66 protein-coding genes (1 of these 66 cut by a window edge) are annotated in these 54,889 nt (G+C 40.9%); 23 read left to right on the top strand and 43 right to left on the bottom strand.

Annotated features, from left to right (window positions below):
* Positions 1 to 170: 170 nt before the first annotated feature.
* Positions 171 to 530 carry a hypothetical protein gene (locus QXI54_08405; GenBank protein MEM0303171.1) on the bottom strand — a complete coding sequence of 120 codons (360 nt, stop codon included), beginning with the start codon at positions 528 to 530 and terminating at the stop codon, positions 171 to 173.
* 1 nt (position 531) lies between these two features.
* Positions 532 to 1,671, bottom strand: a complete 1,140-nt coding sequence (locus tag QXI54_08410) for a hypothetical protein (protein ID MEM0303172.1) — start codon at positions 1,669 to 1,671, stop codon at positions 532 to 534.
* Between the two features lie 234 nt (positions 1,672 to 1,905).
* On the opposite strand from QXI54_08410, the gene QXI54_08415 reads away from it, so the two are divergent.
* A complete protein-coding gene (locus tag QXI54_08415) occupies positions 1,906 to 2,091 on the top strand; it encodes a hypothetical protein (protein ID MEM0303173.1) in 186 nt (61 codons plus the stop codon).
* Positions 2,081 to 2,347 carry a type II toxin-antitoxin system RelE/ParE family toxin gene (locus QXI54_08420; GenBank protein MEM0303174.1) on the top strand — a complete coding sequence of 89 codons (267 nt, stop codon included), beginning with the start codon at positions 2,081 to 2,083 and terminating at the stop codon, positions 2,345 to 2,347. The genes QXI54_08415 and QXI54_08420 overlap by 11 nt, the downstream gene beginning before the upstream one ends.
* Before the next feature lie 125 nt (positions 2,348 to 2,472).
* On the opposite strand, the gene QXI54_08425 is transcribed toward QXI54_08420, so the two are convergent.
* From QXI54_08425 to QXI54_08485, 13 genes are all read right to left on the bottom strand, one after another.
* Entirely contained in the window at positions 2,473 to 2,652 is a 180-nt protein-coding gene (locus QXI54_08425; GenBank protein ID MEM0303175.1) for a hypothetical protein, read from the bottom strand.
* Positions 2,653 to 2,754: 102 nt separating this feature from the next.
* Positions 2,755 to 2,922 carry a hypothetical protein gene (locus QXI54_08430; GenBank protein ID MEM0303176.1) on the bottom strand — a complete coding sequence of 56 codons (168 nt, stop codon included), beginning with the start codon at positions 2,920 to 2,922 and terminating at the stop codon, positions 2,755 to 2,757.
* A 9-nt stretch (positions 2,923 to 2,931) separates the two neighbouring features.
* Entirely contained in the window at positions 2,932 to 3,093 is a 162-nt protein-coding gene (locus QXI54_08435) for a halocin C8-like domain-containing protein (GenBank protein ID MEM0303177.1), read from the bottom strand.
* A gap of 227 nt (positions 3,094 to 3,320) precedes the next feature.
* Entirely contained in the window at positions 3,321 to 3,731 is a 411-nt protein-coding gene (locus tag QXI54_08440) for a hypothetical protein (protein ID MEM0303178.1), read from the bottom strand.
* Positions 3,732 to 3,740: 9 nt separating this feature from the next.
* The gene (locus QXI54_08445) at positions 3,741 to 4,280 is read right to left on the bottom strand and encodes a hypothetical protein (GenBank protein MEM0303179.1); all 540 of its coding nucleotides are present in this window, start codon (positions 4,278 to 4,280) and stop codon (positions 3,741 to 3,743) included.
* A gap of 11 nt (positions 4,281 to 4,291) precedes the next feature.
* Positions 4,292 to 5,179 (bottom strand): hypothetical protein, encoded by an 888-nt coding sequence (locus QXI54_08450; GenBank protein ID MEM0303180.1) that lies wholly within the window; start codon positions 5,177 to 5,179, stop codon positions 4,292 to 4,294.
* A 187-nt stretch (positions 5,180 to 5,366) separates the two neighbouring features.
* Entirely contained in the window at positions 5,367 to 5,954 is a 588-nt protein-coding gene (locus tag QXI54_08455; GenBank protein ID MEM0303181.1) for a hypothetical protein, read from the bottom strand.
* 36 nt (positions 5,955 to 5,990) lie between these two features.
* Positions 5,991 to 6,494, bottom strand: coding sequence for a hypothetical protein (locus tag QXI54_08460; GenBank protein ID MEM0303182.1), 504 nt, complete (start codon positions 6,492 to 6,494; stop codon positions 5,991 to 5,993).
* 107 nt (positions 6,495 to 6,601) lie between these two features.
* Positions 6,602 to 7,018, bottom strand: coding sequence for a zinc dependent phospholipase C family protein (locus QXI54_08465; protein ID MEM0303183.1), 417 nt, complete (start codon positions 7,016 to 7,018; stop codon positions 6,602 to 6,604).
* Positions 7,019 to 7,334: 316 nt separating this feature from the next.
* A complete protein-coding gene (locus tag QXI54_08470; protein MEM0303184.1) occupies positions 7,335 to 12,248 on the bottom strand; it encodes a cobaltochelatase subunit CobN in 4,914 nt (1,637 codons plus the stop codon).
* 159 nt (positions 12,249 to 12,407) lie between these two features.
* Positions 12,408 to 12,731, bottom strand: coding sequence for a DUF2149 domain-containing protein (locus QXI54_08475; GenBank protein ID MEM0303185.1), 324 nt, complete (start codon positions 12,729 to 12,731; stop codon positions 12,408 to 12,410).
* Positions 12,712 to 13,323 (bottom strand): MotA/TolQ/ExbB proton channel family protein, encoded by a 612-nt coding sequence (locus QXI54_08480; protein MEM0303186.1) that lies wholly within the window; start codon positions 13,321 to 13,323, stop codon positions 12,712 to 12,714. The genes QXI54_08475 and QXI54_08480 overlap by 20 nt, the downstream gene beginning before the upstream one ends.
* Positions 13,316 to 14,023: a DUF2162 domain-containing protein gene (locus QXI54_08485; protein ID MEM0303187.1), complete on the bottom strand. Its 708-nt coding sequence runs from the start codon at positions 14,021 to 14,023 to the stop codon at positions 13,316 to 13,318. The genes QXI54_08480 and QXI54_08485 overlap by 8 nt, the downstream gene beginning before the upstream one ends.
* A gap of 565 nt (positions 14,024 to 14,588) precedes the next feature.
* Here QXI54_08485 and QXI54_08490 point away from each other — a divergent pair.
* A complete protein-coding gene (locus QXI54_08490) occupies positions 14,589 to 15,125 on the top strand; it encodes a (Fe-S)-binding protein (GenBank protein MEM0303188.1) in 537 nt (178 codons plus the stop codon).
* Between the two features lie 61 nt (positions 15,126 to 15,186).
* Positions 15,187 to 15,369, top strand: coding sequence for a hypothetical protein (locus QXI54_08495; GenBank protein ID MEM0303189.1), 183 nt, complete (start codon positions 15,187 to 15,189; stop codon positions 15,367 to 15,369).
* Here QXI54_08495 and tpiA read toward each other — a convergent pair.
* Positions 15,366 to 16,022 carry a triose-phosphate isomerase gene (gene tpiA, locus QXI54_08500; protein MEM0303190.1) on the bottom strand — a complete coding sequence of 219 codons (657 nt, stop codon included), beginning with the start codon at positions 16,020 to 16,022 and terminating at the stop codon, positions 15,366 to 15,368. The two genes, QXI54_08495 and tpiA, sit on opposite strands and share 4 nt — an antisense overlap.
* A gap of 1 nt (position 16,023) precedes the next feature.
* Entirely contained in the window at positions 16,024 to 17,202 is a 1,179-nt protein-coding gene (locus QXI54_08505; GenBank protein MEM0303191.1) for a bifunctional 5,6,7,8-tetrahydromethanopterin hydro-lyase/3-hexulose-6-phosphate synthase, read from the bottom strand.
* A gap of 55 nt (positions 17,203 to 17,257) precedes the next feature.
* On the opposite strand from QXI54_08505, the gene QXI54_08510 reads away from it, so the two are divergent.
* Entirely contained in the window at positions 17,258 to 18,016 is a 759-nt protein-coding gene (locus tag QXI54_08510) for an ATP/GTP-binding protein (protein MEM0303192.1), read from the top strand.
* On the opposite strand, the gene QXI54_08515 is transcribed toward QXI54_08510, so the two are convergent.
* Positions 18,013 to 19,350: a DHH family phosphoesterase gene (locus QXI54_08515; protein MEM0303193.1), complete on the bottom strand. Its 1,338-nt coding sequence runs from the start codon at positions 19,348 to 19,350 to the stop codon at positions 18,013 to 18,015. The genes QXI54_08510 and QXI54_08515 overlap by 4 nt on opposite strands.
* A 105-nt stretch (positions 19,351 to 19,455) precedes the next feature.
* The gene (locus tag QXI54_08520; protein MEM0303194.1) at positions 19,456 to 20,136 is read right to left on the bottom strand and encodes a metal-dependent hydrolase; all 681 of its coding nucleotides are present in this window, start codon (positions 20,134 to 20,136) and stop codon (positions 19,456 to 19,458) included.
* Positions 20,137 to 20,209: 73 nt separating this feature from the next.
* Between QXI54_08520 and QXI54_08525 the strand changes: the two genes are divergently transcribed.
* Both QXI54_08525 and QXI54_08530 read left to right on the top strand, forming a co-directional pair.
* Complete coding sequence (locus QXI54_08525; protein ID MEM0303195.1) at positions 20,210 to 21,157, top strand: 5-methyltetrahydropteroyltriglutamate--homocysteine methyltransferase; 948 nt, start codon at positions 20,210 to 20,212, stop codon at positions 21,155 to 21,157.
* Positions 21,145 to 21,765 carry an NAAT family transporter gene (locus QXI54_08530; protein MEM0303196.1) on the top strand — a complete coding sequence of 207 codons (621 nt, stop codon included), beginning with the start codon at positions 21,145 to 21,147 and terminating at the stop codon, positions 21,763 to 21,765. The genes QXI54_08525 and QXI54_08530 overlap by 13 nt, the downstream gene beginning before the upstream one ends.
* On the opposite strand, the gene QXI54_08535 is transcribed toward QXI54_08530, so the two are convergent.
* The 6 genes from QXI54_08535 to QXI54_08560 are packed head-to-tail and all read right to left on the bottom strand — an operon-like array spanning position 21,746 to position 27,435.
* Complete coding sequence (locus tag QXI54_08535; GenBank protein MEM0303197.1) at positions 21,746 to 22,159, bottom strand: hypothetical protein; 414 nt, start codon at positions 22,157 to 22,159, stop codon at positions 21,746 to 21,748. The two genes, QXI54_08530 and QXI54_08535, sit on opposite strands and share 20 nt — an antisense overlap.
* A complete protein-coding gene (locus QXI54_08540) occupies positions 22,156 to 22,428 on the bottom strand; it encodes a hypothetical protein (GenBank protein MEM0303198.1) in 273 nt (90 codons plus the stop codon). The genes QXI54_08535 and QXI54_08540 overlap by 4 nt, the downstream gene beginning before the upstream one ends.
* Positions 22,425 to 22,862: an Lrp/AsnC family transcriptional regulator gene (locus QXI54_08545; GenBank protein MEM0303199.1), complete on the bottom strand. Its 438-nt coding sequence runs from the start codon at positions 22,860 to 22,862 to the stop codon at positions 22,425 to 22,427. The genes QXI54_08540 and QXI54_08545 overlap by 4 nt, the downstream gene beginning before the upstream one ends.
* A gap of 46 nt (positions 22,863 to 22,908) precedes the next feature.
* Entirely contained in the window at positions 22,909 to 24,792 is a 1,884-nt protein-coding gene (locus tag QXI54_08550) for a DUF2298 domain-containing protein (GenBank protein MEM0303200.1), read from the bottom strand.
* Positions 24,789 to 26,369 (bottom strand): lysylphosphatidylglycerol synthase domain-containing protein, encoded by a 1,581-nt coding sequence (locus QXI54_08555; GenBank protein ID MEM0303201.1) that lies wholly within the window; start codon positions 26,367 to 26,369, stop codon positions 24,789 to 24,791. Before QXI54_08555 ends, QXI54_08550 begins: the two co-directional genes overlap by 4 nt.
* Positions 26,338 to 27,435 carry a TIGR04053 family radical SAM/SPASM domain-containing protein gene (locus QXI54_08560; protein MEM0303202.1) on the bottom strand — a complete coding sequence of 366 codons (1,098 nt, stop codon included), beginning with the start codon at positions 27,433 to 27,435 and terminating at the stop codon, positions 26,338 to 26,340. The genes QXI54_08555 and QXI54_08560 overlap by 32 nt, the downstream gene beginning before the upstream one ends.
* Positions 27,436 to 27,858: 423 nt before the next feature.
* Between QXI54_08560 and QXI54_08565 the strand changes: the two genes are divergently transcribed.
* Both QXI54_08565 and QXI54_08570 read left to right on the top strand, forming a co-directional pair.
* Complete coding sequence (locus QXI54_08565) at positions 27,859 to 28,581, top strand: hypothetical protein (protein ID MEM0303203.1); 723 nt, start codon at positions 27,859 to 27,861, stop codon at positions 28,579 to 28,581.
* A 114-nt stretch (positions 28,582 to 28,695) separates the two neighbouring features.
* The gene (locus QXI54_08570; protein MEM0303204.1) at positions 28,696 to 30,003 is read left to right on the top strand and encodes a phenylacetate--CoA ligase; all 1,308 of its coding nucleotides are present in this window, start codon (positions 28,696 to 28,698) and stop codon (positions 30,001 to 30,003) included.
* On the opposite strand, the gene QXI54_08575 is transcribed toward QXI54_08570, so the two are convergent.
* From QXI54_08575 to QXI54_08590, 4 genes are read right to left on the bottom strand one after another with little or no spacing between them, the layout of a single operon-like run.
* Entirely contained in the window at positions 29,995 to 30,975 is a 981-nt protein-coding gene (locus tag QXI54_08575; GenBank protein ID MEM0303205.1) for an alpha/beta fold hydrolase, read from the bottom strand. The genes QXI54_08570 and QXI54_08575 overlap by 9 nt on opposite strands.
* Positions 30,960 to 31,856 (bottom strand): poly(R)-hydroxyalkanoic acid synthase subunit PhaE, encoded by an 897-nt coding sequence (locus tag QXI54_08580; GenBank protein MEM0303206.1) that lies wholly within the window; start codon positions 31,854 to 31,856, stop codon positions 30,960 to 30,962. Before QXI54_08580 ends, QXI54_08575 begins: the two co-directional genes overlap by 16 nt.
* 43 nt (positions 31,857 to 31,899) lie before the next feature.
* A complete protein-coding gene (locus tag QXI54_08585; GenBank protein MEM0303207.1) occupies positions 31,900 to 33,345 on the bottom strand; it encodes a HAMP domain-containing sensor histidine kinase in 1,446 nt (481 codons plus the stop codon).
* A gap of 44 nt (positions 33,346 to 33,389) precedes the next feature.
* Positions 33,390 to 33,863, bottom strand: coding sequence for a DUF2124 family protein (locus QXI54_08590; protein ID MEM0303208.1), 474 nt, complete (start codon positions 33,861 to 33,863; stop codon positions 33,390 to 33,392).
* Positions 33,864 to 33,949: 86 nt separating this feature from the next.
* Here QXI54_08590 and ftsZ point away from each other — a divergent pair, with 86 nt between their 5' ends.
* The 4 genes from ftsZ to QXI54_08610 are packed head-to-tail and all read left to right on the top strand — an operon-like array spanning position 33,950 to position 36,178.
* Positions 33,950 to 35,050 (top strand): cell division protein FtsZ, encoded by a 1,101-nt coding sequence (gene ftsZ / locus QXI54_08595; GenBank protein ID MEM0303209.1) that lies wholly within the window; start codon positions 33,950 to 33,952, stop codon positions 35,048 to 35,050.
* 32 nt (positions 35,051 to 35,082) lie between these two features.
* Positions 35,083 to 35,262 (top strand): protein translocase SEC61 complex subunit gamma, encoded by a 180-nt coding sequence (locus tag QXI54_08600; protein MEM0303210.1) that lies wholly within the window; start codon positions 35,083 to 35,085, stop codon positions 35,260 to 35,262.
* Positions 35,259 to 35,705, top strand: coding sequence for a transcription elongation factor Spt5 (locus QXI54_08605; protein ID MEM0303211.1), 447 nt, complete (start codon positions 35,259 to 35,261; stop codon positions 35,703 to 35,705). The genes QXI54_08600 and QXI54_08605 overlap by 4 nt, the downstream gene beginning before the upstream one ends.
* A gap of 2 nt (positions 35,706 to 35,707) precedes the next feature.
* Positions 35,708 to 36,178 (top strand): 50S ribosomal protein L11, encoded by a 471-nt coding sequence (locus QXI54_08610; GenBank protein ID MEM0303212.1) that lies wholly within the window; start codon positions 35,708 to 35,710, stop codon positions 36,176 to 36,178.
* Here QXI54_08610 and QXI54_08615 read toward each other — a convergent pair.
* From QXI54_08615 to QXI54_08625, 3 genes are read right to left on the bottom strand one after another with little or no spacing between them, the layout of a single operon-like run.
* Positions 36,175 to 36,876 (bottom strand): ATP/GTP-binding protein, encoded by a 702-nt coding sequence (locus tag QXI54_08615; protein ID MEM0303213.1) that lies wholly within the window; start codon positions 36,874 to 36,876, stop codon positions 36,175 to 36,177. The genes QXI54_08610 and QXI54_08615 overlap by 4 nt on opposite strands.
* Positions 36,876 to 37,565, bottom strand: coding sequence for a hypothetical protein (locus QXI54_08620; protein ID MEM0303214.1), 690 nt, complete (start codon positions 37,563 to 37,565; stop codon positions 36,876 to 36,878). Before QXI54_08620 ends, QXI54_08615 begins: the two co-directional genes overlap by 1 nt.
* Positions 37,562 to 37,975, bottom strand: coding sequence for a hypothetical protein (locus tag QXI54_08625; GenBank protein ID MEM0303215.1), 414 nt, complete (start codon positions 37,973 to 37,975; stop codon positions 37,562 to 37,564). The genes QXI54_08620 and QXI54_08625 overlap by 4 nt, the downstream gene beginning before the upstream one ends.
* Positions 37,976 to 38,075: 100 nt before the next feature.
* Between QXI54_08625 and purD the strand changes: the two genes are divergently transcribed.
* Complete coding sequence (gene purD / locus QXI54_08630) at positions 38,076 to 39,470, top strand: phosphoribosylamine--glycine ligase (GenBank protein MEM0303216.1); 1,395 nt, start codon at positions 38,076 to 38,078, stop codon at positions 39,468 to 39,470.
* Here purD and QXI54_08635 read toward each other — a convergent pair.
* Positions 39,450 to 40,112 carry a metallophosphoesterase gene (locus QXI54_08635; protein MEM0303217.1) on the bottom strand — a complete coding sequence of 221 codons (663 nt, stop codon included), beginning with the start codon at positions 40,110 to 40,112 and terminating at the stop codon, positions 39,450 to 39,452. The genes purD and QXI54_08635 overlap by 21 nt on opposite strands.
* A 52-nt stretch (positions 40,113 to 40,164) precedes the next feature.
* On the opposite strand from QXI54_08635, the gene QXI54_08640 reads away from it, so the two are divergent.
* From QXI54_08640 to QXI54_08665, 6 genes are all read left to right on the top strand, one after another.
* The gene (locus QXI54_08640; protein ID MEM0303218.1) at positions 40,165 to 40,743 is read left to right on the top strand and encodes a hypothetical protein; all 579 of its coding nucleotides are present in this window, start codon (positions 40,165 to 40,167) and stop codon (positions 40,741 to 40,743) included.
* Positions 40,744 to 40,748: 5 nt separating this feature from the next.
* Complete coding sequence (locus tag QXI54_08645; protein MEM0303219.1) at positions 40,749 to 41,834, top strand: DUF362 domain-containing protein; 1,086 nt, start codon at positions 40,749 to 40,751, stop codon at positions 41,832 to 41,834.
* 192 nt (positions 41,835 to 42,026) lie between these two features.
* Complete coding sequence (locus tag QXI54_08650) at positions 42,027 to 43,067, top strand: ABC transporter ATP-binding protein (GenBank protein MEM0303220.1); 1,041 nt, start codon at positions 42,027 to 42,029, stop codon at positions 43,065 to 43,067.
* A complete protein-coding gene (locus tag QXI54_08655) occupies positions 43,064 to 43,810 on the top strand; it encodes an ABC transporter permease (GenBank protein ID MEM0303221.1) in 747 nt (248 codons plus the stop codon). Before QXI54_08650 ends, QXI54_08655 begins: the two co-directional genes overlap by 4 nt.
* A 108-nt stretch (positions 43,811 to 43,918) precedes the next feature.
* Entirely contained in the window at positions 43,919 to 44,533 is a 615-nt protein-coding gene (locus tag QXI54_08660; GenBank protein MEM0303222.1) for an ABC transporter permease, read from the top strand.
* 31 nt (positions 44,534 to 44,564) lie between these two features.
* Positions 44,565 to 45,644 carry an extracellular solute-binding protein gene (locus tag QXI54_08665; GenBank protein MEM0303223.1) on the top strand — a complete coding sequence of 360 codons (1,080 nt, stop codon included), beginning with the start codon at positions 44,565 to 44,567 and terminating at the stop codon, positions 45,642 to 45,644.
* 407 nt (positions 45,645 to 46,051) lie between these two features.
* Here QXI54_08665 and QXI54_08670 read toward each other — a convergent pair whose 3' ends face one another.
* Genes QXI54_08670 through QXI54_08695 form a run of 6 tightly spaced genes read right to left on the bottom strand, consistent with a single transcriptional unit; the run spans position 46,052 to position 50,364 of the window.
* On the bottom strand, positions 46,052 to 46,465 hold the full coding sequence (locus QXI54_08670) for an ACT domain-containing protein (protein ID MEM0303224.1): 414 nt from the start codon (positions 46,463 to 46,465) through the stop codon (positions 46,052 to 46,054).
* 10 nt (positions 46,466 to 46,475) lie between these two features.
* Positions 46,476 to 47,774 carry a phenylacetate--CoA ligase gene (locus QXI54_08675; GenBank protein MEM0303225.1) on the bottom strand — a complete coding sequence of 433 codons (1,299 nt, stop codon included), beginning with the start codon at positions 47,772 to 47,774 and terminating at the stop codon, positions 46,476 to 46,478.
* On the bottom strand, positions 47,774 to 48,040 hold the full coding sequence (locus QXI54_08680; GenBank protein ID MEM0303226.1) for a hypothetical protein: 267 nt from the start codon (positions 48,038 to 48,040) through the stop codon (positions 47,774 to 47,776). The genes QXI54_08675 and QXI54_08680 overlap by 1 nt, the downstream gene beginning before the upstream one ends.
* Positions 48,037 to 48,669, bottom strand: a complete 633-nt coding sequence (locus QXI54_08685; protein MEM0303227.1) for a fibrillarin-like rRNA/tRNA 2'-O-methyltransferase — start codon at positions 48,667 to 48,669, stop codon at positions 48,037 to 48,039. Before QXI54_08685 ends, QXI54_08680 begins: the two co-directional genes overlap by 4 nt.
* Complete coding sequence (locus QXI54_08690; protein ID MEM0303228.1) at positions 48,666 to 49,448, bottom strand: RNA-processing protein; 783 nt, start codon at positions 49,446 to 49,448, stop codon at positions 48,666 to 48,668. The genes QXI54_08685 and QXI54_08690 overlap by 4 nt, the downstream gene beginning before the upstream one ends.
* The gene (locus tag QXI54_08695) at positions 49,429 to 50,364 is read right to left on the bottom strand and encodes a beta-ribofuranosylaminobenzene 5'-phosphate synthase (GenBank protein ID MEM0303229.1); all 936 of its coding nucleotides are present in this window, start codon (positions 50,362 to 50,364) and stop codon (positions 49,429 to 49,431) included. Before QXI54_08695 ends, QXI54_08690 begins: the two co-directional genes overlap by 20 nt.
* 49 nt (positions 50,365 to 50,413) lie before the next feature.
* Between QXI54_08695 and QXI54_08700 the strand changes: the two genes are divergently transcribed.
* On the top strand, positions 50,414 to 51,142 hold the full coding sequence (locus tag QXI54_08700) for a hypothetical protein (GenBank protein ID MEM0303230.1): 729 nt from the start codon (positions 50,414 to 50,416) through the stop codon (positions 51,140 to 51,142).
* On the opposite strand, the gene QXI54_08705 is transcribed toward QXI54_08700, so the two are convergent.
* The 3 genes from QXI54_08705 to QXI54_08715 are packed head-to-tail and all read right to left on the bottom strand — an operon-like array spanning position 51,139 to position 53,134.
* Positions 51,139 to 51,930, bottom strand: coding sequence for a 2-amino-3,7-dideoxy-D-threo-hept-6-ulosonate synthase (locus tag QXI54_08705; protein MEM0303231.1), 792 nt, complete (start codon positions 51,928 to 51,930; stop codon positions 51,139 to 51,141). The two genes, QXI54_08700 and QXI54_08705, sit on opposite strands and share 4 nt — an antisense overlap.
* A gap of 43 nt (positions 51,931 to 51,973) precedes the next feature.
* The gene (locus tag QXI54_08710; protein MEM0303232.1) at positions 51,974 to 52,555 is read right to left on the bottom strand and encodes a DUF4203 domain-containing protein; all 582 of its coding nucleotides are present in this window, start codon (positions 52,553 to 52,555) and stop codon (positions 51,974 to 51,976) included.
* A 36-nt stretch (positions 52,556 to 52,591) separates the two neighbouring features.
* A complete protein-coding gene (locus tag QXI54_08715) occupies positions 52,592 to 53,134 on the bottom strand; it encodes a DUF99 family protein (protein MEM0303233.1) in 543 nt (180 codons plus the stop codon).
* A 32-nt stretch (positions 53,135 to 53,166) separates the two neighbouring features.
* On the opposite strand from QXI54_08715, the gene QXI54_08720 reads away from it, so the two are divergent.
* Positions 53,167 to 53,661 (top strand): HD domain-containing protein, encoded by a 495-nt coding sequence (locus QXI54_08720; protein ID MEM0303234.1) that lies wholly within the window; start codon positions 53,167 to 53,169, stop codon positions 53,659 to 53,661.
* The gene (locus QXI54_08725; protein ID MEM0303235.1) at positions 53,658 to 54,128 is read left to right on the top strand and encodes a Mut7-C RNAse domain-containing protein; all 471 of its coding nucleotides are present in this window, start codon (positions 53,658 to 53,660) and stop codon (positions 54,126 to 54,128) included. The genes QXI54_08720 and QXI54_08725 overlap by 4 nt, the downstream gene beginning before the upstream one ends.
* Positions 54,129 to 54,370: 242 nt before the next feature.
* On the opposite strand, the gene QXI54_08730 is transcribed toward QXI54_08725, so the two are convergent.
* Positions 54,371 to 54,889: the 3' portion of a heparan-alpha-glucosaminide N-acetyltransferase gene (locus QXI54_08730; protein MEM0303236.1), read on the bottom strand. Its footprint extends 174 nt past the window's final position; only the last 519 of its 693 coding nucleotides appear in the window; its start codon lies beyond the right edge, outside the window — the gene reads right to left on this strand; the stop codon is at positions 54,371 to 54,373.

Here is a 54,889-nt window from a genome sequence, read left to right on the forward strand (position 1 = left end):
TCTTGCTTTCTTATCTCATTCAGCACTTCAGCAAGAATTCTGTAGTGCTCGGAGAGCTTGGCTTTGCTTTTAATCTCGATGACATCAGCGAATGGAGCAAACTTCTTCTCATCCTTAGGAGCTACATCCGAAGCAATTGCAACCTTTAACATAATCTCAACTCCATTGTTTCAATTTTTCACCTTTCTGTAAAAAATTGGACTTCTTGCAATTATAGCATAAATTATGGTCAATATAGCTGTATTCTCGAAGCAGAGTATGGTTAACGTTCCGTAAAGACGAATTAGTGGATCTGGATGCTCTGAAATTTCCTTTGGAATGACTTGAATTGAAGATCCAGTGGTATGTATGGAGCCAAAATTTACAAGAAATAAAATGAAAAGTCCAAAGAAGGCTATCCCAAAGCCTATGAGGACAAGGATAGGGAAATATCTGTATCGGACTTTTGAAATCCTTATGAAAACATAACTCGCTATTGTTGCTGGTATCAAAAAAACAAATAGAATTAAAAACACATCTTCGATCCTCATTTTATCCCCTCAAATATTTAATCAATCCAAGAGAATATTTAGCCGTTTCGAGCAGACAGTTTTCTGTGACTTTCCTCAGGTTTTGGTCATTTTGCCATGTATTTGGGTTATTGTAGATGGTCCAGAATACTGTATCATCATATTGGTGGGAATAAGTTGCTAAGTCTTTGGTTGCCTGTTCTGGGTTGCTGATTGGGTAATAATACCAATTGTTTTCGATTACTGATTTGAATCTATAACCACTTTCCCAGTTACTGGAAATATAATTTTCATGGGAATAATGAATAGAGCTAAAAACCGCTTGCCAGCTCTCCAAACCTGTGTGCAAGGGATTTCCAACGTCCGTTATAAAGTGGCTTGCGTATCCCAAATTCTGGAAAGCTGAATACTTATCTCCACTCGAGTACTTGCTCTTAGCTACGTTTGCATAATACTTGCATTCGCTTGGAGCAGAGCCCGTTGCCCAATCCGGGTTGTAATAGTGCGTCCAAGAATGAACAACCTGCATTATGAAATTCCAATACCATTCAGGGTAACCTGGAGGGGGAGGAATTTGAGTCCAGTAGTCCGGATCGTCTGCATGGTCTCTAGTTATACCGCAGTAATAATCGCTCTCTCCCCACTTCTTGCAGGAGATAAAAGCAACGCTTTGATGTGTGTCTACATTCCACAATATTCCTATTTCGTATTTTGAACTGAAATACTCATTTACAGCCATAGCTACTCTCTCGAGCATTATTTTATCCTCTTCTGTAAGCAAAATTTCATTTCCGGATTCAATTGTTACTAAGGTTGATTTCTTGTCTCTAATCGTCTTCACGGGATACTTCTTCCAAAGTTCTTGCAAAAATCTTTTCAACTCCTCTTTTTCATAATCTTTTAGACTTTTACTGGTATCTATATATTTAAAGGTTGTCAATCTTCCCTTTTCTTCACTTCCAACAGCTATTATTATCCAATATGGTGTCAAATTCTCAAGATTTGGGTCGATTTTTATAATTTCTATGTCTTTATGTAATTCAGATTTCTCTTTTGCAGGAATTGGCTTATTTTCTGCAATTTTAGTCGCAATCACTGGTGTTGTTGTGCTGCCAACCATAACTAAAACCAGAAACAGACTTATTATTTTCTTGGCTGTCATGCTCTCACTAAGCTATGTTGTGTGCTACTAATATATAAGTATTTCGCTACTTGCTGACATATATGTAAAAAGAGGTTTTTGATTTGGAATAAAATTCTTTAAATTGGTAACACTTTTTAAGCTTAAAAATACAAAGATTATATTCCGAGCTAAAAATGCTGAATTCTGCGCTTATGGGATCAAAAATTGAGTTGAATCCAAAAAGTTAATAAAATCCAGTTCCATAAGTGAAATATGCAAACAACGCTTGAAGAGCTCAGCGAGCAAATGAAGAGAATTGAGAGCTATCTAAAGGCTCTGATCGAAGTAAACCTTGAGTTGATCGAAGAAGTTGAGCCTGAAGCATGGGAAGTTGAAGATCTTGAAGAAAGAAGTAGAGACGAGTTCATTGAGTGGCGTTTGATTAAGAATGAGTTATGAAAATCAAATTTTAATAGCCAGAAAAGCTCTAAAGGAACTTAAAGATATTCCAGAAAAGGATCGAGATCTCATAAAAGATAGAATCTCAAAGCTCGCATTCTTTCCGCTTGTTCGCCTCGATGTGAAGAAGCTTAAAGGCTTTGAGAAGACTTACAGGCTAAGAGTTGGCGATTACAGAGTGATCTTTGAATTTGAGAAAGATGAGAAGGTAATAAAGATACTCAAAATCGGTAAAAGAAGCGAAATTTATGGGTAAAGGCTAAAAATATGCCAATAGAAATTATAGATGACAGATAATACCCCCAAGTCAGCAAAAGCAAGCCACGAGTCCAGCAAAGACTTCCGAATGTCTGATTATTCGTCTTAATGTTACAATTCAAACTAAAGCTCATACTCGTGACCAAAGATTCTCTTATGAAGAAGAAACAGAACTCCAAGAACTATAGCGATCAAAGCCAAAGACATTCCAAAGAGGTCTCTCTGGATTAACTTTAAAATCAGATAAATCGAAGAGAAGAAAATTAAAAGATACGCATAACTTTTCATGCCAAGTTTTTTCATATCCATCCCATGTATTTCGCGCAGTTATAGCAGCTATAAACATGAGAAGCCAGCAAGATAACTTCCCTCCACTCTTTAGCCTCATTCAAAAGTTGCTATTTACTATTTTTTCCTCAACCTGCTGTAGACACCAAAGACTGCTGAAATGCCAAGAGCTACTGCAAAACTTCGAAGTATCTCGAGTAATTCCAGATGACCATCGAGGTAGCTCAGAGTTAAGCCTAAAGAAAAAGCTGCAATAAAAAATACGAGAACGTATTTTCCATTCATACGATCACCTCAGCAGTATCCCGCATAAATACAAAGTTGATTTGCTCCAGGATTGCATCCGTATTCTCCAATTACCCAGCAAACAGCAGACGCAATTGCAGCACAAGCTATACCACCAATCACTGTAGTAACTCCTGCAAGAACACAAAGAACTGCGATACCAACTCCCACACCCTACAGCACAAGCAATACTTACAAGAGCCTTACATGCCCAGCAATATTCCCCCGTGTCTGCGATAATCCCACTCCCTTTCCCCTCAACATTAAACTCAGCCAAATTTCTCTCAACTACTCTGCTCAAATAGCTCAGCTCAAGCTTAGCCTTATTCCAAATCCAAGTCTCATCTTGCTTTCTTATCTCATTCAGCACTTCAGCAAGAATTCTGTAGTGCTCCAATTCAATCCTCCCAGTACTTCTCAAAAATCAATAAAATCAAGTAAAAGCTCATCGCCACTAATGCAACTAAGATGCAAAAGTAGTGCACTGGCGAATAGCTAATCAACTGTAAAATGCTTTCAGGATAAAAGCTGTAGGCTTTGGCAGATAAAAAGGCAATCGTTGCAAATGAAAGGCTAAGAACAGCGGTTAACAGCACAGCCTTATTTCTATGCTTTAGTTTTGATATTATCGGGAAAGGGACGAGAATTGAAAGAAGGGCAGGTATCAAGACTGCAAAGATGAACTGAAGAATTAAAAGAACTATTGCAATCCAGTGGGCTAACGAGATTTGCAAAAGGGAAAGAAATGGAAGAGTTATCCAAAGGAAGAGAATTAAAAACCAGATTTTAGGCTTCTCTAAACTACTCACGATCTCACCTCAGCATAATGGCTTTGCTTCAACAATGTTCCAGCCTTCTTTGAGCGTTACATTATCCAGACAAATCTGAATCCTGCTAAATCCGCCAAATGCCAATCCTTGCGAAACAAATGAAGTTGCAAAGAGCTTCATCTTCACAGAACTGTTGCTGTAAACTCTCAATTTTTTGTCACCCTCGAAAGTGCTCAGCTGTATAAGATCTATTGATGAAAGAAGGGGTGCATGATAGCTGTAGTTACTTTTTATAGCTACATGATATCTTCCAACTACCTTCAGAACCATTCCAAATTCGGATTCAGTTATCTCAACAAAGCAGTTAACACATTCAACGTTTAGATTGTTCATAACTTCGTGCATTCTTGAATCTTTATCCTTAACGACTGGAATTAAAGCCAGAAAGTCGCCATTGGAAAAGATCTCAACAGAGTATTCGATGCAGTTCATTTGAGCGTTGTTGAATAAATCCAATGCCATGTAAAAATAGCAGAAGAGGGCAGAACAAATTATAGCTATTGCAAGGGCTTTCCGCAGAACTTTCATCGCCATGAGCTTCACTTCATTCTATTAACCTTTTCGAGTTTCTCGTTTAATTTCTTTATGAAAACCTTTCCCAACTCTTCATAGCTCAAATTGCTCTCCAAACGCAAGATGTAAGCCCCAGATGCATCGTAGTGTCTTTGAAGAGTTAAGAATCCTTCCTCGATTAGTTCCTCTCCTACAGCCTTTTTCAGCGAAATTCCCAAATGTTCTCTATGATACTTTTCGACTAATTTTTCGTTTGTCTCTAAGGTCTGAATCGAAGTCTTGATAGGACAGAAGCCGACTATATAAGCATAAGATGCGTTGATTGCAGCTTGCCACCAGTCGATGTAATCGCCAAAGGTCCTCTTAGCGTATGCGTAAGTGCCAAGGTTGAAAGTTGCTTGTTCTGCAACTATTGAAGCAGCTAATTTATCAAATTCTGAAACAATTTCGCTTTCTGAAGGTATTGGAAAGTTCCCACCATATCTGCTTCTGTATTCTTGAAACACTGATTTTATAAATGAAGGATAGACTTTAAATTCCCATGGCCAAGGAGCGCTTCCACCTTTTTCATAATAGGCTAAGCAGTCTACCATATACTCAGCAGTTATGTGAGCATTCAAATTATATGGATCGATCCTCTTGTATTCTAAATAGAATTTGCCATTCGGATACGGTAGATTTAAAAAGCTCGGTTTTCCACCATGAATGTAGTAATCAGAGATAGCATGGCTTACCCAACCAGCTAAATAAGCTCTTTGTTGGTCGTTTGAAGATTTCAATTTTGCTGTTTCATAGAAATTCCAGAAATAATTTCCATCATGAACAATTACAAAAAGAGAGGTCTCTCCAGTTTTCTGGACAGCCTTTGTAAAGACTCCAATTCCCCACCTGAACGTTTGCGCAGAAGAATACATCAGGCACAATCGCCCCGTTTATATAATCTAAATTGTACGTATAGATATAACTCGGTAAACCGCTCCTATCGTCCAAGTTCTTTACGATGCCGTAATGCGTAGCTCCTCCCCAAGCCATCGCTGGCGTCGCTAAACTGCCGATCAAGCTCTCACCAGTCAAACATAAACACGGGTTGGGATATTAATATCAGCAGTTCACTGGTATCTTTAACCAAATATTCTTTTCGCTTTCGTTGATTCTTACAAATCCCGTTCCACACCAGCCGACATCATTGTGCCCTGTGACGAGATAAATTCTATACCCGAGCAAATCGAGATAACGATTTTCCAAGTAGGAGAGGTGAAGCATAAATTCCACATTACTGGCGTTTGTAAAGTTTATTTTAACATCTATGTATTCTCCTTCTCCAATTTTATACTCGCTGAGGTTTTCTATCCTCTTCTTTGGAAATTTCACCACAAAGTCCGAGAAATAGACCAATACACTTCTATTCTCCTTATACAAAAAACTCATTTCAGCTATAGGTTTGTCCAATAGTATCTTTAAGTAAGTCCGATTATCCACTTTTATAACCTCAAAATTTTGTAGTGGTCTCAGTTCTTCAGAGCCTAACATAACTGTAGGAATGAACACCGAAACGTTGTCGAATGGTTCATTGCTTCTGACATAAACCAGTAAGAAATTAGAATATCTCTCCTTGCCTGTAAAATTTTCAAATAGAAAAGAAATGCAATAGACAGTAAGAAGTGGTAAGAAAAAAATTACAACTGCCACCATCACCAGCACCAAAAACCTAACTTTTTCCATCCCTCATCCCTTCTCGATTTCCGAATTCTGGAATTTTAAAATTTCGGCAGCTTTTCCGCTCAAATTCATATTTCTCAACATCTCTCTGGCGACTATATCTGCCTTAGATTTGTCAAAAGATTTAAACTCGATTAATAACCATCCTTTTTCGATTTTTCTGCTAATTTCCAAAGCTTCTGATTCTTCCAAATTCTTGGCATATTCTCTCATCCATCCTTTCCAAATATTTGCAATCTCATTTTCGGCCGAATTTTCAAGGAGTATTGAAGGTCTCGAGACTTGAGGATTGTTTGTAAGATAGATCGACGTATAATATGGATTGCAGTTTACTTCTTGCACGTAATCGTCGTAATCTCCGACGGTTCCAGCCATGAAAAGGGAGATGTACAACGCTTTACCCGTTGGAGTTTGCCAAAAAGCAAGTTCACCATAATATTCTGCCGCAAAAGTGTTATAGGCATCAATTAGCCTATCTCTTGGTGGAGACTGACCGTATAGAGTATTCATCGTCTTAATAACCAAATCTATCGGAACTGCGAAGGTAACAAAGTCCCAGTTCCATCCTTTTTCGTTGAGAACTCTACCGTTAACAAAGAATTCTGCAGAAATGTGGTCTATTCCGTATTTTTAGCAGCAAAGTTTGAGTATCCTACTCCGAATGCTGGGTCTCTTGGTAATCCTAGTCCATTACCATGAGCTACCCTGTCTTGCATGAGATGTGCGAGCCAGCCTTTGGCAAATGCTCTTTCTTTACTGTTTTGAGAAAGAACGAATAAAGTGTTACCTATGCGGAGTGCCTCGCTTACATTGTAGCCATGGAATTTTGAACCCCACTCATTTGAAATCAAATAGCCACCATCTGGTGCAATGGAACCAGAGAGATACTCCATTTTCCGTCCAGGATACGGATTTCCCGCTTCAGAAGACATTCTGATGTGTGTTAATGTTCCCCAAGCCATTGCTGAACTTATTGCGAACTTAAATGCAACTAAAACCAGAAACAGGCTTATTATTTTCTTAGCTATTGTCATGCTCTCACCAGTCAAAGATGAGCACAAGAAGTATATAAGTTTTGCTACTTGCTGACATATATGTAAAAGGAGGTTTTTGATTTTGGAATAAAATTCTTTAAATTGGTAACACTTTTTACACTATTTAAGCTTGAATTGAAATACTCACACCGCCACAATAAACCTGCAATTCTAAGAGAAGTTCGGAGTTGCTCAATAGAAAAAATTTTTAGTCCTACAAACTACATTCACTCTTTTTCTATCAACCTTGGCTGAGAAAGCGATTTTTCCGAATGGGGCGAGCAATAGAAATAGGGAATACAAATAAAAAATAGGCTTACTTTCTCAGCTTCATTCCTGCATAGAATATCAAAACGGCTAAAACTACCATTATTATTGCAATCAGCGGAGTTGCTGAGATTTCAAAGCTTTGCAACTGCTTTTCAGCTACTTCCATCTTGTATCCTGCAATTTCCTCATTCTGCTCCTTTTGCTCAGCCATTGGAATTGATTGCTCAAACCCAACGCCAGCGGTTTGGTTTCCGCTCTGTGAAGTTGTTGGTGTAACTGTTTGGGCTGTCGAAATCACTCTTCCACCACCTGAGCTTCTATACCTCGGTTTTTGCTCGACGACTTCTTTCTTTTCTTCTTTTGTCTCTTTTTGCTCGATCAGCGAACTGAGGATTCCGGCTTTAAAATCAAGCAGTTCTATGTTCCCGCAAGTGTGATGGCAACAAGTGAAGCCGTATTCTTTCTGAAGTCTGTCCAATTCCTTTGCGAGCTGAACTTTAACTTCTTCAGGAGCTTTCCAGTAATCCTTCCTTATCGCTTCAAGCATTCTCGCAGCTATGGACTGCAAAGCATATGGATTGTTCTTCTCAAAGAATTCTTTCAGCCCGAGATCATACTTGTCTTTCACATAGATTTCGTAGAAGTTTTGCCAGGTTTTGTCTGAGATCAGGCTCGGCATCATTACATCCCAGCCCCAGAGGTTCTCCACAATCTCAGCAATTAGCCTTGCTCCGGCGTAGTCGTTCTCCATAACTCCTTCGATCCACTTCGGATTAAAGTATCTCGTCAAAAGCTCGCTTGCGATGAACTCTTTAAGCGTTATAGCCTTCGGATCGTTAACGTTGCGAACGTCGAAGATGTAGGTTTCGGGATCGCTACCAGTTAAATGCCTTACAGCCAAAGCGATGCCACCGAGGTATTGGAAAACGTCGTCATTATCTATGGCTGCGAATATGTTCGTTGATCTTGAATGCACGGCGAGATCTACATTCTTTAGAGCTCCAGCGAATACGTCTTTTGCAGAGATCCCCCAGAAATCCTGCCCATAACCAAATCCAACTCTGCTCAAAAATAGCTCAGCAAGCTTTGCATCGCTTTGCCATGTATTACTTGCCTTTACAGCTTCAGCTAATCCAGTTCCGTAATTTCCGGGGCTTTCAGAGAAAATTCTAATCTTTGCAAACTTCTCAGCCTCTTCTTCGCTGTAACCTTTACTCTTTAAGTTTTCCTTTATCTCTAAGTAGTGCTTTCTAACATAGTTCAAGCTCGGATCTTCATTCGCGTTGATGCAAAGCTTCACCGCTTTGTCGAGCAACAGCATAAGCGAGGAAAAGGTGTCCCTATGAAGTCCGGAGCTAACAACAACTACGTCAATTCTTGGTCTTTGGATTTCTCTTCCATCAGACAGCCTTAGCTTCAAATCGCTCAGTGGAATCAGGCTAACGTCTTTCACTCTCCCAGCTGAATCCCACTCAATTTTAACGCCCATCGTGTAAAGCACCGCTGCCTGCATGACGCCATAGTTGCGCATCGTTTCAGTAGCCCAGAGAACATAAGCGATACTTTCTGGAAACTCTCCTTTCTCCTCATAGTATTTTCTAAGCAAATCGTCAACGAGCTTTACTGCGACTTTCCAAGCTTCTTTTGTTGGAATTGTTCTCGGATCAAAGCTGTAGAAGTTGTTTCCAGTTGGCAATGCCTCTGGCTTTCTTATTGGATCTCCTCCAATCCTTGGTGGAATATACTTGCCTTCCAAAGCCTGTAAGATTCTCGGAATTTCTATCGTGCAATTCATTAGATCGTAGTAGTATTTCAAAGCTTTTTCGAGTTCCTGAGTTATTGATTCATCTACGCCGCCAAGTAATTTCTTCTGAGCCTCTTCCAAGCTACTTCCATTGAAAAGAACTTCTCTGAGCAAATCGTTTAAGATCTGCTCGTCTTCAGGCTCATTAATTTGCCTGACTTTGCCAACCTTTTCCTTGAACTCTTTTCCAAGCATCGCCTTCACGAATTCAAGCGTGATTTCATCTTTCCTGACAAATCCAAGAATGTGCAGACCATAGGGCATTACAGTGCTTGAAAGCTCGTGCAAATATTCATGCAGTTTCGTTTGCAGGAAGTTCTCGAATTCTTCCTTGCTTAACTCTGAAATGTTTCCAAGGAATTCAAGCTCAAGTTCTTTGTAAAGCTCTTCGATCGTTTTTCTAAGCTCAGCCTTTACAGCTTCGTCCTGAGCTTCAAAATACTGGTGAATCTTTTCATGCAAAAGTGATAAATTGCCGTAAAGACCGCTTTCGATCAATGGAGGGGTTAGATGATCCACTATCACCGCCTGACCCCTCCTTTTTGCTTGCGTTCCTTCGCCAACGTTGTCCATTATGTATGGATAAACTACTGGCAGATCTTGAATGAGCAAAGCAGGCCAGCAGTCTTTTGCAGATAAACCGCTCTCCTTTCCAGGTAGCCATTCCTGAGTTCCATGCGTGCCAAAGTGAACGATCGCATCAGCTTTGAACTCTTTGGCTATCCAGAAGTAGAATGCGATGTATTGATGATGCGGTGGCAACGATTTATCGTGGTATAGGATCGTTGAGTTCTCGAGCCAGCCTCGCGAAGGCTGGGGGGCTAAGATCACGTTCCCCAAATTGATTAGCGGAATAACGATGAACTTACCGCTTTCATTTTCAAAAACCATCACTTCTCCAGGTGGTTCTCCCCAATACTTGATGACTTCCTGCCTTTTTTTCTCTGGAAGCTCGTTGAACCACTGCAAATACTTCTCAGCTGGAATTAGGACTGCTGTTTTCGTCAAATTCTCAAGCTCATCTTTCTTCCAGCTTCCTATGTTAATTCCCTGAGTCATCAAAAGCTTCGTAAGCAGTTTCTTGTCAAAGCTCGTGTCCAAATTGTATCCTTTTTCCTTCATCGCTTTAAGCAAAACTTCGAGGCTTGCTGGAACATCTAAATAGCTTGCACCAATGTTGTCTTTGCCACCGTTATGGTTGTAGTAAATTATTACAACTTTTTTCTCGCCATTTTGCTTTCTGTGAAGCTCTGCCCACTTCAAAGCCCTTTTTGCAATCCATTCAATCTGTTCGCCGATCGGATCATAGTCTTTCGTCGTCTTATTCTTAGCTCCAACGATTATGAACTCTGTAAGCCCATCAAGCTCTGGCAAAGCTATTTGCCAAGCTATGGATTGCGGGTTTAGGCCGTGAAGGCTTTCCCATTCGCTCACATTGTAGTAATACTCCATTATCGCTTTGATTGGCGTAACGTTCAGTTCTTGGAGGTATTTTAATCCCACGTCCTCGCTACCTGAATGGCTCCAAAGCCTAAAGGATGTGAGCGTTATTAGAGCATCAACCCTCGCCTTGCCATTTTCAATCAGCCACTTTGTTGAATTTGAATCGCGATAGGTGAATGAGGAGAAGACGACATTAGCTCCAAGCTCTTCAAGTTTAAAGATCAGCTCATCAATCACAGGGTAAGTTGAGGGATCGTTCACGTAGTAGTAATGAATTCCAACGACTGGAGCATTCTCCTTGAATCCATTGTCTCTATACCAGCCCATGTATTCTTCAAAGCTTAAAAATATCCCCATTCCTTGGTAACCTTTGCCAATAGCCTTTGGATGGTAGATTCCGTATGGCGGAATTTCGATCGGATTTGGAACTTCAGTTAGACCAAATTCTTCAACAGCTATATTGCATAGCTTAACTCCAATGAAGATCATGAGCCCTTTGAAGTTTTCCGAGCCTCCGTAATTCCAGTAAAGCGTTATGTTGCTGTACTCCGTTTCGCTGAGATTAACGTTTGTAATGCTGTGCACATCTGTGAAGCCGTGGCCAATGATCTTTGCCTGCTGCTTTAAAGGCAAAAGGTAGTCCTTCAAAAAGTCTTGAACGGGATAGCCGAGCATGTAAAGGAAGAAGACGCTGAAATTGCTCAGATCATAATTCTCTATTTCTTCTTTAAGATCGTCAACGCTGGAGTAGCCAAGCAATTTTATTTCAAGGTTCTTTTCGATGTAAAGATCCTTACTTGCATTCAGGATCAGTGGAATCTGCTTCGAGTCTTTGTCGAGGATGAAGAGAATTTTTGCCCTATTTTCGGGAACCTTTGGAGGATCATAGCTAATTTGCAAATCGAAGAATTCAGCTCTCAAATAATTCACGAGATTGAGCAGGTTCTCTTTTCCGCCGTAAATCCAGTATTTTGCAATCAATTCATCACTGTAGCCAGCTGAGGAGTTGAATAAGACAATCGTTGCATCTGTAGCGTTTGCGATTTCATTTGAAAGACTTTCATTTAGATTTGCTAAAAATATGAGGCTTTTGTTCGCAAAATCGACTTCATCTCCGAGTTTAAAAACTTCTATAAGAGCTGTTTCGTTTTCTATTTCTTTCAAAGCTTCATAGTTCTCGTTGTTTCCAAGATAGAATGTGATCAAATCTTTAAGCAGAATAACATCTATTTCCTCACTGTCTACATAAATCGATTTTGCAACATAGCCTTCTTTGCTAACTGAAACTTTAAAGCCAAGATCTGTAGTGTTAAGAGTTGCTATTCCTTCCTCATCCGTGAATTTTTCAACTTCTCCAGCCTTTACCGATGCATTTTCAATTGGGTTCCCCAGTTTGTCAAAAACTTTGATCAAAACGGTTTCACAGCTCAAGTTGATCGTTACGCTCGAGTTTTCATTCAATTCTATAAAGCTTTCGTTAAAGCAGAGCTCGTAAAAAGATTTTATTGTGTAACTTCCCCCACCAAGCTCGAAAATTGCAGAACCGCTGGAAGTGAGATTCTGAGCAATCAATCCTGTTTCGTTGTAAACAGCAACGGACGCGTTCTCGACTGCAGTGCCGTTAATTAGAACTTCAACGCTTACTTCGTAACCTGAAGCCGTGAAGATCATTGACAGAGTTGCGATCAACAAGAAAAGCTTCCTTCCGAGCATTTTTCCACCTCCAGTTTGTTTGATTTAAAGTAAAATTAAGTGTATTTAAGACTTTCCATTTTTCTTTACTTAAAGTAAAAATTTTTTGATATCTCAAGTAATAGTGAAGTTTTGAACTTTGGTTCTCAAAATCTTCGCTTAGAAAATCTGTGGAACATTTCAGTCTTCGGGAACGTAAATAATCGTCCCATCTTTAAGCCTGTAAGCCGTGCCGATCTTCTCTCCTTGCCCTCCATGAAGCTCTGCAGTCAGGTTCATTACCTTTATAACTTCCCCATCTTTTATTATGATCTGCATGTTCTCCTCGCCAGGATTTTTAACGATCGTGATTTTTTCGTTTGGAGTTAGGAGTTCTGTGAGGTTGTAGGCGGTGATAAGCATAACCAAGAAAGCCAAAGCTATGATCAAAGCAACGTCGAAAAGGTTTGAGACGAAGTCGAGCGGGTTATCGTCTTCAATTTCGTCAATCAGCCTTCTTTTCATTCCCACACCTCCAGATCTTTATAATATATTCCATATCGCTTAGATCTTCAAGATACCACCTTTTTCTGACCATGAACACTGTGTAGCCTATTCCGCCCACGATTAAGCCAAGAACTGTGGTTGCAAATGCAGTTATCAGGTTTGTGGCGAGCTCGTGTATGTTTCCCTGCGATAAGGCGATCATTGCTGGGCCCAACGGAATAAGAGTCCCCATCAGGCCAAGCATTGGGCCGATTCTCGTAAGAATTCTCGGAATTTCAAGTTCTTTTGCAACTTTCAATTCAAACTCCTCAAGAAGCTTTTCAAGATCTTCATCGCCCGGATTCAGCTTTTTTAAATCGAGAATGAACATTCTGAGCAATCTTGTTGTTTGCATCTTTTCAAGATTTTCAATAATCTTTTCAAAATTAAATCCTTTTAGTTTCCTTAGATCTTCAAAGTTCCTTCGCCTTTTTGAACTTTCAACGATGAATGCCCCAAGTTCCATCAGCGAGTAAACAACGAGTAGAATCAAGGCCAAGATCACTGGATAAAGCAAAGAAGTCGAGATCGCATACATCGTTGCATAGATTGCTGAGGTAACGCTAACCATATCTTGCAGCACCCCTTATCGCACCCAGAATCAGGGGAATGAGCAAAATCAATGAGTATGGGCTGAAGTTGTCTGTAATTGAATATTTAAGGCTCATACCTTGAATCACCGCGGGGATCAAAAGCATTGCAAAGAGATAATAAACGCCGCAAAGCAACATTATCTTTCCAAGCCTTTCTGGGTTTTCTTTCTTTCCAGAAGATAAAGCGATGATTCCCAATGCAATTATAGTCCCAACAATTGCTCCCATTGCAATTTTAGGGATTTCAAGAATTTGCGAAGCGAAGTAACAGGAAATGAAGATTGCAGCAAAGCAAACTGGGCATGGAATTGCAATTGCCAAGGAAGTTTTGCTTGTTAAATCTACTCCGCAGGAAGCTTTTTTAATTGTCGTGTAGCCAGCTAAAACGAGCAGAGATGCGACAATTAGGTGAAAACCGATTGTATAGCTAAGAAGAGCCGATAGAGATTCAATTATGTTTTCAAGGATAAATCCAACTATCGTGGAGATAGAAAAGTAAATGAGAGCGAAGAAATAGACTATTTTCTTGTTCATAGAGCTGTATCTGCATCCAATTCCTGCTTTAAAAGCCACGATTGCAGAGCTGGCCAATATTCCGGCGATGAGTGGATTGTATACGATGATTGCAACGAGAGCCATTGTAAAGATGAGAGCCGATTTAAATTTGTCAAATCTCATTTAGTTGAAATCAAGAGTTTTGAATTTAAGCTTTTTGATTTACTATCCACAAAACTTGGCATAACAGGCATTTGGGATTGTAGGGAGCTTCAACTTTTGCTCCTACAATAAGCCCTTTTAAGCTTTTTAAGTTCCTCTGATAGCTATTCATCGAATCGCTTTCTTCTTTGCCGATGATTTCGTCGAATTTTGCCGGAGAAGGACTGTGCTTTGAAACTGGCAATGGACTCAGAGGAGAGCAGTCTTTATCTCTGGGGTTATATTGGATTTTATCAGGATTTTAAACAGTTCTAAGTCGAGTTTTAGATTGCATGAGTGTGCTTCAATCCTTTGCAAGGCTCTTCAAAATCCTTAAAGCGATGTCTTCTCATTGTTTTGCTTTCTATTTCCACACCTTCTACATATCCCCTTTATCAGCCCAAAAATGTGATCCGAATCTTGACAGCATAAGCAGTTGTTTAACCACCAAACTCGGTTTAAGACTTCTGCAAAAAACACTCGTTTAAAATCTAAACTGAAAAGAAAATTTGGAAAGTTTTAAATAAACCTAAGAGTAAAATTTGCGATGGAAATCAAGGAAATTTTGCCATGCATCGCTGATCCGAGCAAATACAGAGTTATTGGCAAAGTTGATATTGAAAACATCGCCGAGATTGCCCCTTATCTCGCAAGAATTTTGCCAAATGCAAGCTACAACGCAAAGGATGGCTGGATCAGCTTCAAAAAGGGACAAAGAATAATCACTATTCACAGCGACCGCTTTGTAACGATGACGATGATCAGTAGCAAAGAAGAAGCATTGGGCATTCTCAAGGAAATTGAAGAAAAAGCCAGAACTGCTTGGGAGAAAAGAGACGAAATCGACATAAGCAAACCCCTGCAAAAAACCTTTATTGGAGCGCTTGACGTTTACAAATATCTGCCAAAGACGAACTGCAGGAAATGCGGAGAGCAAACTTGTATGGCATTTGCGGTTAAATTGCTGAATGGCGAGAAAGATATAAAAGAATGCAAACCCCTTTTTGAAGATAAGAAGTTTATAGGCATTCGGGAGACGCTCATAAGCCTTTTGTTATCCGCGGGATACGAAATTGAACTATAAACAAAAACCAAGATTCGATGAAGATTCGACCACGCATGGAGAACAGAAAAAATTATATTGCATGCCAAACATTTTTGTTTTAGAGTTGAGCATGAAGCAGGCGAAAAAGTTTAAGGAATACTTTGAGGACATAAGACCTGTAACGGACGAAGAGCTTGAAGAGCTTTTGAATGATCCCCCGGGAAGGGGCGAAAAGAACAAAAAGCTGAAAAAGGCGAAAAAAGAGTTATACAGAGAGCATTAGCTTAGACCTACAAGCTCTTCAAGCGCCTTTTTTTGATCTTTTGCCCTTACAACACCACTTGCAAGTAGCACACCGTCCGCACCAAGTTCAAGAGCTCTGACGTAGTCTTCGTGCTTTGTAATTCCCGCTCCGCAAAGCACTTTAACTTCTTTGCAGATCTTCTTTGCGGAAGCTACAGCCCTTTCAACAACCTCAGGTTCAGCTTTGCTCACCGCTATTCCTGAGCCGATCAGCTCAGGTGGCTCCACAGCAACGAAGTCTGGCTTTAAAGCTGAGACTGCTGCGGTGGTCGCAACATTATTTGTGCAAACTATTGAAGTCATATTGAGCTTTTTGAGCTTTGAAACACAGAAATCAATGTCTGCAAGCTTCAGCCTACGTTCGGAGTGGTTTATTAGGCTTCCCTTCGCCCCATATTCTTTTATCATTTCCGCATTTACCGCTCCAGTGTAGCTTCCGAACTCAACAGCGTCGATGTGCTGCGCGAAAACGTCGATGCAAACACTCTTTGCAATTACTGGCAGATCTAAGTGATTAACCGCAACCGCAATGTATACTCCACTTCTCTCTGCAACCTTCTCAGCTATCTTTGCGAGCTCCAGTGCATTTTTGCCAAATCCTTCCCTATAGGCCTTAAAATTTATGAAGATCATATCAGAAGTCTGTCATGATTCTGAACTGGTCAGTGTCGGGCTTTAAGTGTGCCATGAATCTCCTTACTGCTCCTTCGACATCTCTCGCCTTTGTTATCGCCCTGCCAACAACGACTATGTCCGCTCCCGCGGAGATCACTTCTGCAAGGTTTTCTGGCTTTATACCGCCCGCAACCGCTACAAGAACCTTGAAACTCTTGATCTCTTTTGCAAGAGACCACGGTGGAATGCTTTGCTCGTTATCAATGGCTCTGTGCAATTCCACTACGTCTGGCAAAACTTCCTTTGATATTTGCTCCATTCTTTTCACAGGATCCTCTACATTGAGCATATCTACCACTGCGAGCATTCCAGTCTTCTTTGCCTCATTGATTCCCTTTACAATCGTGCTGATCGGTGCAAGCCCCGAAATCACTACCGCGTTTGCTGTCGCATCAGCAGCCATTCTTGCCTCTAAATTCCCGACATCGAGAGTTTTGAGATCGAGGATGAAGAAAGCATCCGGCTTCACTTCTCTCAGCTTTAGAATAACCTCACTGCCATATTTCTTAACCAAAGGTGTTCCGACTTCGAAGATTATGTGGTCGCTTTCCGGAATTTGAGACAAAATAGAGAGCACTTCCTCCAGATCCGGGATGTCGAGAGCGATCTGCAGATAAGGCGGATCCCAGAGCTTAGTGAGCTTTCTGCCAACAAAAGGATGATAACTGCGATCCTTCTCGTAAAGCATTGTGTTAACATCCGGGAAGTTTTGCATTGCTCTCTTGATCGCGAGCTTTGTCGCTCCGTAATTATAGTAGTAGATTTTGTGTTTGTTCTTTGCAAGCGGATGTATGAAAACGCTGGCAATGATCAAATAATCATCCGCCTTCTCTTTCGGAATATAACCCTCTTCAACTGCATCTGCAACAGCTTTAGCAACTGCCGCCTGAGCTGGCCCGAAAATTAGCTCAGCCTGCTCCATGTTTTTAACCGTAACTTTTGGAACGATCACAGTTGGAGGTTTTGTGATCAAGTTAGGCCTGAGAACTGCAAGAAGTGGTGTGTGCCCGGCAGAAAGCGTTGCAAGAGCATTGGCAAAAGCACTTGCCACAGGACTGTCTTTAGTGCCTATGAGGAGGTCAACGTGAGCGACTTCGTATCCTTCGCCAATTAAAGCTTCGCCGACTCTGAACTCCATATGCCTTGGATTTCTTTTCGGTAATAAACTTTTTGTTCCAAGAGAAATTTGAATGATGGAACAAATCGTCGTTTATTTTATTGGAATCGCGGGATCAGGAAAAAGCTATCTTACAAAGGCTTTTGCAGAGTGGCTTGATTCATTGAAAGCCCAATGTATGCGAATAAACCTTGATCCCGGAGCGGATTACGTGCCATATCCTGCAGACATTGACGTCAGAGAGTGGTTTACTCTTGAGGATATAATGCAAAAATACAATGTAGGCCCAAATGGTGCCCAGATCATCGCTTCAGATCTGCTGGTGACTTTGATAGATGAAATAAAATACGAAATCGACTTATCACAGCCAGATTTCATTCTAATCGATACTCCAGGGCAAATGGAAATCTTTACAGTCCGAGAGAGTAGTAAGCTGATTCTTGAAGCTCTCGGTAGAAATAGAAGTGTCATGGTTTTTTTATTCGATCCAGTAGTTTCAAAAACCCCCTTCGGTTTTCTTTCTCAGCTTTTTATGGCAAATTCTGCGGTATTTAGGCTTGAAATCCCCCAAATACCTGTTTTGTCCAAAGCAGATACCTTGCGAGATGATGAAGTTGAAAGAATAATAAGGTGGAGCTCAGATCTGGATTATCTTTCGAGCTTCATTGAAGCAAAAACGCTTAGCGTGGAGCTTCTAAGAACTCTAAAGGAGTCAGGATTATTCAGACCGCTCGTTGCTGTTTCCGCGGTAAAGGGATATGGGATGGAGGACATCTACGACGGAATTCAGGAGTTATTCTATGGAGGAGAGGATCTTGAGAGGGTTTTATTTTAATCATTTAGTTGTTCTCCCACAAGGTTATCGAAAAACTCCAAAAACTTCTCTTCTGTTCCCTGAGGAATTAAAGCTCCTGCTGCGACACTGTGCCCTCCACCACTTCCGCCAACTCTTTCAGCAGCAATTCTTATAGCTTTTCCAAGGTTCAAACCCTTCTCAACCAGCTTGTAATTTGCTCTCGCAGATACCTTGATTCCTTCCTCATTCTCGGCAAAAGCAACAATAGGCTTCTTTGGATTCTTAACAAGGCTCATTCCAGCAACTATTCCAACGATCGTGTCTCTTATTTCTTTTCCCGCATGGAAGAACTGGATGTTCTTCAGCTCTTTAATTCCAATCTCTTCCACAAGCTTTAGTCCTTCGGAAAGGTTCTTTCTGTGATTCTGAAGCAAAGTCCTTGCCCTGCTAAAAGCCTTTTCATCACCAAAGCAAACCCTCAAGCCCACATCCGCCTCTTCATATCTTGCGGTTGCATTCAAAAGCGTCGAGAACTCCATTGCATCCCTTTTCTCTGAGCCCTCCTCTTCGTGAAGCAAAATGTAGCACTCACCAGCCATACGCTTTATTTCCTCATAGCTAACTCCAAGACTCATGCAGTGTCTAACTAAGGCGGAAACAATCCTTTTTTTATCTTCAAGGCTAAGTTCAATCCATTTTACCCAAGGATCTATGCCCAGTTCTGAAAGAAATCGCACGCAGCTTCCTTCACTTCCACTCAATCCCGGGATCAAAGGATCCGTGTTGTATTCAAGCATCTTTGCTATCGGTCTTGTCTGCTTACCGAAAAATCTAAGATCTCTGCAAATCTCTATGCTTTTACCCACTAACTTTTCAGCAATTTTTCTGTTTAGCCCAACAAGCTTCCCAAACTTTGAGTCCTGAAGATCCCCAACTGAGCCTACAACCGCCAATGCACCAAGCCTTGCAGAAGGTAGCATTCTGCTTGCAACAAGAAAGGTAGCCATTGCTCCGCTCATCTCTATGCTACCGTCCAAGGCAAAGTCGTGTGGATTGAGCTGTCTTTGTGATTTATATTCGGGGATATGATGATCCGTGATTACGAAGTCCAATTCCTTAAGCATGCTCAACTGTCCACTTCCAAGATCTGTAAACCAGACGAATTTTCCTGTATCTGCAATTTTCTCGACTTCTTTTTTATCAAGCTGTTTTAAAAATCTTATTTCAACCTCAATTCCGATCCTCTTTAAAGCTCCCAAAGCTATTGCACCGGCAGTTATTCCATCAGCGTCGATGTGGGTTACGACAAGAACCTCTCTCTGTTTTTTAACGAGCTCTGCAAGCTCTAAAGCCCTTGCGATAAGACTTCCCACGTTTTAAGATTGCAGAGAGAGTTTAAAAAGATTTACTGGAAACAGACCCTCCGACAGTTTTTAGGGTTAGTTTGTGTCTAAAAAGTTATAAGACAAGAAATTAATTCAGCATTCGTAAGCTTCTCCGGGCTTCAGCACAACGACCTTGCAGAATTTCTCTGCAAGCCTCTTGAACTCCATTGGATCGGTGTCGATCAGCGGAAAAGTGCCGTAATGCATTGGAATTGCCACTTTAGGCTTTACAAGCTCAACCGCCTTTACCGCTTCCTTAATACCCATTGTATAAAAATCACCGATCGGCACAAGCATAACATTGGGCTCGTAAAGCTCACCAATTAGCTTCATGTCCGAGAAAAGCCCGGTGTCGCCTGTATGGTAAACCTTCACGTCGTCCATATCGACAACAAAGCCTACCGGGGATCCACTGCTTATGATCTCCCCTCTTTCGTCCTCAAAATCCGCTGAATGCAAAGCTGGAACCATTGTTATGCGAACTCCAGAAGAGTAGGCACTTCCGCCGATGTTCATTCCCATTGTCTCAATGTCTCTCTTCGCAAGGATCCTTGAAAGCTCGTGAATGCAGATCACAAGTGCTTTGTTTCTTTTTGCGATCTCAACAGTGTCTCCAAGGTGATCGCCGTGTCCATGCGTTACGAGTATGACATCAGCGACTATTTCTTCAGCACTAACGGGAGCCTTTGGATTTCCAGTAATGAATGGATCTATGAGGACTTTTTTACTGCCATCAATCAGAAAAGCTGAATGACCAAGCCATACGATCTTCATAGGGTTAGATCTCAACCAGAAAATTTAGTCTTTTCGGTGCCAAAGCTAATAAATATCAAAAGCTATAGTCAACATGCTCTTTGACGACATCGGCAGTTTTCCCCTGCCCGCGGGAATAAGCAGAGAATGGGTTGAGAAGAATTTTCAAAGCAGGGAATACGAGGAAATGGTTCAAAGGGCATTTTTAATGAAAGCAAAATTCGTGGAAGTGCCAAATTATCCCCAGTTTCGAGACATGGTAAAGATGTTCCTTGAGCCAATCAAAAATCCCGAATTTCAGGATGACGCTTACCTGATCTCCGAGAAGGAAGCCATAATTCCTGAAGTTGAATTTGTTGAAAAGATCAAAGTTGAAAGGCTCAGGGTTTGCATCACAGGGGTTTTTGAGCTCTACTATCGGGAATTCGGGGGCAAAATTTACGAAGACGTTTTGGAGAACCTTGCAAAGTCCGTTTACAGATTTGCAAAAAATGCGCTCAGATACGAGAACGTCGTTTGCATAAGCTTCGACGAACCCAGCCTTGGAGTTGTTCCAGACTTACAGCCAAGCAAGGAGTTGATCGAAAATACTTATGGCTTCAGGCTTAACGTGGACACGCAGGTGCATTTGCATGAACCCCTTTTCTACGATCGATTCTCTGAGACTGGAATTAAGGTAATTGGCATCGAAACCGCTCGAGATCCGAAGAAAATGGAAGCCATTGATCCCGAAGTGCTCCAGAGTGCGGATAAAAAGCTCAGAATTGGGGTTGCAAGGACGGACATAGACTGCATAATTTCAGAGTTCAATGCGATGCACAACGTAAACGCTTGGAAAGATGAAGAGCTTTCTTTGCTCGCAATCGAGGAATTTGAGCCCGCAAGCAAAATTTCAGAAAGAATAAAGCTTGCAAAAGAGAAGTTTGGAGAGCTTATCAGCTACATTGGTCCAGATTGTGGGCTTTTCTCGTTTCCAACGCAAAAAACCGCATTGAAGCTTCTTGAAAACATCAAAAAGGCGAAGGAACTATGGACTATTTGATCTACTTTCTAAAGTGCTTTCTAACATTTTTCGTGATCGTAGACCCACCCGGGAATTTGCCATTCTTTATAGGACTAACTGAGAGGTTCAGAGAAGAGCTCAGAGAGAGAATTTCGAAGAGAATGACGATCATAGCCCTAACAATTCTGCTTGTGACAACAGTCTCTGGTGGCTTAATACTCGAGTTCTTCCATGTCTCAATAAACAGCTTAAGAATTGCAGGCGGAATTTTACTTTTCATAATCTCGGTTGACATACTCCTCGGCAGAGTTGGAAGGGAGCAATATCAAAGAAAAGCCAAAGAGAGTGCGGAAGTTGACTCAATCGCAATATTTCCACTCGCTTTACCTTTATACACAGGCCCTGGAGCAATAACAGCTGGAATAGTAATGTATTCTCAGGCTTCGGATTTTGTGTCGAAGCTGATCGTTGTAGCAAGTGCGATCCTTGTTTACGCGATCGTTAGGCTAAGCCACATTTATAGTGGGTGGCTAATAAAATTGCTCGGCAAAAGCGGTGCGGACATAATTGCAAAGCTCCTTGCGATCTTCCTCGCTGCTATAGGTGTTGAATTCGTTATAGAAGGTGTTAAGAGCGAGTTTGCCTGATCAAAATTTTGCATTGCTCTCCGCAGGTTGGCAAAGCTTCAATTCGCATTCCAAAAGCTGAAAAGAAACCTTCAATATAGCCCTTGCAAATTCTCGCTGATTTAACCTGCTCCAAGATATTTACTGGGCAGGAAAGAAAGACAATTTCTTCACCTTTCTGTTCAATCCTTGTTCCCGAGATCATCGACAAAAACTTTGCAATCTCCCTGAAATCCTTAAGTTTCAAATTCCGCATGACCTCTCTCCCCTTCTCTTCTCCGTATTCAAAAGCCATTTTATAGACTTCTTCCCCACATTTTTCGCTCAAAGTATTAACTAACCTAAAAGCAAGTATCGGTCTGGTTTTTGAGAGCTTGATCAGTCTCCACTTCTGAGCAATTATTTCCTCTTTCATCCTCTCACTGTCGAGTAGTAGATCGCCGAGATCCCGCAGATCTGAAAGATTATGCCCAGTAAATACATGAGCTCAGAAAGAGCCATGGCAAACGCCAGAACTGGCAAGGCTCCGCCAATAACGAGCGTGAAGAAACCAAAGCTCAGTAAAAGCAAAAACTTCTGCTTGGTTCTATGATAGGCATTGTAAACCTGCAGTATCAACGCACCGCCCAAAAGTAAGAATGCCGAAGTCAGAATAAAAAGATAGGTCTGCAGAAACTCACTCATTTTACCACCTCAGGCTTCCAGGCGGTTTCCTTAATCCTCTTTGTTGCAACTATGCACTCAACCATCAAAACCCCCTCCATCGATGAAATCCTGTTGGTGATCTCACTTATTTCTTCAATGCTCCCTCCCCTTATTTTTAGCAGAAAATTAAAGTTGCCAAAGGTCTGGTAAAGCTCTATAACTTCGGGTAGATCTTTTAACGACTCCACGATCTTCTTCGGCTCACTTACGCTAACAAGAAGAAAAGCGGTGATTTGATTGAACTTTTCAGGGTTCAATATAACTGTGTATCTTTCGATAATATCCTTTTCAAGCTTCCTGATTCGTTTATGAATGCTTGAAACAGATAAACCAAGCTCATTAGCAAGCTCATGAAGGGTTTTTCTGGAGTCCTCGACAAGCAAAGATATCAGCTTTATATCTTTTTCATCCATGGTTAAAATTTGCACCCATAATGATAAACTTTTCGCCTATTGCAATTTAGTCTTTTCTGAGAGCACTGAAGATCTTGGCATTTCCGCTTTCAAAAACTTTTTCAAAGCATTTCTCAATAGCCAATTCAGAGCCAAAAAGTCTTCTTTCTTCGTAGCCAAAAAATACGTAGGAGACGTTGTATTTTTCCAAAATTCTTGTCATTTCATTGCAGTCCTTTGAAGTGTAAAATTCCCTCACATCGCTTGCCCTCTCAGCTATTGCACTGTAATTTCTTCTCCACTGAAACTCGTGCCCAGTCCATGCGACAACTGTCGGATTTCCCGTAAAAACCGCAACCCTTCCGCCATACTGGTATGCACAGTAGTAGCCATGGGTGCAACCTTCTTCGATGATTACTCCATCCTTTTCCTTCAGCCACTGAAGTGCCTCATATTCTCCATAGTGCTTAGTAAAGCCCATTCCATCAAGCGTGAATTCTGCATAAGAATAATTGTATCTCAGCGGAGTTGCAACGAGCGGATAAACAAGGCTTGCAATGAGCAATACTGCCACGATCAGCTTCGCCTCTCGCCTTAAATCTTCAATTTTTAGCTTCATAACTGCTCCGATCGCAAGTAGAATCCATGCACAGAGGTAAAATTTAAACACTGTGTTCAGTCTTGAGTCAATAGCAACGAATTCTGGTAAAATAAAGCATATTACGGCAGTGAGGACCAAAGCAGAAGCTCCATCTCTTTTGTAAACTCCGTAAGCAGAGCAAACAAGCAGAGGAATTAAAACTGGCAGGATTGGGCTAAGGAAGTAGAATGGCAGAGCAATTGGAATTGAATAAAATAGCGTTTTTTTGTCTGAAATTAAGTAGACCAAATAAGCCAAAATTAGAAGGGTGGCGGAATAGCCAAGAAACTCAAGCAAAGCGCTCTTCTCAACTGAAAAAACGATTTCAGTCTTTGGCAGATTCATCGTGGTGTAGTAAAACGCAACCAAAGGCAATGAAACCAGAGAATAAATAAGAATGTTTCTGTCTCTACTTGAGAGAGCATAAACGATCGAGAGCAAGAGCATTATCGGGTAATCCCAAGAGTTGGTGGCAAAGATTGCAAAGAGGGTTAATGGCAAAAGCACTCGAATTCTTTTTTCATTCAAAAGCAATAAGGAAACAAAAAAGATCTTCATGGGGATTGCAAACACATGAGCATGGAGATCAGCGTGAATGAAGCTGAAATATGGAAACTCGTTTATTGTGCCCTCAATCACCCTCGTTGAATTCCAGTAATAAAGGAAGTCCAAGCCCCCTGAGAAAGGTCTCTGGAGTAAATCTACGAAGGAATAGGCGTTCCCAGAAAAAGCGACGAAGATCATTGCAATTAAAGCGATCTTACGATTGCTCTCGAAAATTCCATAAACAAGCAGCGCGGTGTATGCGGGAATTGCTGCCACTGCAATGTTGTATCCAATCTCAGGTGGGGCAAATGAGAGCAGTATAATTCCAGCGCCAAGCACGTGCCCGAAGTAGTAGTAGCAGTTGAGCTTTTCGTTTGCAAAAAAAGGATCGTTCGGCGGTAAGTTTGGGGACTTCAGAATTGAATTCATAAAAGCCATGTCCATAAACTTTTCAGCGTCGAAAATGCTTGGGTTTAGAAAACGAAGAAAGATAAAGAAAAAGAAGACGCAAGCGAAGATCGTTTCGCTTTTATCCAAGCTGAGCCTGTATTTCGAATAAATGAGATAGGCTAAAAGAAGTATGGTTAATATTAAAATAGCGTAAAAGACAACTTTAAAGGCGATTAGGTGTCCAAGAAAGAAGGAAGTGAGGGTGAGCAGAAAAATAGAGGCAAATCTGGCAACTGAAAATTTTAGGAATTTGAGAAATGGAAGTGTGATCAGAAGAGAGAGAAGATAGAAAACTATTGCGTAAAAAAAGCTCAACCCCTCACCTCCCTAAGGCTCAAATTCAGCATGGAGAGGGCGAGCATTCCAAGAATGACTGTTAAGACGTTCTTCAGAGCATGGTCAACAAAGGCGATTGTGAATGCTATTGAGTAGGGCTGAGAGAGCCCGATGATTGCGGTTAAAGCCAGCTCGTATGTGCCAATTCCGCCAGGGGTTATGGGGATTGCCTTAACAATATTGCCGATCGCAACCGCAAGAGCTATAACGAAAAAGTTAACACCACCGAAGCTTAACGATATGAAGTAGCAAACGAAGATGTCTGAAAGCCAGAGCAGTGAAGAAAGGGCAAATAAAATTACCCCGCCTGAGGGATTTAAAGCCATTTTAGCCCTTTCCATGATCCTTCCAACGAAATTCTGCATTCTCGAAAGGATCAGAATTGCTAAGATTATGAGGATTGCAAAAGCCAAGCCATAGATTGGTTCCAAGTTTCTTGTGCCGAGGTAGAATGAGCAAAAGAATGCAATTACTGCAACCGAGATTATGTCAAAAAACCTCTCTACCGCTACGCCACCAAGAGAACAGGTATAACTAACCCCAGATCTTTTGAAAACGTAAGCTCTCGCGAGATCTCCAAGCCTTATGGGGGTTATCACATTCACAGTCTGACCAATGCTAACAGCAAGAGCCGAGAAACCAGTTGAAGTCTTTTCTCCGAGCTTTTCGACAACATATTTGAATCTGAACCCTCTTAGGAGAAATGAAAGAACGTAAAAGAACGTTGCGAGTCCAATGAACTCGGGTTTGATTAAGAATAGGCTTTCAACAAAGCTTTGAATACCCGCGGTAAAGATCAGGAATAAAAGGATCGAAACAGCCAGAATTGTTGTAAAGACAAAGAATTTACGGGATCTTGCAAGATCTTCCGATAACATCCGTAAAATCTGGAAAAACATGTAAAGAACGTCCTTTTTGAAGCGAACCTTTGTCTCCCCACCATGTTCCCAAATCACTGGGATCTCCTTTACCTTATAGCCCTTTTTCTGGGCTAAAACGAGCACTTCAGTGTCCCAGAACCAGTGTGTGTCCTTAGCAAGTGCACCAATCTCAAGAATTACATCTTTTTTGAAGGCCTTGAAGCCACATTGATGATCATGGAGCTTTGAGCCAAGCAAAAGCCTAACGAGAAGATTGTAAGCTTTTGACGCAAGATCCCTCTTCAAAGGTCTCTTTGCCTTGCTTTCCTTCATGAGCCGTGAGCCAGTGGCAATGTCGTAGCCTTCGACAATGGCGGAAACGATCTCCTTAAGATGCCTGAGATCGGTCGACAGATCAACATCCATGTAAACAACCACATCGCCAGAGCAATTTCTAAAGGCGTTCATCAACGCTTTGCCTCTGCCAAGCCTTTGATCAGAATGCAGATGCTTAACTCTTGGGTTCTTTTCGGCTATCTCCTTTGCGATCTTGTCTGTGCCATCGGTGGAGCCATCTTCGGCTATTACGATCTCGTAGTCGTAACCCAAGGCTTTCGCATGCTCCTCTATTTTCTCAACCGCATTTCTCAGCCTTTTCGCTTCATTATAGGCTGGAAGGACTATGCTTACCTTCATTTTTCCCCCTCGGTCTGTAAACACAGCAGGGCTCTTCAGCAAGGTAATCTCCAGTCATGGCATAAGCTCTCGCCCTGCTTCCACCACAAATAGATCGGAATTCGCAGATCCCGCATTTACCTTTAAGATTGTTCGGATCTCTCAATTTAACGAAGATCTCAGAGTTTCTGTAAATTTCCTCTACTCTCTTCTCTCTAACATTGCCAGCGGAGATCTGAAGGAAACCGCTCGGATAAATTTCGCCAACGTGACTTATAAAGAACATTCCTCTGCCGTCGGTTACAAACGCTCTGTGCATGCTTTCACTTCTCTCTTTTCTTTCTCCAAAGTCGATCTTTTCTCTCAGCTTCCAGTAAAGTTCGCCTACTTCTGGCATCTCTCCACGGCTTCGCATGATCTCGATCCTTCTGAAGTGCACAGCAGCGGAGCTTTTAACATTTATTAAGCTTCTGACATCGTAAAGCCAGCATAAAATGTCTTCGAATTCCTGAGCACTTGGCATCAGCTCAGCCTTAGCTCTTCCAGTGGGCACAATGAAAAATACATCCCACATTTCCGCTCCAAGCTTTAAGCAAAGCTTTAAAATTTCTGGAAGCTCAAGAATATTGTCTCTCGTTACAGTAGTGTTGATCTGAAATGGCAGACCAACTTCCTTTGCAATTCTTAGAACTTCAAGACTTTTTCTGAACACTCCACTGATGCCTCTAAATTTGTCATGCGTTTCCTCAAGCCCGTCTATGCTTATCGCAATCCTTGCAACTCCCGCATTTTTCAGCTCCTCAAGAACTTCTCTATTTGCCTTCTCGGTTCCGCTGAAAGCAATTGAGACCCTGAATTTTTTTGAAGCATGAGCCACAATTTCAGGAAGATCCTCCCTCATCAGCGGATCTCCACCCGTGAAGATCAGCATTGGCTTTGAAAAGCTTGCAAGATCATCCATGACGCGGAAGCACTCTTCCCTTGTGAGCTCATTTGGATCTCTTTTTCTTATTGCTTTTGCTCTGCAGTGCTTGCATGCAAGCATGCACGCCCTTGTGAGCTCCCAGAAGACAATGAATGGATCCATAAACCGTTCGCCTTATTTCATAAAGCTTGTGCTTGTGATAAAAATCTTTTGCAATTAGAATTTTAAAGCCATTTGATCCCTTCGGACGAATTCATGCCAATGTTGACTTAAATAAATGCGATTAAAATTTTAATTCTCAAAAATCGTGCAAACAGACAGAGCCTTAACCAGAGGTTCTTTAATCTAAAATGCTCCAGGATGAATACTCTAAACCAAAAAGAAAGTTTAAAATTAATCAAACCATATTAAAATTATGCGTGTTGTGAAAAAAGGTAACACCATCGAAATCGTAATCCATATTTTGAGGACTATGTTCTGAGCAATAAACTCAGAACAAGACCCATTTACTCAAAAAATCGTGATCTCGTCAAATTCACGATCTATCAGGGATCAGAGGATTTCGAAGAAATAATTCCCGAAACCATGCCATTCAGAAAATTCGTCTTAACTTTTGGAAAAGAATTTGAGACACCAAAAATCTGTGTTGATGACTTGAGGGATATACCACTTTGCTCTTATTTCGAACTGCCTGAGCTTCTCATTGTAGAAAAAATGGATGGTGGAGGATTCGACTATTTCGAACTTTCGCAAATAAGACAACAATTCCTTGATGAATGGATAAGCGAGGGTTGGCCATTAGACTTTGAAAGACCCATAATCGAGAGTTATTACTTCAACAGAAAGCTATACTTCTACGTTTCTTCAGAGAGCTACTACGTTTCATCTTTCCGCGAATTTGTTGAGACCTTCACCAAGTATTTGGAATCTTTTGAATCTGAAACTACTGAGATAAAGGAGAATAACGACAGACACGCTTTTATATCAACCAAAAATAAAACCTATTTGCTTTTATATCGTGGGTATGATGAAGAAAACGACGTCGAAGACGAGAAATTTGGTAAAGAAGAACTCTTTGAACTCATAGGAAACAGAAAGAAATCTATTGAAGTGATCGTGGAGGATTACGACATCCTTGACGCATTGGAAAAAGATGCAATCGACTGGCTTAAAGAAAAAGGCTATAAGGTCAAAACCCTCGATGACTTCATGGTAGAATATATGCTAAAAGAATGGAGATGGAACGACGAATATGCAGAAACAGAGCCAGAAGAAGTAAAGGAACTTATAGAATCGATCTTCTGCTGATTTCGCCATAGTCGATCTGAACTTTTTGAATTAAAAGTTTTTAATTGATTCAATAAATCAAAACAGCCATAACTAAAAGAAAATTTTATCTTTCGAGCGATTTTTTAACTTGACATGCCATGGAATAACGAATACTGGGAAAAAGAGGAGGTGCTCCCAAAAAAAGAGCTTGAGGAATTGCAGTTCAAAAGGCTAAAGAATGCGATTAAAAGGGCTTATGATAATGTTGAATTTTATAGAAGAAGACTAAAAGAAGCAAATATTACTCCTGATGATATAAAAAAACCTGAAGATATCGCCAAGATACCCTTCACCCAAAAAGAGCATTTTGCCCAGAATTACCCCTTTGGACTGTTTGCGGTTCCAAAGGAGAAAATAGTCAGAATTCACACGTCGAGCGGAACTTCAGGAAAGCCAAAAGTTGTTGGCTACACTGCTCAGGACATCGATACATGGGTAAACATGGTAGCGAGATGCTTATACATGGTAGGCGTTAGAGAGAGCGACGTTTTTCAGAACATGGCAAATTACTCTTTCTTCACGGGTGGTCTTGGATTTCACTACGCTGCAGAGAGAATTGGGGCAATGACAATCCCCTCAGGAGTTGGAAATACCGAAAGGCAGGTGCAGTGCATGGTCGATTTCGGCACCACAGCGATTCACTCAACTCCAAGCTATGCCATGCATGTCAAAGAAGTTGTTGAAGAAATGGGTGTTGCTGATAAGCTTAAGCTGAGAATTGGTTGCTTTGGCGCCGAGCCATGGAGCGAAAACACTCGAAAAAGGCTTGAAGATGCTTTTAATATAAAAGCCTACGACAGCTACGGGTTGAGTGAAATGAATGGCCCAGGAGTTGCTTTTGAATGCAAGGAACAGCATGGATTGCATATATGGGCGGACCACTACTTCATTGAGCTAATAGATCCTAAGACTGGCGAGCAGGTTGGTGAGGGCGAGAAAGGGGAGCTTGTTTTGACTGCATTAACAAAAGAGGCAATGCCAATACTCAGATATAGAACTGGAGACATAACGATCCTTGAAACTGATAAATGTGCTTGTGGGAGAACTCACCCAAGGCTTATGAGGATCCTTGGCAGAAGTGATGACATGCTAATTGTGCGTGGCATCAACGTCTTCCCGAGTCAGATCGAGCATGTGCTAATGCAGATCCCAGAAGTGGGAGACAATTTCCAGATCGTGCTTACCAGAGAATCCGGACTTGATGAGATCACAGTCAGAGTCGAAGTAAGAGACGAGATCTTTACAGGAGAGCTTTGGGATCTTAAGGAGCTCCAAGAAAGAATTCAAAGGATTTTGCAGAAAGAATTGCTTCTGAGAACCAACGTTGAGCTTGTCGAAAAAGGAAGCATTGAAAGATCGATGGGCAAAGCAAAAAGGGTTTTGGATTTAAGATCAATCTGATCTTTCTACGATCCACTTTATTGCTTCATTCCACAGCTTTGCATGGGAGCTTTTACTAACAGTTAAGCCTATGTGTCCCTTATCAACGCTCATCGCCTTCTTGTCCTTTGAGGGTATTTTTTCCAAGAAGGGTATCACAGCACTTGGCGGAGTTATGTGATCCTTCTCAGCGTAAAGTGCAAGCACTGGCATTGTGATCTTATTCAGATCTACAAGCTTGCCCCCTATCGTGTAAGTCCCTTTCATGATCTCGTTTTTGTGATACCATCTGTCGATGTATTCTTCGAAAACACTACCAGCAACCGCTGGGGAGTCGAAGATCCAGAAATCCATTGAGAAAAATTCCTTAAGAAACTTAGTATCTTCAATGTTGTCAATCAATCCCTGATACTTTCCGAGAACGAGCCTAATCGGATCTATTAGTAGAAAAGCAATGTTCAGCATCTCTCCGCTGATGTTCCCAACCGCTCTCGATACCCTTTGTGGATCTATGTGCTTTGCCCATAGTGCAAGGGCGTTTTCAGTGTCAAAATTGAGTGGTGGAGTTTGGATTATGAGATTCTTAACTTTTTCAGGGTATAGGGCTGAATAAATAACAGAGAGAGTTGATCCAAGACAGTAACCGTGAATCGTGACCGCTTCAACGTTACATTCTCTCATTATGAGATCAACGCAGAAATCTATGTAGTTTATATAATCCTCGATTTTCAGAAACTTGTCCGCTCTCTTTGGATATCCCCAGTCGATCATCCAAACGTCTATACCCTCATTTATTAGCTTTCGAACCACACTAACTTCTTCATGCAGATCAAGGACGTAAGGACGATTTATGAAAGCGTAAACAAATAGCAAAGGCACCTTATGCTTTTTCTCCCCTTTAAAATGTAAAAGCTTGAAGAGCCAGTCTTCATGCACAACTTCAAAATCGCAAGTCCAAGGCTTTACGTTCACTTCCATTATTTTTTCGAACATCTTTCTCCCTCCAGCTTTTCAATTCTCTTTTCAAGCTCCAAGACTTTTCTCTTGAGATCTAAGATCCTTTTGTAAGCCTCGTCGATCTGCGAAACTGTTGCAAACGGACTTGCTGGATTGTTTTCTATTAAAAGCTCCAAAAATCGCCTTAAGCAGTAAATGTGGTCAAAAAGAGCGTTCATGAGTTTTCCCTGAATCTTCAAATATTGTTCAGATTTCAAAAGTATGTCGAATTCCTTCGCAAGACAATCCTGAAATGCATCTCTGAAATTTTCAAAGCTTTTAAAACCATTTGAGTTCGCGAGATTTAGAAATCTATCAACACCCTTCCTGTATGCTTCCCTTATGAGACTCTTGTAAATCTCATAGCTCTCTACAAATTCCTTCCAGTGAGTAAAACAGTCGAGAAGATAGTTCTTTGCGTTTTCCGGCAAGGCAAATGGATAGTCTTGTAACAAGAGTTCACCTGTTGATTCGAACTTTTTCAAGAATTCCCTCCACTCATCAAAGAATTTCTCCACTGGAAGTTTTTGGGATAAAATTGGTTCAGAAAAAAGCTGAAAAGTCAACTTCATATGCGAAATTGCGCTTTCAAGAAACTCAGTATAGGCGCTGACAACATCTCTCCCCTTGAATATCTCCTGAATGGGGATTATATTCCTGATTACTCTTTCGTTGAAGATTATGAGCTCAAATGGTCTGAAAAAGAATCTGAAGAGCTCCTCAAAGATACCATCAAACTCCTTCAAATAATCAAGAGTCCTATTGATTTCGTATAGCCTCCAAATTCCTTCAAGGTAATCTCTAACAGAGAGATTGCGGATGAATAATTCGAAAGATTCCTTCGGTAATTTTTTGTATAGATCAATCGTGATGCTCATATTATTATATTTGATGCAAGTATTTAAAACTTTTCTCCCTCGTTCACTTCTTGGGTGGTGCCTTGAGTCTTATTACAAAAGTGGCTCCCTTTGGCTTGGTATCCTCAACCCAGACCCTACCGCCGTATCTCTCAACGACTTTCTTAACTATGTAAAGCCCCAAGCCTGTTCTCTCCTTCAGAGTTAAGCTGTAGCCTTCAAAAATCTTCTTTTTCGCTTCAGCAGGTATTCCTACGCCATAATCCACAATTCTGATTTCAATCTCGTCTTCAACTTTGTCAATATAAACGTCCAGCTTTTCTGTTTTTCCGTGCTTTATCGCATTATTTACGATATTGTCTATAACAGAGTAGAGAAGATCATCCGCGAGCACAATGCCTGAGCCCTGAATTTTAGCTGGTATTTCGTATGACTTTAGCACTTCTTCGACAACTTTTCTGACGTTTACTGGCTTAAGCGGTTCGGTTCCCGCAGACAGCGCTCTCTCTATTTCTCTAACCTTATCCAGATACTTGTCTATTTCCTCAACTGCCTCGATTACTTTCTGAAGGTAAGTTTCGTCCTTTTTCACCTGATAAGTTTCAACGTAACTCAGGATGATCTGTAATTTGTTCTTAACGTCATGCCTAAGCATGCGATTTAGTATGCTTATGAGCTCTTGAGCCTCTTTTGCCTCTTTATACTGCTCCGTGATTTTTTCTTTCTCTTCAATTAATTCGGAGTAAGTAATAACTCCAATGTCTCTTCTATAGACATAAAGCAAGCCTGAGTATATACTTACGAGAGCGAGAGCATAGAAAACTGTCGGAATACCCAAATAAATTAAACCCGAAAGTGTTAGGATATCCCCCGTGAACCAGAAGATCAAATATGCAAGCACTATAAGGAAATAAGCTTTTGATTCTGTTTCAAGAAACATGAGAAAAAGAACTGTGTAAACAAACATTAATACTGTGTCGAGAAATAGGGATACAAAGTATAAGTCCTGAACCGCTGTAGGATAGTTAGAAGCGCCCATAGCCCATATAATTAGTCCTATAAGCAACACCGGGACTAAAAAACTAATCGCCAAATCCTTTAACCTTATGAATGCTATTTCTCTCGCAAGCTTCCATACTCCGAACGCAAAGAGGGGGAAGTAAAGTCCTACAAAGAATGTTAGAGAGAGTGGAGAGGTGGCAATCTGCTCGAGAAGCTGTAGGTAAGCTTTTGTAAATTCCAACTCAACTTCTCCGAGACTAAAATAAGCAGAAACGCTCCCCACTGCAAAAACACCGAGTGTAGTTGAAATGGAGAGCATTAAATACCTTCTTTCTCCTGTAGAACCTATAAAAATAAGAAGAGACAGGATTATAGAAACAGAAGCAATTAATAAGACGTAAAGAATAACATATGACTTTATGAATTCCAACACAATTTCTGGAGCTATGTATGGCAAGATAATAGGAATTAGAGCCATTATTGTTAATATTAGCACATCGAAGCGCATAATAATTGTAATGATATGAATTATATAAATCTTTCCTCTTCGAATTAGTCAGTTTCTACCTCGATCGTCGCATCAATTAGTTTTCTGAAACTAAAGACTTTATCCCAACCCTGCTTTTTAAAGATGCCCATAAAGCAAACACCCAAAAGGATTGGTTTCTTTGTTTTAGATATCCTATCAATCACTCTGCAAACTTCTTCTACGGAGCACCCAAACTTGGGCATCGCCAAACCACCAAGTAGCACTATGGCATCGGGATCGCTTGGGTCTGCTTTCTCATTCCCTATACAATATCCAACGCCCTCCAACTCTATGACTTTTCTCGCTTCCCCCTCATTTGTTTTTGGAATGAATATTGCCTCAAAATTTCTATCCCGAACAGAATACACGAGCAGTTCCGCAAAAGGTGTGCAGACGAATGGAGAACCTATAAATACTATTTTTGAACCGTCTTTCAAATCTGAGACTGCATTTCTAAAAGCGTGTGTTAGACCAACGATACCTTTCAATTTTTCCATCTCCGAAGCACCTCAAACTCGGGTAGGAAGAAAGGATTTATATACTATTTTGCATGCATAATTAAAAGAATCGGAGGGGGATGTGATTGAGATCTATAATCGAAGAAGCTCTTTCTCGGGCTGAAAGAGAGAAAAAAGAGAGAATAGAGGGAAAAGGTGCGGAAAATGTTGAAGATGAAATTGTTCAAATGTTACATGAGTTGAAAACGGTCATAAAAGTAATCGGGGTTGGTGGGGCTGGGTGTAACACGATAACGAGATTATACGAAGAGGGTGTAGAAGGTGCAGAACTAATAGCGATGAACACAGATGTTCAGCATTTATACTACACCAAAGCAAATAGAAGAATCCTGCTGGGAAAAAGGAGGACAAGAGGTCTTGGAGCAGGCAGTTTGCCCCAAATAGGAGAGGAGGCTGCAAGAGAGAGCGAAGAAGAGATCAAAAAGATTGTAGAAGGTAGTGACATGGTTTTCGTTACTTGCGGTCTCGGAGGTGGAACCGGGACCGGTGCTGCACCAGTTATAGCTGGAGCTGCTCAGGAAGCTGGAGCCCTTACAATTGCGGTAGTTACGTATCCTTTTACTGCTGAAGGATCCGTAAGAAGGGCCAATGCTGAGGCAGGACTTGAGAGGTTAAGAGAGGTTACGGATACTGTAATAGTAATCCCAAATGACAAGTTACTCGAAGTTGTGCCGAATTATCCATTAAACATGGCATTTAAAGTCGCAGATGAGATTTTAATGAGAGCCGTGAAAGGTATAACTGAGCTGATCACAAAGCCGGGACTTGTGAATTTAGACTTTGCAGACGTAAAGACCATCATGGAGAAGGGGGGAGTCGCAATGATCGGACTCGGGGAAGCAAGCGGTGAAGATAAGGCTCTGGAATCAGTTAGAAAAGCACTAAAGAGTCCACTACTGGATGTAGACATTTCTGGTGCCAAATCTGCCCTTGTCAATGTTACCGGTGGCCCAGATATGACTGTAGAAGAGGCAGAAACCGTGGTTGAAGAGATATACTCGAAACTCGACTCGGATGCCAGGATAATCTGGGGTGCTATGATTGATCCAGAACTTGAAAATACTATGAGAACTTTGCTGATCGTTACAGGCGTTAAAAGTCCTCAAATATTGGGGCGTAAAGGCTTTCCTGTTACGCAGAAATATGGTATAGATTTCGTAAGGTAAAATTTAATAACCCACACATTAAGTTCCACAGTATGCCAAAGATAGGGGAAAAGCTCAATGAATACTACAACGTGCTAAAGATGGCAAAAAAACCGAGCTGGGAGGAATTTTCGACTACTGCTAAGGTAGCACTTGCTGTGATGTTTATAGTAGGATTTGTGGGGTTCGTGGTCTATCTTTTAATGGAAGTTCTGCCAGGTGCCTTTAAATGAAGTATATTGCTGTAAAGACTACAGCAAACCAAGAAAGAATTGTTGCGAACATGATTGAATTGGCCGTTAAAAAGCATAATCTTAAAGTTTATTCAATTTTAGCCCCAAAAGAGCTTAAAGGATACGTTATACTTGAAGCAGAGGGAATTGAGGACGTTATAATGGCTACTCGTGGTCTTCAGCATGTGAGGGGTATTGTAAAAAAGGAAATGAGCTTAAAGGATGTCCAGCACTATCTGACACCAAAGAAGGCTGTAGAACAGATAAAAGAAGGTTATATGGTCGAAGTTTCTGCTGGACCTTTTAAAGGTGAAAGGGGAATTGTGAAGAGAGTGGATAAAACCAAAAATGAGATAACAATAGAACTTCTCGAAGCAGTAGTGCCAATTCCCGTAACTGTAAAAGCAGAAAATGTGAGAGTAGTTGATAAAAAGGAGGGGTAGTTATGCAGGTGGTGGAAGTTCTTGTTACCGGTGGTCAGGCTACGCCTGGTCCACCGCTTGGGCCTGTAATCGGACCACTCGGCTTAAATGTAAAACAGGTTGTAGATAGGATAAACGAGGCGACAAAGGAGTATGCAGGATTAAGTGTTCCAGTGAAAATCATAGTGAAGGAGGATAAAAGCTTTGAAATCCAAGTAGGTATTCCACCGGTTTCAGCCCTGATAAAAAGGGAGTTGAAACTTGAAAAAGGCTCTTCAAATCCTGGAAAAGATTTTGTAGGCAACATCAGCATTGAACAGGCTATAAAAATCGCAAGAATGAAAAAAGCCGGTTCCCTGTCATACTCGCTAAAAGGAGTTGTTAAAGAAGTCCTTGGCACATGCGTTTCGATGGGTATAACCGTTGATGGCAAAAATCCCAAAGAAGTGCTTAGGGAGATCGATGAAGGTAAGATCGAAATACCCGAAGACTAACTGAGATCTCCACAGGCGCAGAAAAGTTCTCTTAAAGCGGAAAGTAGATCGTTAAATCCAGTTTTTTTAACGCTGGATATTTTAATGGTCCTATATCTCAAACTCGTGTAATCTATCAAGGGGGATAACTTTTCTAGGACTTCAGATAAAATTCCGGTTCTCTTACTGATTTCATTTAAGAGGCTTTTAATGTCAATATCACAGAGGTCTGTCTTTGAAATAACCGTGAGTGTTTGAAGCCCGAGACGTAGCATGACTACGAGGTCCTGCAAAACCGCAGATAAAAAATTTTCAGGTGTTTTGACCATGTTCGCGTCTATTAGAAAAACTCCACATGTGTGGCTGTCTTTAATGCGATTAACAAATTCCACTCCGCTTTCTGAGTAAATAAATAACTCCATCTGGCCCGGAGTGTCGTATAAAACGAATTCTCCATCTAACTTCAATCTTTCGCAAAATTCAAGCATCAATTCTACCGATTTAAGCATCGCCCCATTTATTCCAAGCTTATACGTTCGCATTACATCTTCAATTTTTATAAAATTTCTAACATCTATATCTGCTTTATAAATCGGCTCACTTGCGGGGTCCAGATTTACACATTTCACGTCATATCCTTGGTGTCTCAAAAAATTTGAGAATTCCATTACAAAGGTGCTTTTTCCGCTTCCCCCCGGTCCGAGAACTACTATCTGCATTAATACCTCCTCAAGATGGCTAAGAGAACACCAACAATGAATGCCAAAGCCAAAATTGCTAAATTCTTAAAGAGCTCCAAATAAAGAGAGGAGCTACTTAGAATATTTTTGAGAGAACTCAGCTCAGAATTGCAGTTTTCTAAATCTATTTTAGCGGAGTCCAACAATGTCCGCATACTTTCAATCTTCTTTTCCATAACCGTAATGTTCTTAGAACAGTTTTCGAGCTCGGATTTTGATTTGTCCAACTCAGAAGCTAACATGTTATTCTTTTCACCAAGTTCCTTATTTTTATCGTAAAGCTGGACATTTATGTCATTCAAAACAGCCACAAGACTCTGAAGATAATCTCTTCTCTGAGTTAAATCTTCCACCTGCTTTTTAAGCGAGATCACTTCTTTTTGAATTTCAACTATCTTCTGGTTGAGATTGTCAACTCTCTCAACGTCAATTAAAATACGATCAACTCCGCTCTGCGATCGAACCAAAATCTCCTTTCTACCGGGCTCGCACCCATAGCCTGCAATAACTCTATACTCCCCTGGGGAGAAATTTCCGGAGCTTTTTGTGTCTTCAAAGAACATGCATGGATCCAACTCCACATAGCTCTGTTCTGCAATTGTAATATTAAAAGTTCCACCTTGTGGAACTGAAAGAGCTGAAACAATTGCAAGGATTATAAAGATCATTTTCCAACACCTCCTATGGCCCTGTGAATTACTTCAGATATTTCTCCGAGATCCTTCATCGATAAAACCTTCCCGCGAACACAAACGAAAATGTTGTTTTTCCTAACAGCAAGTTTGCAGCCCTCTTCCCTAAAAATCGCAATTTCGTTACAATTAACTTCTTCGACTATCTTCCTCATTTCAGCTATTTCTTGATCTTCCAGATTGGAAAACTTCTTTTTGCCTCCAATTAGAATTGCACAATTGACCAAGAATTTGCGAGTCAGATATTCAGGAAGTTCGTTAATGTTTATCCTTGTTTTCTTCGGAGATTGTATACCCCGTCCTATTTTCTCAAGCAAAAACTCAGCAACAAAAAACCCTGCTACAACTCCGGCGAACGAAAGAACAATTTCCCAGAAGATATCCATCACCCCACACTACATTTGCAGAGACTTTTTTTATTTTTTGCTGTGAAAGTTCCCATATCTTTGGTGCTTCAAATTAATATATCTCAGGACTACGGGTTGTGTGAATGTGCTCGTTGTCGATGCGGGTGGTAGAGGAAATGCTATTGCACATGCATTTTCAAGAAGTGAGAAAGTTAAAAAAGTATTCGTAGCACCCGGAAACGCTGGAAGTGAATTTTTTGAGAAATGCGAGATAGCAAAGATTGACAGCAGACCTATAGGCTCAATAAGGGATATTGAAACGATAGTGAAATTTGCAAAACAAAATGCTGATCTTGTTTTTGTGGGTCCCGAAGAACCACTGAGCCTTGGAATAATTGACAGGCTTGAAGAAGAAGGAGTAATGGCTCTTGGCCCTAAAAAGGAGCAAACAATACTGGAAGCAAGCAAGTGCTGGGCTAAGGATTTCATGAAGAGTATTGGTGTGCCGATTCCAGATTATAAGAACTTCGATGATCCTGAAAAGGCAAAGGAGTTTATAAGGAATTCTTCTGGAAGAATTGTTGTTAAAGCGGATGGACTGGCTGCGGGAAAAGGAGTTTATGTATGTGATTCCGTAGAAGAGGCTCTTAGAGCTGTTGACGAGATAATGATTGAGAGAAGGTTTGGCTCAGCTGGAGAGAGAATAGTTGTGGAAGAGAAGCTTGTGGGCGTCGAGATTGCATTTACCGCGCTTTGCGATGGAAAAAGAGCCTTGCCATTCGGACATGCAAAGGACTACAAGCGGGCTTTTGACGATGAAGACTTTGAAGGTCTTCGGGATTTCTACATAGGACTCAGAAAGAGATTTTATAGGAGGGAGGAGATTGAAAAGCTTTATAAAAGTGGTTTATTGGTGAACCCAAACACAGGGGGAATGGGTGCCATCAGCCCTCATCCAGAGGTAACTAAAGAGATTGAAGAGAGGATAATGAAAAAAGTCGTTGAGCCAATTGTCAGAAATTCGGGTTTCAAAGGGATCCTATACCCGGTTATAATGCTCGTAAACGGTGAGCCAAAAGTCCTGGAAATAAATGTTCGGGAATGCGATCCTGGTGCACAGGCAAAGCTTCCAAGATTAAGGAGTGATTTGTTAGAGCTATCTTTAGCTGTAATTGAGGGAGAATTAGATAGTGTAACCGTGGAGTTTAGTGAAGAATTTTGCTGTGCTGTTTGCGCTGTAAGCGGAGCTTTAAAGGGTAGAGAGGGGTTGAAGCCTGGCTATCCTGCAGATCACTACACGAGTCAGCCAATCAGCGGTATTGAAAAAGCACGCAGTATGGCTGAAATTTATGCAAACGGGATTGCAAAAACTGAGGCAGGGTTTGTGACTACTGGTGGACGAGTTCTTACAGTGGTCGGAAGAGGGAAAACCCTCTTAGAGGCGAGAGAGAGGGCTTACTCTGCTTTAAAAGAAATAAAATTTCCGGGGATGAGATTTAGAAACTCTATTGGCTTAGAGTATCTTTCGAAGTAATTCGAGTTCGCCTAAATATAGAACGTCATCCTCAATCCCGTAGACTTCAATCTTTTTTGAATTTCTGAGGATTGGTGACAAAAATTCGCCCTGAAGAACGTCGCTTCCCGCTACGAGTGGTGAGAAGGCTGGAACAACGAATTTGGTCTTGTCTACAACCAGAAAACATGGATAAGAATAAATAGCCCCACCACGCCTGAACTTAATCGCAGGATGCTCATGAGCCAGTATCACTTTATCAAATCCAAAGTCATTATGTCCGTGAACTACATAGTAGTCGCCAATCCTATCGTATTCCCTGAGTTCTATAGAATATTCTGAAAGGATCGAAGAGAGAAAGTTATCATGATTTCCTCGAACTACAGAGATATCCACGTCAATGGAGTCCAAAAAAGCTCTTACATCGTCCCATTCGTATGGAAGATTCTGACCAAACTCGTGCTTGAGGTCCCCTGCTATTATTAGCCTCTCAATCTCGTATTTATTTAAAATTAGATTAACCTTGTCGATTATTTCAGCAATTTGCATTCTTGGTATCGCAATTCCAACATTTTGCATCGCATTCTCTAAACCCAAATGCAGATCAGCAATTATCGCGGTTTTTCTTGCAATTAGGGCCTTTTCCGGGGTTAGTTTGAACACTAAATTCGTTGATAGAAATATTTAAATTTCTTTCGTATAAATTATTCACTGAATGTCATACATATTGCTATCAGGTTTTCCCGGATCAGGGAAGTGCAGAATATTGGAGGAACTAATTGAGAACTTTGAAAACGTTGTCTGGATAACCACTACCTACAGTATTGGAAACGTTCGAAAAAAGCTTAAAAAAGATGCGTGGGTGATTGATGCGTTTAGCTGGGGCATGGGAGAGATAAGAGAAGGGAGTAAAGACGTCATAGTTGAGAACCCTACAAATCTGAACGAGATCAGCCTCTCTCTCTCAAAAGTTCTCGAAAAAATAAAAGGAGATTATATTTTAATCCTGAATTCGATTTCAGGACTCGCAGTCTATCAACCGCTGCCAAAAATTCTCAATCTTCTAAGAACGATTATAATAAAAGTCGAAAAAGATGATGCTAAAGCAGTTTTCACGATTGTGAAAGGTGCTCAGGACATGTCCTTTGAAATCAGTCTAATGATGCTATTCCCCAACATTATTGAGATCGAGAACGAAAAGCTGAAAATTGTGAAATCGAGCAATTTAGAACTTGAAAAAGGAGTTTATGGCTTTGAAAAGGCGAAAGAGATATTAACTAAGATACTCTCATAGTTTTCATGGAAGTTTTTCTGGTCGACTCAAGGGCCATTGTGCTTGAACCTGAGAAATGGTATCAACCCAAATTGAGCCTTGTAAGCAAACTGCGAAATCTAATTGATGAAAGCGGTATTCTCGATGAAATCCAGAAAGGAGACATAGTCGCAGTCAAAACCCATTTTGGAGACAAAGGAACAACAAAAACCCTAAGAAGTGTTTATATAAGGGCAGTTGTCGAAAAGGTTATAGAAAGGGGAGGCAAACCATTTGTAACCGAAACTACAGGTTTGGGAATGATAAGACCGAGATGCACTGCCCTTGGCAGACTTGAGATTGCTGAAGAAAATGGCTACACCCAGCAAACCTTAAAAGCGCCAATAATAATAGCTGATGGTTTGCTCGGTCTTGACTTTGTAGAAGTTTCAATAAATGGAAAATATCTTAAGAAAGTATACGTCGCAAAAGCCATAGCTGAAGCCGACGCAGTCGTTTTCTGCACTCATTTCAAGTTACATATGCAATCCGGAATTGGAGGGAGTATAAAGAACGTTGGTGTTGGATGTGTTGCAAAGCCATCAAAATTCGACTTGCATGCAAAGGGTTATCCGAGAATTGTGGCTGAAAAATGCACCAAATGTGGAAAATGCGTTGAAATATGCCCCGTTGGCGCGATCCAGGATTATAAAATTATCGAAGAAAGGTGTCTAAGATGCACGGGCTGTGCAGAGGTATGCAAAGATGATGCGATAGAGATAGAATGGCTTTTAGGCAAAGAAGTTGGCGACAGGATTGTAGAGTGTGCAAAAGGGGTTTCGAAGGTCGTGAAAAAAATGTCCTTCCTGAATTTCATCCTTGACGTAACTCCGCACTGCGATTGCCATCCTTATAGCGACAATCCTCTTATTCCAGACATTGGTATCTTAGCTTCAAAAGACATGGTAGCAATAGATAAGGCGAGCTACGATCTTTATCTGAAAGCTCAACCAATCAGCGACATATTCGCTACGGGCAGATTCTGGCAGTGGACTGATCCGGAAAGCATGTTAGAGTTTGCAGAAGAAGTTGGTTTAGGAAAAAGTGGCTATAAACTAACAAAAGTAGACTAAAATTATTATTATATTTACAAAAAATATTTATGAGCATCAAGATTTCTCAACTTTATTTTTATCCAAAACAGCTTCAATTTGTCTCCGACAAAGCGATTAAGTCTGAACGTGCCAAAAATTGAAAAAATTAAGCAGACGCTAAAAATACGTGAAACCGCAAATTTTTTAAACTAAAGGGCTAAGCTAATCTTAATGGTTGAGTTCGCAGTCGAGCTCGACGGAGTTTCTAAAAGTTACTCGGGTTTTGAAGCAGTGAGGGATATTCAGCTCAAAATCCGCAAAGGAGAGTTCTTCTCAATCCTTGGGCCAAGTGGGTCTGGAAAAACAACGATTCTTAGACTGATTGCAGGTCTGCTATTTCCAGACAAGGGCTCCATTAGACTAATGGGAGAAGACATGACCCGCGTTCCACCATACAAAAGAAGTGTGGGAATGGTTTTTCAAGAACTCGCACTATTTCCGCATCTGAACGTTTTTGAGAACGTCGCGTATGGTTTAAGAGTTAGAAAAGTTCCCGAACAAGAGATAAAAAGAAAAGTCAGAGAGTGTTTGGAAATAGTCAATCTCGACCCTGAAACGTTTGAAAGAAGAAAGATAAACCAGCTTTCCGGGGGGCAGCAACAAAGAGTTGCAATAGCAAGAGCTTTGGCCATAGAACCTTCAGTTCTCTTGCTTGACGAGCCTCTGGGGTCTTTAGATTTGAAACTTAGACAGCACATGATGTCCGAACTTAAAAGAATACAGAAGACAGTAAAGACGACCTTTGTCTATGTGACCCACGACCAGTCTGAGGCTCTGATCATGTCTGACAGGATTGCAGTGATAAATCGTGGATCTATAGAACAAATCGGAACTCCCACAGAGATCTACGAGAGCCCTGCAACGAAGTTTGTTGCGGAATTCATTGGAGAAATGAACTTCATACTTGCAGAAGCGCATAATGGCAAACTCATAAGCGATATAGGTTTCATAAGGGTCTCTAAACTAAACGGAGCAAAGAAGGTTGTCGTTGCAATACGTCCAGAGAAGATTAAAATTGGAGGTACAGGACTTGACAACGTCTACAATGCTATAATTGAGGAGATTTCATATCTTGGAGGATTCGTATCGGTGAAAGCAAGAGTAAATGGTATTTCTCTCAAGTGTCTTACATCTTCGGAGACAAGATTTGAGGAAAATCAAATGGTTGAAATTGGATGGAGAGCGGATGACGCAATAGTTTTTGAGGCATGAGGCGTGAACTCGCTTTTCCTTCCTTAGCATACCTTCTGATTTTTTTCTACATTCCGTTTCTAATAGTTCTCCTTTACAGTGTTGGTTTTCCCGAATTCACCCTCAAATACTATGCGGAGCTATTTGATGCTCTGTACCTCAAGGTCTTTATTAACTCGCTAATCCTTGCAGGAACCACCACTATCCTTTGTCTGATCCTGGCCTATCCCGTAGCATACTATATCGCTCTAAAAGCTGGAAAATGGAAAAATTTTTTACTCGTTCTTGTTATTCTTCCATTCTGGATTAGTTTTTTGCTCAGAACTTATGCGATAATGACTCTACTAAACCCGCTTGGATTAATGTTCACGTTTCCAGCGATCCTTATTGGAATGGTATACGATTATTTACCCTTCATGATTCTTCCTTTATACGCTTCCCTTGAGCGACTAAGTAGATCACAACTCGAGGCATCCTACGTGCTCGGTGCAAGGCCCGCAGAGACTTTCTTAAGAGTGACTTTACCACTCTCAAAACCTGGAATCGTCGCGGGGATCATTCTCGTATTTACTCCAGCCCTTGGAGAGTTTGTTGTGCCACTAATGCTTGGTGGGACATACATGACAATCGGAACAGTAACCTGGGATCTATTCCTAAGGTATCACAACTGGTGGAAAGGTTCGGCTCTTTCGACGCTCTATATTTTTGTAGTGTTGGTTGCAATAACCATATACATAAAAAGAGCCGGGAGGATCGAGTTATGATTCGGGCTTTTGTCCTCTTCGTCTTCATTTTCCTGTATGTTCCAATAATATGTGGTGGCCTCATCCTTTATCGACGAGAACGGAATCACGACAAAGTGGTTTCTAAAGTTGTTTGAAGATAGGGCGATAGTGAATGCCTTTTACAACAGTCTTTTTTTGGCAATTCTTTCCACGTTTTTTTCTGTAATTCTTGGCACTTTAGCAGCTTACGCCTTCATTAGAACCAATATGAAATTTGAGTCTCTTTTCTACGCACCAATAGTCATCCCCGAAATTACCGAAGCTCTTTCACTGCTCATGTTTTACAAGCTTATTTCTTTTCCTCTTGGATTTTACTCAGTTCTGATAGGCCACATAGCATTTAATGTGTCATTTGTATATGTAATTGTCAAGGCTAGACTTTCGGCCCAGTTAAAATCGATTGAGGAGGCTTCACTAACCCTTGGAGCAAATGAAATCCAGACTTTCTTTAAAGTAACAGTCCCACTCGCCATGCCAGGAATAGTTGCAGGCTCGCTCATAGCCTTCACACTTTCATGGGATAATTTCGTAAAGACAGTCTTCACTACTGGCCCAGGATTCCAGACTTTACCACTCATCATCTGGTCTCAAGCTGCGAGAGGTGTTGTTAGTCCAACTTTGAACGCCTTAACGACTTTAATGCTAATAACATCCTTTGTTCTCGCTTATCTCTACGCCAGAATCTCTCTGAAGAGAGAGTAAAGTTTTTATTCCAAGATTTTCAACCAAAATCATGGTTGACAGGAGCAGAAGAGATTTTCTTAAAATTGCTGTTGCTGGAATTGCAACAATGGCTTTAGGCAGTTTAGCTGGGTGTTTGACGCGTAGAGAAGAACTTGTAATATGCAACTGGTCATACTACATTAACGAAACTTTACTCGACGTATTTTCAAGTCACATCGGGGTTCCCAGAGATGCAATTATCTACGAAGAATACGAGGATCCAAATTACATCTTAACCAAGCTTGAGGCGGGTGTGAGTGGTTATGATGTCATAATTTTGCCAGACTACTGCGTTGACATAGCTAGAAAGAAAAATCTGCTTTTAGAACTCGACAAAAAACTAATACCAAATTCAAGATACCTTGATGAAAAGTTTCTGAATTTACCATATGACCCAGAAGGCAAATTCAGCATTGTCTACATGTGGGGTTCCACGGGCTTTGCCTGGAGAAGTGGTATTGAAGATGTTACCACACTTGAACAGATCTTCAATCCCGAGTATGGATTCCTACCGAAGTATAGAAAAAAGATAACCATGCTTGAGGAGGCAACTGAAGTTATCTGCTCCTGTAAGGCTTATCTGGGTAAAAAGATGGATGACTGGAGCGATGAAACACTCGAAGAAGTGAAGGATGTTCTGATCAAACAGAAACCCTACCTTGCAAGTTATGCTGGAGCCAATATTTACTATGAAGGCCTGAAGAGAGGTGCTATCTATGTCGCACAAGCCTACAACGGAGATATAGCAAGGCTGAGGGAGGAGTTTAGTGAAGTTTATTTTGGAGTGCCAGAAGAAGGTGGCACCATATGGACGGATAACTTCTGCATTCCAAAAGACGCAAAGAATGTAAAAGCCGCACACGAATTCATAAACTTTATGCTCGATCCAGAGATTGCAGCAGCCAATTCCAAGTTAATAAGATATGCAAATCCAGTAAAGGCCTCCTGGGACCTCTTAGGTGAACTTCTCGAAGATCCGATTGTTTATCCGCCCGAAGAAGTTCAGAAGAAAATGTGGCTGATGCCCTCGCTCAGCGAAGAAGAGAGACGAAAAATTGAGAGGTTAATGCTCGAAGTGAAAGCTCTTTAAGTTTTAAAATCTTTTATAATTTTTATAATTTGAAAAGCAAATTAGAGGCGTTTAAGTCACTCAAAGGGATCCTAAATGCCATAAATAGAGGAGCAAACAGGCGTAGGAAAAATACTACCTCGTCGTGCTTTTTAAAGATAAGCCGTGGAGTTAAAGTCTTTCCAGCTTAGTAAAATTGGGAAATAAATTGCCTGTGATTTGTCTTTTTCTCACCCAAATTATTTCTTCTCGGAAAAGATAACCAATTTCTGCATTTAGCAGGATGTTCTGCTTTCTTTTTGCTGAAAAGCAACCATTTAATGGATACATTTAACTGGTGGCTTTTCGAATAGAGTAGAATCGTGCTTGTCCACAGATGCTAAACCCAAAACTTCGAGTTTTTTATATACAAAAATATTAATAAATAGTTACTCTATTTTACCCTTAAACAAAACCCCGAGCTTTTCAAGAATTGTTTTTGCCCTACTTATGTCATCGACTCTGAAAATTATCAAAGCCTTGTGCTTTTCTGACGTAAAGGCATAAACGTAATCTATGTTTATTCCCTCATCCCCAAGAGCCTTAGAAATTCTGTAAAGTTCTCCAGGTTTATCCTCAACCTCCACAGCCAGAACTTCGTTAAGAGTGACTGTGAATCCGGCCGATTTAAGTGCATTGTATGCTTCCTCGGTTTTATCGACTACCATCCTGATAATTCCAAAGTCTCCCGCATCTGCTATCATGAATGCCCTTAAATTTACCCCCCTCCTGAATAAAACCTCCGTTACCGACGCAAGTCTTCCGGGCTTGTTCTCCACAAAAACAGAAAGCTGTTTAATCATAAAAACCACCTCAGATCTTTCTTTTATCAATAACTCTCTTGGCTTTTCCTTCAAATCTCTGAAGAGTGCCGGGGTTCACAAGTTCAACCTTTGCAGAGATACCGAGAACAACTCTAAGCCTTTCCTCAACTTTCTTTGTAAGGTTAAGAATATCTGCGGGCTTGTCTATGGCAACTTTGTCGCTTAACTCCACTTGCACAGTCATCACATCGAGATTTTCCTCTCGATCGAGAATTATCATGTAGTGATCCCCGAGCTCAGGAATCTGCATGAGAACGTGCTCTATCTGGCTTGGGAACACGTTAACTCCGCGAACTATTAGCATGTCGTCGCTTCTCCCAAGAATTCTCATGATTCTCGGGTGAGTTCTTCCGCAGTTGCATTTCTCAGTTTCAAGGATCGTTATGTCTCCAGTTCTCCATCTTATCAAGGGCATGGCTTCTTTGCTAAGCGTTGTGACAACGAGTTCCCCTTTCTCACCCTCGCCTACCTGCTCGCCACTCTCGGGATCTATCACTTCAATTAGGAAATGATCTGCCCATACATGGAGCCCGTTTCTTTCAATGCATTCAGTGAATAGCGGACCGCTAAGCTCAGAAGTTCCATAGACGTCATAGGCAACAATTCCTGTCTTATCTTCTATTCTTTTTCTCGTTTCCTCGCTCCACGGCTCAGCTCCGAATATTCCCATTCTCAGCTTTGTCTCTCTAAGGCTTGTGTTCATCTTTTTTTCTGCAAATTCGGTCATGTAGAGCATGTATGATGGTGTGCATGCAATTACCGTGACTCCGAGATCTTTCATCAGGTTGATTTGTCTCTCAGTATTCCCTGCCGACACGGGTAAGGCTGTGGCTCCTATTTTCTCAGCAGCATAGTGAAAACCTAACCCACCTGTGAAAAGTCCGTAGCCATATGCAATCTGCATTATATCCTCATTTGTAACTCCGCAACTTATAAGACCTCTACAAAGACTCTCAACCCAGACCCTTATGTCATCCTCGGTATATCCGACCAAGGTAGGTTTTCCGGTGGTGCCACTCGATGCATGGAATCTAACGATCTGCGATAAGGGCACTGCAAACATTCCGAATGGGTAATTGTCCCTCAAATCCTGCTTCTTTGTAAAAGGTAACTTTTTGAGGTCTTTAAGGCTCTGAATATCGGTTGGGTGAATTCCAAGCTCCCTAAATCTCCGCTTGTAGAATGGGGAGTATTCGTAAGCATTTCTAACAAGATTTTTCAACTTCTTCTCCTGTATTCTCTCCAGCTCCTTTACGGGCAGCCTTTCTATCGTCGGACTCCAGAACATCATTCCACCTCTTTAATTTCAACCTCTACGTAGTCCCCAACCCTTAGTTCTCGTGCAAGGTATTCTTCATACTCCATGGTTATAAAAGCATCGAAGCCCAGCAGTTCTTCAAACTTCTTCACGAGATTCATCCCCATCTGAAGACTAAACTCGAGTAGTTGAGCCGGATTGCCCGGAGCAACCGGGACCATCTCAGACTTCTCCTTTTTCATAAAAACAAGCACTTCATCATCTTTTAACTCAATCTTTACAATTTTGAACCTCACTCTCTCACCCCGAACACAAACATGTGATCCTTGTGATACGGTTCCAGAGTTCCCTTTTTAAGTATAATAAATCTTTTGGACAGTTCTTCCAAAACCTTAGAAAAGACTTCTGAAGACTCAAGTGTTGAATCTATGCTTTTGGCCTTAACCATAATCAGAAATTTTCCCCCATCCTTCAAAAAGAATTCAGAATTCGATGTCAGAATTTCGACTTGGTTTTTCTGCGCTATGTCCTGATAGATTAGATCGACTTTTTCCACAATACCGCTGTATCCCCACGGCTTTGACGCGTCAGCAAAAACTGGAATTATATTTTCCCTCTCTTTTGCAAGTTCAAGAAGCTTTTTGAATGGTTTGGCTGAATACTCTACAGCATAGATTATTCCCTCATCCAAAATGTCTGCAAGGTGGCTAACCGTTGTGCCACTCGCAGCACCAAGATATAAAACTTTTTCATTGCCGTAAAATTCAATTTCATATCCTTTAACGAGAACTGCGGAGAGTTTGCTTCTCCATGGCACCCACTCTCTGAATCTTTCATTCCCAATCTCAAATATTTTCTCCCCGTAGTGGCTTCCGTATTTACTTTTCGTGGCCGGAATACCTCCAAAAAATCTAACGTTTCTCATGCCCGTCTTAACCTCTCAAACCTGTTTTTTAGCGATTCATAAAGTCCTTCCTCAAGTTCTCCTCTAAAGAAGTCAATTTTCGAAGCAATTGAGATTTTTGCTGCCAAAAACCTCGCCATCTTGCCTCTCTTGTGTTTTGGAAGATTTCGAATGAAACCATGTGCGAAAATAATTCCGTGCTTTGGAACTTTGGCTTCTTTACCTTTCCTAATTTTAGCTAAAGCCCTGTAAAGGCTTCTTTCGGCACCAATTATTTGTATCTTACTTGCAGGTGCTTTTGCAAGATTTTCAAGACTTCCAAATCGCTCTATAAGCTTTGCTCCGATTTTAACTCCTGCTATTTCAGTTAGATTTGGGGCAATTTTTTCCATAACCGAAGCTATTTCATCTTCAATCCTCAATCTTAGTCTCTCCAGCTTTTCAAGAGTGTTCGCAAATTCTTCTTGAATTTCAGTCTCTCTAACAAGTTCTAAATCTTCTTTTTTCTCTTTTAGAGCGTTTATAGCTTCATCGAGTTGTTCAAGCGCTTTTACGAGGACAATTACATACTTATCGTCGCTCTTCAGCTCTTTTTCGACTTTTTCCTCGGCAACATCGATAGCAATTTTTCTTAGTAAATTATAATAATTATTACCAAATATTTTCAAACCGATCTCGGAAACGTTAAATTGCAATGGAGCATCATTTCTGGCCGACTTAAATGATTGTTTCAAATCCTTGGAAACTTCAACTTCTCCATTGAACTTACCAAACCAGAGATTATAGCTCAATTTCTGCACCTCTATTCCTGCCCTTCGTTATTAAACTCTCGCACTTTATTTCTCTCTCCTCGAAATATTTTTCAATTTCTCTTGCCAATGTCCTTGCATTTGTGTCTGTGACTGCAAAAATGCTTGGCCCAGTAGAGCTCATTCCAGCAGGAAACTGCTCGAGACACTCGCGAATAAGGGAACCGTATCGCTCAACCTCTGCTTTCTTAAACCCCAGATGCTGAATCCTTCGCAGTGCAAAAATAAATGAGTCGAGGTCTTTTTCAACCACTGCTGGAAGCATTTTCATTAAAATTAGATGGCAAAGCTCTCTGACATCTTCCAGTGGCACCGGACAGCTTTTCTGGAATAAATCCACTTCGCCCAAACCATAAGCTCCACTGAGTTTTGGAATTACAACAACAACGTCCCATTCAGGAAACTCAAGCCTCGAAATAATTTTCGCGGGCTTTGCCTTGCTTGCAGAAGATGGCAGAAAATCCTTTTTCTCTTTCTTTGAGTGGCCTCCATCAACAATAAACCCACCGAATTCAAATACTGCAACCCCTATTCCAGAAGTCCCACCCCTGCTGACAAGTTCAGCAATCTCTCTTACACTCAAGCCGTATCCGTATAACTCCGAAAAAGCTTTGCCGATTGCCAGAGATATCTGAGTCCCGCTACCTAAACCCACATGACTTTGGTAGTCTGCTTTTACATAAATATCGATCCCTTTACCAAAATAAGCAGATAATTTTTCTGTTACCTCTTTAAATCTTTTAAAATTTAAAGCGTTGCCTCCTATCGAAACTTCATCGCTTTCAAAAGCTTCTATTTCCACGAAAGGCTCATTAAGCGCAAAGCCCACTCCTCCGTCTATTCTGCCAAGACTACCATTTAAATCAATCAGCGTGATGTGAATTCTTGAGGGTGTTTTTATTCGCATGGATAAAGTTAAAGAAAAAGGATTAAAAGCTTAACGCAGAAATGCCGTAATGCTCGAGCTGATCGAATCTCTTTCAGAAATGCTTTCTGGAAGAGTTGTTGTAAGCGAAGAGGAATTAAAGCACAAGGCCTTGCGCGCCGGGTTGAAAGTTCTTGGGTTTGGAATTAAAAATTTTGGAGAGGATGAATTGAGGGTAGTGGTTCTTAGCTTTATTGAATGTCCAATATCGGTTAAATCGCTATACTTTTCAGAAAAGATCCTGATAAATGGAGTTCCATTCTACCATCTGCACACAAAAAAGCCCCAGCAATCAGATTTAGAAATCGCATATAGGGAATTTCTAAAATCCAAAAGCTTTCTCGATAACCTTAAACGCATTATGGATTTGACTGATAAGTTCTTTGAGGGTTATGCAAAAGAGGGTTATTTCCTTCGTTTTTACACTTCAGACTATAAATTTGCTGTCTACTTCACAACTGTTTCCGACCTCAAGAATGATTCTGAAATCCACCTTAAGCTTGCAGAAAATTTTGACGGAGAATACGTGACAATTGTGCAAACAGAAGAGAAGCCAACAGAGTTTGTGGAACTTTTCAAAATTTATTCCGAGAGATTCAAAAGAGGAGGAGTAAAAGTCTGGGTTGCGAACCCAAAAGACGGGATTGATCCCTTCATTGGCTATCCAAAGGATTTAAAGCTTTTGAGCAGATTTAAGAATCCAAAACTCGCAAGCCGTATCAATGCCCTTTGGAGAGAAAAAGTTGAAGAGCTGGATTAGCTCCTAAGAATTTCAAGAGCTTCCTTCACTTCAACATTTTCATGAACAATCATTGAAATAGCTCTTGTCATCTTTGTTGGATTCTGAGCCTGAAAGATGTTTCTTCCGATTGCAACTCCTCTCGCTCCAGCATCCATTGCCATCCTCACCATTTGAAGTATTTCTTCATCACTGCTCATTTTTGGCCCACCTGCAATAACAACCGGCACTGGGCAACCCTCAACTACTTTTTTGAAGCTTTCAACATCGCCGGTAAAGTTTGTCTTAATGATGTCCGCACCCAGCTCTGCCCCAACTCTTGCTGCAAGGCTTACTGCCTTGTAATCGTATTGATTTATCTTTTCCCCTCTCGGATACATCATTGCGAGCAATGGCATCCCCCATTCAGAGCAAATCTTTGAAATCTCCCCAAGATTTTTCAATTGCTCCGCCTCAGTTTTGCTTCCAACATTTATATGGATGCTCACTGCATCCGCTCCAAGCTTAATTGCCTCCTCAACCGTGCAAACAAGAACTTTTTCGTTTGGATCTGGCGATAGGCTCGTCGAGGCGCTGAGATGGACAATCAAACCTATATCTCTGCCATATCCGCGATGACCAAAGGGTATGACTCCCTTATGCAAGATCACAGCATTTGCCCCGCCCTCTGCTACCGCATTGATCGTCTTGGGCAGGTTTACGAGCCCCTCTATCGGCCCCATCGAAACTCCATGGTCCATTGGAACTATTACTGTGTTACCTGTGTTCCTGTTTACTATGCGTTCAATTCTGATCTTCTTTCCTATCATGCTATTGAGTTTCAAAGTGGCAATATAAATCTTTCCATTCAAACTATTCCTTACTTGTTTCTCTTGTAAGAACAAGCTGTGTTACAATTCCTATTATCCCCATGACAAACCATAGCAGAAAGAGCAGTGGAGACAAGAATGCTACCTGTAATGCATTTCTCGGATCAAATAGAAATACTTCGACAGATGTCCCGGTTACCAGCATTTCTACAGCAACAACGATTGCTGTTGCACCGAGGAATGCGGTAATGATAATAACCAAAGCTCGCTCTAAAAATAGAACAAGAATACCACAAAGAATTGCAAAAACATACGCGTAAAGCATTTTTTCGGGAAGTAGATAATTCAGAAACATATACCCAATAACCGTTCCTGTGAGAAAGAGACCAACATTGTAGAAAAGCCCAAAAATGATAGCCAAAACAATTCCCGTTGCAATGTAAGTTAAAAACGAGTAACCAACAAACAGAGAAATGTAATATCCAAGGATAACTCCCACAACGAATCCAATAACTGCACTGTAAAGTCTAAAGAGCTTGTAGCCCGCAAAGCCTACAATCAAACCACCGAATACAAGAACTGCTACGATGAACATCGGATTATACATCAAGTCCATCCAGTCCATAGTATATGGTTGTGTCTATATTTATAAAATTTCCGATTATCGATTTTTTGATTCTCCATGAACTACTGCAGAAGCCACAAGATGTGCGATCCTCAAAGCTTCAGGAAATTTTCCCCTCCATACATTTGCATCAACGATTTTTTTAGCATCCTCAAAGTTCAGCCCGGAAAATTGCAAAAAAAGATTTCCATACCTGTATATTTCTCCTGCTCGCTCAACAATTGCGATTCTCTGCTCAAATCTCTCAAGGTTTTTCAAAGCACTGCGGAATTCTTCCATATTCGGTTCTTTGCCCATAACAACAACAACTGGAATTCCAGTTTTTTCATGGATTTCCTTGATATCCGCAATATTGAAACCACCAAAAGTGATCCCACCCAAGAAAACGCACCTCAACTGCCTGAAAAATTTTGATCTCTTTAGCATCGTCACAATCTTTTCGGTGGAATCAAACCCGTCTACAGAGATTCTTTCAAACATGAAACCATCAATACTCCTACCACTCATTACACAACCAACGAGACAGCAAAAGTCCTTGGAAAAGCTATCGTCTATGCCAACAACTCTCCAGCTTTTCATAAAGTTTATTGCCATGGAAGTTTATTAACCATATGCAGGACACCATAAAGCTAATTCATGAACTTGGAACTCTTAAGCTAACCCCAAGATCTGGATGGCTTAAAATAGGAATCGAAATTCCTGAGAGTGTTGCAGAACACAGCTTTAGGACAGCAATAATTGCATTTTTGCTTGCCAAAAAAAGTGGCGAAAGCATAGAAAATTGTCTGCGATCTGCATTTCTTGGGCTGATCCACGACATCCATGAAGCAAGAACGATGGATCTTCACAAGATTGCCAAGAGATACGTGAAAATAGACGAAGAAAAACTCGAAAATGATATTGCGAAGTTTGAAGTAGATAGCAAGGGAGTTGAGAAATACGTCGAAGATGCGGACAAGCTTGAGCTCGCATTTCAGGCTGTGGAATATTCAGTGAAGAACAGGTTCGCAATTGAGTTTGCAAAAAATCTTGAGTTTAAAACAGAAGTAGCTAAGGAGATTTACAAAAATCTTATGGAAAGAATGGATCCAAGATGGTGGAGATGAAGTTTATCTGCGATCGAATGCTGGGGAAGCTTGCAGTATGGCTTCGAATTTCGGGCTATGATACGCTTTACATAGGGGATTTTGCAACCGAAGATGAAGATGATTTTATGATCGAAAACTTTAAGGATCGGATTCTCCTGACAAAGGATAGAAAATTGTTCTCAAAGGCAAAAAAATTCGGCAGAGATGCTATATTGATAAGATCCAACGATGTTGCGGAGCAAATGAAAGAACTCAAGGCATTTGGAGTTAAATTCCAGATTGTTATGGATCGGTGCAGTGTTTGCAACAATTTTCTGCGAAAGCCAACAATAGAAGAAGCTTTAACAGTTTTAAGGGAGCAGGGCTTGCCAGAAGACATGCTCGAGAGATATGAACTCTGGTTCTGTGAGAACTGCAGAAAACTTTACTGGATGGGTGGGCACTGGATAAACATGGTAAGGTTTTTAAGAAAGTTGGAAGATTGACTTTATGGACATGCCATCGGAAGTTGTTTTAGCTTCGGTAATCGTTTTTATGGGTATAGGAATCCCCTATGCCTTTACAATTCTAAAGAGTTTCAAGAAGAATCGCTGAAGTTTTAATAAAATTAGATTTAGATCGTCTAAAAAGAGTTTTGAAGTGCAAAAAAGTCGAGTAGCCCGAACTTTTGATTCGAGTGCCAGTTTTTAATCAAAGTTTTTAATCAAAAGCTCTGGCGTATAGAGCTTCAGATTTCAAATGAAGTTATGAGTTGACCCAAAATATCCCCATAGTATACCTGAAGCAAAAAAACTATGACTGGGTGCTGAATCAGATAAATAGCCAATGAATGTCTTCCAAGAAAGTTTATCGGGTTGCTCCAGTAATTTGAGCTTTCACGCCTGTAATAAGAACCAAAGAACATGCCAAGCAAAAAAACGCCGAACCAAGGGATCATTGGATAGTAGTCAAGCGTTCTAAAGCCATAGGGCATTATTCCAAGCCAGACAAGGTAAGGCTCCTTAATTAATAGTTCCGAGACATGAAAATTCGCAATGAGAAACAAAATTCCAACCGAGAGGCTTAAAAATGGTTTTCCGAGGAATAAAAACCCAAAAACAGATGCCAAGGCAAAGAAGTGAATTATGCCAAAAATAACCATTTTATCAGGGGCAAAGATGTATGTGGCAATGGTTATCCCCAATGCGATCAACAAGAGTCTCAGCGTTCTCCTAAGAACGGGTTTAAAATTTTTATAGACTATGCT

This window comes from Archaeoglobaceae archaeon, from assembly GCA_038734275.1.
Lineage (GTDB): Archaea > Halobacteriota > Archaeoglobi > Archaeoglobales > Archaeoglobaceae > WYZ-LMO2.

Coding starts and splice junctions, on each gene's coding strand:
- QXI54_08510 (MEM0303192.1), top strand. CDS start 17,258: ATGGAACAAATCGTCGTTTATTTTATTGGAATCGCGGGATCAGGAAAA.
- QXI54_08430 (MEM0303176.1), bottom strand. CDS start 2,922: ATGAATGGAAAATACGTTCTCGTATTTTTTATTGCAGCTTTTTCTTTA.
- QXI54_08695 (MEM0303229.1), bottom strand. CDS start 50,364: ATGCGAATAAAAACACCCTCAAGAATTCACATCACGCTGATTGATTTA.
- QXI54_08705 (MEM0303231.1), bottom strand. CDS start 51,930: ATGATAGGAAAGAAGATCAGAATTGAACGCATAGTAAACAGGAACACA.
- QXI54_08480 (MEM0303186.1), bottom strand. CDS start 13,323: ATGGTTAGCGTTACCTCAGCAATCTATGCAACGATGTATGCGATCTCG.
- QXI54_08715 (MEM0303233.1), bottom strand. CDS start 53,134: ATGAAAAGCTGGAGAGTTGTTGGCATAGACGATAGCTTTTCCAAGGAC.
- QXI54_08605 (MEM0303211.1), top strand. CDS start 35,259: ATGAAGTATATTGCTGTAAAGACTACAGCAAACCAAGAAAGAATTGTT.
- QXI54_08445 (MEM0303179.1), bottom strand. CDS start 4,280: ATGAAAGTTCTGCGGAAAGCCCTTGCAATAGCTATAATTTGTTCTGCC.
- QXI54_08420 (MEM0303174.1), top strand. CDS start 2,081: ATGAGTTATGAAAATCAAATTTTAATAGCCAGAAAAGCTCTAAAGGAA.
- QXI54_08535 (MEM0303197.1), bottom strand. CDS start 22,159: ATGAAAGAGGAAATAATTGCTCAGAAGTGGAGACTGATCAAGCTCTCA.
- QXI54_08470 (MEM0303184.1), bottom strand. CDS start 12,248: ATGCTCGGAAGGAAGCTTTTCTTGTTGATCGCAACTCTGTCAATGATC.
- QXI54_08620 (MEM0303214.1), bottom strand. CDS start 37,565: ATGATCTTTATAATCCTTGCAATTGTTTCAGCTCTTTCAGTTCCACAA.
- QXI54_08675 (MEM0303225.1), bottom strand. CDS start 47,774: ATGTTCTGGAGTCCGACGATAGAAAGGCTGCCCGTAAAGGAGCTGGAG.
- QXI54_08655 (MEM0303221.1), top strand. CDS start 43,064: ATGAGGCGTGAACTCGCTTTTCCTTCCTTAGCATACCTTCTGATTTTT.
- QXI54_08665 (MEM0303223.1), top strand. CDS start 44,565: ATGGTTGACAGGAGCAGAAGAGATTTTCTTAAAATTGCTGTTGCTGGA.
- QXI54_08600 (MEM0303210.1), top strand. CDS start 35,083: ATGCCAAAGATAGGGGAAAAGCTCAATGAATACTACAACGTGCTAAAG.
- QXI54_08570 (MEM0303204.1), top strand. CDS start 28,696: ATGCCATGGAATAACGAATACTGGGAAAAAGAGGAGGTGCTCCCAAAA.
- QXI54_08410 (MEM0303172.1), bottom strand. CDS start 1,671: ATGACAGCCAAGAAAATAATAAGTCTGTTTCTGGTTTTAGTTATGGTT.
- QXI54_08640 (MEM0303218.1), top strand. CDS start 40,165: ATGTCATACATATTGCTATCAGGTTTTCCCGGATCAGGGAAGTGCAGA.
- QXI54_08525 (MEM0303195.1), top strand. CDS start 20,210: ATGCTCTTTGACGACATCGGCAGTTTTCCCCTGCCCGCGGGAATAAGC.
- tpiA (MEM0303190.1), bottom strand. CDS start 16,022: ATGATCTTCATAAATTTTAAGGCCTATAGGGAAGGATTTGGCAAAAAT.
- QXI54_08460 (MEM0303182.1), bottom strand. CDS start 6,494: ATGAATACTCTATACGGTCAGTCTCCACCAAGAGATAGGCTAATTGAT.
- QXI54_08405 (MEM0303171.1), bottom strand. CDS start 530: ATGAGGATCGAAGATGTGTTTTTAATTCTATTTGTTTTTTTGATACCA.
- QXI54_08425 (MEM0303175.1), bottom strand. CDS start 2,652: ATGAAAAAACTTGGCATGAAAAGTTATGCGTATCTTTTAATTTTCTTC.
- QXI54_08585 (MEM0303207.1), bottom strand. CDS start 33,345: ATGCGCTTCGATGTGCTAATATTAACAATAATGGCTCTAATTCCTATT.
- QXI54_08415 (MEM0303173.1), top strand. CDS start 1,906: ATGCAAACAACGCTTGAAGAGCTCAGCGAGCAAATGAAGAGAATTGAG.
- QXI54_08575 (MEM0303205.1), bottom strand. CDS start 30,975: ATGTTCGAAAAAATAATGGAAGTGAACGTAAAGCCTTGGACTTGCGAT.
- QXI54_08710 (MEM0303232.1), bottom strand. CDS start 52,555: ATGGACTGGATGGACTTGATGTATAATCCGATGTTCATCGTAGCAGTT.
- QXI54_08495 (MEM0303189.1), top strand. CDS start 15,187: ATGCCAAACATTTTTGTTTTAGAGTTGAGCATGAAGCAGGCGAAAAAG.
- QXI54_08645 (MEM0303219.1), top strand. CDS start 40,749: ATGGAAGTTTTTCTGGTCGACTCAAGGGCCATTGTGCTTGAACCTGAG.
- QXI54_08450 (MEM0303180.1), bottom strand. CDS start 5,179: ATGTATTCTTCTGCGCAAACGTTCAGGTGGGGAATTGGAGTCTTTACA.
- QXI54_08475 (MEM0303185.1), bottom strand. CDS start 12,731: ATGAAAAGAAGGCTGATTGACGAAATTGAAGACGATAACCCGCTCGAC.
- QXI54_08545 (MEM0303199.1), bottom strand. CDS start 22,862: ATGGATGAAAAAGATATAAAGCTGATATCTTTGCTTGTCGAGGACTCC.
- QXI54_08725 (MEM0303235.1), top strand. CDS start 53,658: ATGAAGTTTATCTGCGATCGAATGCTGGGGAAGCTTGCAGTATGGCTT.
- QXI54_08720 (MEM0303234.1), top strand. CDS start 53,167: ATGCAGGACACCATAAAGCTAATTCATGAACTTGGAACTCTTAAGCTA.
- QXI54_08590 (MEM0303208.1), bottom strand. CDS start 33,863: ATGGAAAAATTGAAAGGTATCGTTGGTCTAACACACGCTTTTAGAAAT.
- QXI54_08685 (MEM0303227.1), bottom strand. CDS start 48,669: ATGAGAAACGTTAGATTTTTTGGAGGTATTCCGGCCACGAAAAGTAAA.
- QXI54_08560 (MEM0303202.1), bottom strand. CDS start 27,435: ATGGATCCATTCATTGTCTTCTGGGAGCTCACAAGGGCGTGCATGCTT.
- QXI54_08485 (MEM0303187.1), bottom strand. CDS start 14,023: ATGAGATTTGACAAATTTAAATCGGCTCTCATCTTTACAATGGCTCTC.
- QXI54_08700 (MEM0303230.1), top strand. CDS start 50,414: ATGCTCGAGCTGATCGAATCTCTTTCAGAAATGCTTTCTGGAAGAGTT.
- QXI54_08625 (MEM0303215.1), bottom strand. CDS start 37,975: ATGGATATCTTCTGGGAAATTGTTCTTTCGTTCGCCGGAGTTGTAGCA.
- QXI54_08580 (MEM0303206.1), bottom strand. CDS start 31,856: ATGAGCATCACGATTGATCTATACAAAAAATTACCGAAGGAATCTTTC.
- QXI54_08610 (MEM0303212.1), top strand. CDS start 35,708: ATGCAGGTGGTGGAAGTTCTTGTTACCGGTGGTCAGGCTACGCCTGGT.
- QXI54_08650 (MEM0303220.1), top strand. CDS start 42,027: ATGGTTGAGTTCGCAGTCGAGCTCGACGGAGTTTCTAAAAGTTACTCG.
- QXI54_08670 (MEM0303224.1), bottom strand. CDS start 46,465: ATGATTAAACAGCTTTCTGTTTTTGTGGAGAACAAGCCCGGAAGACTT.
- QXI54_08465 (MEM0303183.1), bottom strand. CDS start 7,018: ATGACAATAGCTAAGAAAATAATAAGCCTGTTTCTGGTTTTAGTTGCA.
- QXI54_08520 (MEM0303194.1), bottom strand. CDS start 20,136: ATGAAGATCGTATGGCTTGGTCATTCAGCTTTTCTGATTGATGGCAGT.
- QXI54_08505 (MEM0303191.1), bottom strand. CDS start 17,202: ATGGAGTTCAGAGTCGGCGAAGCTTTAATTGGCGAAGGATACGAAGTC.
- QXI54_08555 (MEM0303201.1), bottom strand. CDS start 26,369: ATGAAGGTAAGCATAGTCCTTCCAGCCTATAATGAAGCGAAAAGGCTG.
- QXI54_08490 (MEM0303188.1), top strand. CDS start 14,589: ATGGAAATCAAGGAAATTTTGCCATGCATCGCTGATCCGAGCAAATAC.
- QXI54_08615 (MEM0303213.1), bottom strand. CDS start 36,876: ATGCAGATAGTAGTTCTCGGACCGGGGGGAAGCGGAAAAAGCACCTTT.
- QXI54_08540 (MEM0303198.1), bottom strand. CDS start 22,428: ATGAGTGAGTTTCTGCAGACCTATCTTTTTATTCTGACTTCGGCATTC.
- QXI54_08565 (MEM0303203.1), top strand. CDS start 27,859: ATGCCATTCAGAAAATTCGTCTTAACTTTTGGAAAAGAATTTGAGACA.
- QXI54_08530 (MEM0303196.1), top strand. CDS start 21,145: ATGGACTATTTGATCTACTTTCTAAAGTGCTTTCTAACATTTTTCGTG.